This is a genomic window from Candidatus Eisenbacteria bacterium (genome assembly GCA_030017955.1).
Lineage (GTDB): Bacteria > Eisenbacteria > RBG-16-71-46 > JASEGR01 > JASEGR01 > JASEGR01.
In genome coordinates, this window is record JASEGR010000007.1 from 1 (window position 1) to 57,671 (window position 57,671).

The following is a 57,671-nucleotide window of genomic DNA, read 5'->3' on the forward strand; positions in this document are numbered from 1 at the left end:
CAAAAGTCCGGTTTTGAACCTTAAATAGTCCGGTTTTCAACTTTCCCTAACAGAAGTTTCTAATTGAATAGGATTTGCCCAAGCTCTTGCCGCAATATTATGTAGTATCTGAAACTCAGATGCGAACAATTGCGGGCATCCTGGAAGGCAAGAAACCCCAAATACGTAAACCTTAGATGGGGAGTCTTTCAAGCAACCCAACCCTGTTGATCGGACACGACAACTTGAGTTCCGCAAATCCATCTCTCGATTTGGCCCACCATCCACTTGTGTCATCCGCGTTTGATCGACCTTCGTCAAGAGGTCCAATCAGTTGGACAAGAATTCCTTCCCTCACCTGAGATGAGAAGCACAGGGGCAGTCCTTCCTGACTGCGCACTTGCCGCAGAGCGGAGTTCTCGCCTTGCAGATGCTTCTTCCATGAAGCACGAGAACGTCGGCTATTTTTATCCAATCCTTTTTCGGGAAAAGCAGCATTAGATCCTGCTCGATCTTCACGGGGTCCTTCTGTGTCGAGAGCCTGAGTCTGTTTGAGAGCCGGTGGACGTGCGTGTCCACCACGACTCCCTCCGCGATTCCGAAGCCGTTTCCGAGAACGACATTTGCCGTCTTTCTGGCGACACCCGGCAGTGTCAGCAATTCCTCCATTGTTGACGGCACTTTGCCGCCGAATCTCTCAACGATGGCTTTTGACGATCCGATTACGCTCTTTGTTTTGTTCCTGAAGAATCCGGTGGACTTGATGATCTTCTCCATCTCTCCTGGAGCGGCCTTCGCCATTTCGTCGGGCCCCGGGAATTTCCTGAAGAGAACCGGCGTGACCGTATTCACTCTTTCATCAGTGCACTGGGCGGACAGAATCGTGGCCACAAGGAGCTGAAAGGGATTCTCATGCCTGAGCGCAGTTCCGGCCTCAGGATAAAGCCGTGAAAGGGTACGCAGAATCTTTGATGTCCTCGTCCGCCTCGACTTTTTTGACTCACGTGCCATGCGCTCCCCCTCACCCCAATCCCCCTCACCTTTATCCTCTCCCCTTGGGGAGAGGGTAGGGTGAGGGGGCACGATTCCCTCCAAACCTCTCCTCCTGGGGAGAGGTTTCAAAGACAATCCGGCAACCTTGACAGGCAGTTAACCCGTAACCTAACATATCACAGTAGGCGAAAAGCTGGAACTTTTCCTCTGCATTTGCTGTTGTAAGACGCCAGGAGGTGAAAAATAATGTTTCCTTTTTTCTATGACCCTACGATGGTGCTGCTGATACCGGCTCTCATTCTTGGAATCTACGCCCAATACAAAGTCAGAGCAACCTATGAAAAATTCTCCAAGGTTCCGTCCATGAAGGGGAAGACGGGGCGGGAGATCGCAACACTGATTCTTCACAACAACCAGATAACCGATGTCAAGGTCGAAAAGTCGCAGGGATTCCTTTCTGATCACTTTGATCCCAAGAAGGGAGTCATAAGGCTCTCTCCCAACATCTTTGACTCGTCCTCGGTTGCTGCCATAGGAGTTGCTGCCCATGAAGCGGGTCACGCCATTCAGCACAGCGAACGGTATTTCCCGCTTGTTGCAAGGCATGCAATTTTTCCTGTCGTGAGCATCGGAAACTGGCTTGCCGTGCCGCTGGTTATCCTGGGATTCATTTTGGGTCAGATGCAGCTCATTGACCTCGGGATTCTGATCTTCTCGATTGTTGTTCTTTTCCAGGTTATTACCCTGCCTGTCGAGTTTAACGCGAGCCGGAGAGCTCTCTTGCAGCTCGAAAACGGAGGGTATCTTATTGAGGGCGAGTTAGGTTCTGCAAAGAAGGTTCTGAATGCTGCTGCCCTGACCTATGTTGCCGCAGCAGTTGCAGCCATCCTCAATCTCCTGCGGCTTCTTGCTTTGAGGCAGAGTCGCAACTAGGACGTGCAAGGCAGGAAGGCCTGCGGGCCTCTGCCGGGGAATTTCAAGACAAGAAAAGACTCTCCGGGTTCTCGGCCCGGAGAGTCTTGACTTATCCGCAGTCGTGCTAGCTGCCTGCAACCTCGGTTTTGAGCTCTTTCGAAAATCTGAAATTCGGAACTTTTCTCTGAGGCACGGGAACCGACTCGCCCGTTCTAGGATTCCTGGCAAGCCTCTCTTTTCTATCCTTCACCTTGAAAGTCCCGAAGCCCCTTATCTCGATGTGATCCCCATCGACCAATGCTTTCTTCACCACCTCAAGAAATCCGTCAATTGTATCCGCTACATCCTTCTTGGGGAGGCCTGTCTTCTCAGAAATGCGGTCAACAATGTCTCCCTTCGTCATACCAAAACCCCCTCTCTCAATCTTGAAATTTCCCTGGCTCTTGTCTGAATCAAGAGAGCAACTTCCGGTATTCCAGTAGAGCATGGATTTACGAACGGACAAACTACCACCCGCCCCGGAGCAAGTCAATTCTTTTTTCCACGAGAAGTTAGGAGCGCTACGCCCTGCTCGCAGCCCGGCCTACTTTCTCTTCTCGATGGGGACTCTCACCTTCACTCTATCGGGAGTACAGAGGATATGTCTTCCCTCAAGATTGATGGCGATTTCCTTTGAAACTGCCTCATCTCTTCCGGATATGTCAACCGGCTCGGTCATGACCGAGACAATTCGCCTGACGACTTCTGCGGGTCCGGCTACAGTGACAGTGTCGGGCTGGACATCGGGTTTACGCGAAACCCAGAATCCTCCTGCCGCCTCGCCGGTAATGACAGGCTCCACAACGATTCGTCTCTCCACCCGGACATCCAGGTCGAGTGCAATAGTCTTCGGTGAAACAATCTCCGTCACGACAGCTCTTGACCCTGACGGGAGAAGAACATCGTCCGTGGCAAGCGTTCTCTGAAAAGCCCCTTTTCTTGCTTGAGACAAATCCAGCAGAATTAGCGCCCTCTTAATCTTGAGTCTCAGGAGCTGTTTGCCGCTGCTCCTGACCTTTACTCTCACGTTCTCCGGGACATACCCTGAATAGCTCAGCCACTGAGGAAGCTGCTCAATCCTGACGGGTACGCCCAGTTCGTATTCGTGTTCGGCTTCACCGTACACATGGAGGTAGACAAGAAGGGCGATAAGAATGGATGCGATCTTGATCGAGAGATTTTCGGTAAGAGCTTTTCTCAACATGATCCCAGAGTCTATTCACTGGCAACGCCCAAGTCAAGGAATCATGCTGGAACCTGACGCACGTCGGCCTCTTCTCAAAAACTGGACATTAGTCGGGCCTGAATATATTCTAGCGGGCCAGATGAAAAAAGAGACTGTCAGGCAATTTCTCACTTATTCATTCGGGAGCATCTCTCAGTCTGTTCTTTCCTTCATTCTCCTTCCGCTTTATTTGAATCTCCTCACTCCGTCTGAATACGGTATTATTTCACTCTCTCTTACGCTGAATGTCTTTCTCACAGTCGTTGCAAATGTCGGCCTCGTGAGCGGACTCTACAGGCTCTACTATGAAAAAACCGCGGAGGAGAGGAAAGCGCTTCTCGGAACACTCTGGGGATGGCATCTCTTTGCAAGCGCCATTCTCTGTCTGGCTCTCATCATCTTCTCGACCCCGGTCGCGATACACATCTTCAAGACGACCAGATGGGTGGGAACTCCGCGCCTGCTCGGCATTTTCCTTGTCCTGTATGTTCTGAAAGATGTCCCCTTTCACATGCTCAGGCTTGAGAAGAAAGCCGCACTTTACGTCTTCTTCTCTCTCATGACCTTTGTTCTCGATTTCTCGTTCAAGCTTATCTTTGTCGGCGTCCTGAGAAGAGGCGTAAACGGTTACTTCGAGTCGTCAATACTCGCTTACCTCATCACCGTTACCGGTCTTTTCGTGTACTCAAAGAAATACGTATCGTTTTCGTTCGATAAGTCCTGCCTGGGCGAGCTCTTCCGCCTGGGTTTCCCGTACGTTTTCTCCACTCTCTCCTTCATCGTGCTTGATTCGTTTGACAAGTTCACGCTCAATCATTATCTGGGAACTGAGGCCGTCGGCGTCTATTCTCTTGCCTTCAGGTTCGCGAATCTGCTCAACATTGTGCTCCTGACGCCGATCGGGCTCTACTGGACGCCGCTTTCATTCTCATTTGCGGCCGAAAGAAAAAATGACGAAGAACTCAAGAACTTCTACGCAAAGTCCCTGCTCTATTTCTTCCTGGCAGGAGGAATTCTTGCGGCATTTGTCTCCACCGGAAGCTTCGAAGTTATCAGGGCAATGACACACAACGCTACCTTCTGGAAGGCCGGAAAAATCGTCCCGCTTCTCGTTGTGGCCCCGTTCCTCTATCTCGTGTCCCACCCGGCCGGGAATGTGATGCTGCAAGTGAAGAAAACCGGATTCGTTGCGCCCGCATGTCTCGCAACTGCGGCGATCAACATAGTTCTCAATCTCATCCTGATACCGAGATTGCACGCCTACGGTGCTGCGCTGGCACTGATTTCTGCGCATCTTTTTCTCGCGGTCTCTTATCACATAAAGGCAAGAAGTCTCTTCCCGATCAACTATACATGGGGAAAATACCTCCTCGCCTTTGCCGTCTGCCTGATCGCATTCGGGGCATCCTCTCTCGTTCCGCCTCTTTCCCCAATTCCTTCGCTGATCCTGAAGTTCGCCATTGTCACGATCATCTGCGCTCCGCTTGTATCCGTCAGTGGCGTCCTCAAAGGACTCAAGATTCCCGGCATTCGGGGAGACTAGATGGCATCGCTTCTGAGCGTTCACAAGGTCAGCAAAACTGATCGCATCATCTGGATTATGTGCGCAGCGGTAATGATGCCCGTGATCGGTGCCCTGGATTACTACACGGGGCCTGATGTCACATTTTCTCTCCTCTATCTCATCCCCGTCTCCATAACCGCCTGGTTTGTAGGTAGGATGGCAGGCATCGGGATCTCGGCAATCAACGCGGGGATTTGGCTCTACGTTGATTTCGCAGCCGGACGAGTCGGCCCGGGCCTGCTCGTCTATTCGTGGAATTTCTTCTCCCGGCTGGTCTTTCTGATCATCGTCTCAGTCCTGATATCGGCTCTCAGGCGTGCCCTTCAGCATCAATACCAACTGGCCCGGATCGATCCTCTGACCCGCGGGCTCAATTCACTTGCCTTCGGAGAGATTGCCGAGGCCGAGATCAGCCGTTCCGAACGCTACCATCATCCTTTGAGCATTGCCTATCTTGATATTGATAATTTCAAGGAGGTCAACGACACTCACGGCCACAGAGTCGGGGACAAGCTACTTATGGCGCTCGTCGGCACGATTCGCAAGAACATCAGGAAGACCGATTCTGTGGCCCGCCTCGGCGGCGACGAGTTCGCAATGTTGTTTCCTGAAGCCGATCAGGCGGCGGCGCGAGCCATTGTTGCCAAGGTCCAGAACCGCCTGACCAATATCTTCCACCGAAAGCATTGGCCGGTGAGTCTCAGTATAGGCGTAGTGACCTACATCAAGATGCCGCCTTCGGTGGACAAGATGATCGAGGATGCGGACAAGCTTATGTATTCGGTAAAAGGAACATCCAAGAACGCCGTAAGTTTTATGGAATACACCGGCTGATTTTAGGTAAGGAGTCCGGCCAACCTCCTCCTATTGAAGAGAAAGCACTACAGCCCTTAACGTTCCAACCAGGAAACATTACCCCCCAGCCCACCTCAGCCGAACACTTCTTGAAGTGCCGCTACGGCAAATGCCTTATCGCACCACAAGCATCTTCTTAACGCTCACGTATGATGTCCCTGATTCTCCCGGCCCAGGAGCCGTCGTGAGCCGGTACGTGTAGATTCCACTTGGCAGATTGGCCGCATCGAACACCACAGATTTGAAGCCAGGGTCCTCCACTCTATCCCCAAGTGTTGCGACTTGCTGACCAAGCATATTGAAGACTCTGATCGTGACATGCTGCCTTTCGGGAAGGGCATAGCTTATGACAGTCGTCCGCCCAAAAGGATTGGGGTAGTTTCCGTGGAAACCCAGTTCAACGGGTATGCTATTGGCTCCAGCTACACCCACAAGGGGCATGTCATGAAGGACGCGTTGGGCATAGATATCCCAGTTCGTGCCGCTCCGGTAATCCTGCCAGGCGATTATCGCTCCCCCGCATCCGTCCTCGACCATGACGGGGTAGTACTGTAGTGCTCCCCGAAAAGCGAGACACTTTGTTGTGATTCTTGGTTTGGACTTTTTCATCGCTTAGGCCGCGTCTTTCAAACTCTGAAGTCTCAAGTACACCGCCAGGAATTCCGTCGGAATTTTGTATCCAAGCGCCGAGTGGCAGTACTCGTTGTTGTAAAACTTCAGTCCAGCCTCGCTCGTCTCTTTTGCCTCCTCAAGGGTCCTGAACTCATATGGCCAAATCGCTTCCTCCTTGACGGTCCGGATGAGACGCTCAGTATCGGCATTCTCCTTGGGATTGTCATAGGTCGTAAAAATCTGCTCGATCCCCAAGACCTGGCACTCGGCCATGCAATCGGACGCCGACCTCGGCTTCTTCCTCAACGGCCGTTCAGGCTTAAAGCATTTCTCTCTCCCCAGGAGATCGGCTTTCCTCATCGGCCGATAAACACGCTTCCGCTTCAACTCCTCGTCCGCACTCCCAAGCTTCCCCGCCAGCGCCCGCTTCCCGCCCTCCAGGAACTGATCCCTTCACCGATAAAACAACGCATCTGAAATCCCGTGCCTGCGACACAACTCGGCAATGGATGTCCCGCTCTTCAGACCTTCCAGCACTACCGATATCTTCGTCTCTTCCGAATACTTGCTCTTGGGCATGACCCCTCCTGTCTTGAGTCTCCATACTCTACTATCCCCGTGTCTCACTCAAGAGGGGAGCAGTATAATACCTACCAACAAAAGGCAAAAGAAGCACCAACAGCTCGAACATGAAAAGCGGACATTTCTAGATTGGCTGTACAACCTCCTCCTGATTCGTTGACAATGCATTTTGTGTGTGATAATTTCCACTGCCTGTGAAGTCAATCACAGGTCTCTGAGGAGGTTACAGGTGGCAGTTGCACATGACTACTTCCCGATTCTGGTTTTTTCGCTGATACTCCTCGCATTTGCCATTATCTGCATTATTTTCGCGAGATTCCTGGGCCCGAGGCGCGTTACGCAGGCCAAGCTCTCCCCGTACGAATGCGGACTCGATCCGGTCGGAGACACAAGGGGGAGAATCTCGGTAAAGTTCTATATCACTGCCCTCCTTTTCATCATCCTTGATGTCGAAGTCGTCTTTTTCTATCCGTGGGCTCTTGTCTTCCGGAAGGTCGCCCCGTTTGCATTCTGGGAAATGCTCTTTTTTGCTTTTGTCCTTATCGTTGGCTATCTGTATGCTCTGAGGAGAAGAGGGCTTGAGTGGTCTGAGCCCTTTTGAGATCTTGGTGGGATCTCGCATTCTCCTCCGCAGGCATTCCTTTGGACTCTGTTTGAGGGGAAAAAGCTGTGCTGTCTGAGAAACTCATCAACGAGGTCAAAGTCCTCATCGCAAGATATCCCGAGAAGAGGTCTGCCCTCATTCCTGCTCTTCATGCAGTTCATGCCGAACAGGGCCACGTGTCCGACGATTCCGTGAAGGAAGTTGCAGCCGTTTTCGAGCTGACCCCCGCACAGGTTTATGAGGTCCTTTCATTCTACAGCATGTTCGAAAGGAAGCCGGCGGGAAGGCACATCATAACCGTGTGCAGAAATCTCTCGTGTTCCCTTCTGGGCGCCGAATCGATCATCGAGTTTCTCGAATCTCTTCTTGGGGTCAAAGTCGGGGAGACAACCCCGGATTTGAAATTCTCTTTGAGAACGGCGGAGTGCCTGGGTTCATGTGACACGGCGCCGGTGATGCAGATAGATGACGAGTATTACGAAAGCCTGACTCCCGAAAAGGTTAAGAAGATCATTGAGGAATTGAAATAGCCACTCGCCTATGAACGCCACAATACTCTTTTTGGCTGTCCTTCTTCTGAAGTGCCTAATCCTTATTGGAGTCGTCCTGGGCGGCATGGCCTACATGACCTTGGTCGAAAGAAAACTCATCGGGCGTTTTCAATACAGGTATGGCCCGAACCGGGTCGGCCCATACGGACTTCTTCAGCCGATCGCGGACGGTTTGAAGCTCCTTTTCAAGGAAGACATCTTTCCATCGCAGGCGGATAAATTTCTTCACCTGCTTGCACCAGTGATTGCATTTATCACCGCTCTGTTGACGTTCGCTGTTGTGCCTTTCGGCCCGAGCCTCTACCTCACAGATATAAACGTGGCGATACTCTATGTGCTGGCAGTGACTTCTCTCGGGGTGTATGCGATCGTACTTGCAGGCTGGTCGTCGAACAGCAAGTATCCGCTCCTGGGCGGACTGAGGTCGTCTGCACAGATGGTCAGCTACGAGCTGTCCGTTGGCCTGGCGGTAGTAGTCGTCGTGCTCCTGAGCGGGAGCTTCAGTCTTGTCGAAATCGTCAAGTCACAGGAAAACATGTGGTTCGCATTCAAGCAGCCCGTCGCCTTTGCCCTGTTTCTTATTTCAAGCATCGCTGAGATAAACAGGGTGCCGTTCGACCTGCCTGAAGCGGAATCAGAGCTTGTTTCGGGATTCCACACCGAATACAGCGGCCTCAGGTTTGCCATGTTCTACATCGCAGAATACACGAACATGATAGCCGCAGCCTGTATAGCTACGACTCTTTTCCTGGGCGGCTGGCTGGGACCTTTCCTCCCGGCGCCTTTCTGGTTCGGGATAAAGGTCTTGTTCCTTCTCGTTGTTTTTGTCTGGATCCGGGCGACACTTCCGAGACTCAGATACGATCAGCTTATGAAATTCGGCTGGAAGGTGCTTTTCCCTATCGGGGTACTCAACGTCATTGCGACCGCGTTCTTTCTAGCGGGAAGAGGACAATAATTTGGAGCTCCTGATCTTCATCGTCGTTGCCGGTCTTTCGATTCTGTCTGCACTGATGGTCATCGTGCAGAGAAATCCCGTCTACAGCGCACTCTCGCTCATAGCAACTCTCTTTCTTGTTGCCGTCGTCTTCCTGCTTCTTGACGCGCCGTTCGTTGCCGTCCTTCAGTTGATAGTGTACGCAGGCGCGATAATGGTGCTTTTCCTTTTTGTGATCATGCTCCTCAGCGTGAGAGAACAGAAAAAGGGGAGAATCTATCACCAGCTTCTTGTCGCTGTTCCGGTCGTGCTCCTGGTGTGTCTCGAACTTCTTGCGGCCGGAAAGATAGTCACAAGAGGGCAATCGCTGTCTGCCGGCTGCGGATCGGAAAGTATTGAAGTGCTTTCCACGAAGCTCATCACTCAGTACTTCCTTCCGTTTGAGATTGCCTCCGTGCTTCTTCTCGCTGCAATTGTTGGAGCAGTGGTCGTAGTTAAGAAAGAGGGATCATGATTGCCGCGCCAGTTGTGTTCAGGAAGGAAGAGGGATAGACAATGGTGCCGACCGAATATTACCTTATCCTGAGCGCAGCCCTGTTCTCGCTGGGCGTTCTTGGCTTTCTTGTCAGGAGAAACGCAATCGTCGTGTTTATGGCAGTCGAATTGATGCTGAATGCAGTCAACATTGCGCTCGTCGCATTCTCAAGACACTTCGGAGTATCCGACGGCCAGATCATAGTTCTCTTCGTTATGGTCGTGGCTGCGGCCGAGGCTGCCCTTGGACTTGCAATAATAGTCGTTCTCTTCAGGAGAAGACGGACTGTGGACGTTGACTCTGCGAGCGAGATGAAATGGTGACAACCGCGACCTTTCAGCTTGCCTGGGCAGTCCTCCTTCTTCCCCTCCTCGGCGTGCTTCTTAACGGTGTTTTCGTGAGGAGCCCGAAGAAACGCGTAATCGATATCATCGGATGCGGCTCGGTCGGCCTCTCATTCCTGTTCTCTCTGATTTTGCTCAAGCAGCTCCTTACGCTTCCGCCTGACGGACGATCAGTCGAGCTTGTGCTTTACAACTGGATCAGGTCGGGAGAGCTTTCGTCGGCTTTCGGACTTCTGATTGACCCGCTTTCCATTGTGATGATTCTTATCGTGTCCGGCGTCGGTTTTCTGATTCACGTTTATTCCACCGGCTACATGGAAGGAGACCCGGGGTACAGAAGGTTCTTCGTTTGCCTGAACCTTTTCATCTTCTCGATGCTTCTGCTTGTCTTGTCCGACAATTTCGCCCTCATGTTCGCGGGCTGGGAGCTGGTCGGCTTATGTTCCTATCTCCTGGTAGGGTTCTGGTTCGAGAAGAAGAGCGCTGCGGATGCCGGAAAGAAAGCATTCATTGTGAACCGGATCGGCGATTTTGGCTTCACGCTAGGAATGATCGCCATCTTCTATTTCTTCGGCACGCTCAACTTCGGCGAGGTGTTTAAGTTAGCTGGCTCAAGATTCGATGTCGGCTCAGGCATCATGACTGCGATTACGCTTCTCCTTTTCGTGGGGGCGACGGGGAAATCGGCTCAGATACCGCTATATGTTTGGCTCCCGGATGCCATGGAAGGACCGACGCCGGTGAGCGCTCTCATACATGCTGCCACAATGGTGACTGCAGGGGTTTACATGGTGGCAAGATGCCATGTCCTCTATCTCCTCTCGCCGTTTTCCCTTTCAGTGGTGGCGGTGGTTGGCGGTTTCACGGCGCTTTTTGCGGCCACAATAGGGCTTGTTCAGAACGACATTAAGAGAGTCCTTGCCTACTCGACCATAAGCCAGATTGGCTACATGTTCCTAGCGTGCGGAGTGGGTTCCTTCTGTGCAGGCATTTTCCATCTTATGACGCACGCGTTTTTCAAGGCAGTATTGTTTCTTGGAGCCGGCTGTGTGATTCATGCTCTTCACTCAGAGCAGGACGTAAGAAGAATGGGCGGCTTGGGAGCTCTCCTTCCGAGAACCTATGTGAGCTTTCTTTCGGCGTCTCTGGCCATTTCAGGAATCTTCCCTTTTGCAGGCTTCTTCAGCAAAGATGAGATACTCCTCGCCGCCTGGGAAAAAGGAAATTTCGTCCTTTGGGCAATCGGCCTCTTCACGGCATTCCTGACGTCATTCTATATTTTCAGAGTTTTCTACCTCACGTTTGCGGGAAACCTCCGGGGGGGAAGCGGTGCTGAAGAGCACGTGCATGAAGCGCCACGCAGCATGACTTTTCCGGTTCTCACGCTTGGTGTCCTTTCGCTCATCGGCGGGTTTGTCGGGCTCCCGTTGATAGAGCACGCAAACGTACTCAAGAACTTTCTGTCACCACTTTTCCAGGAACCGTTGGAGGCGGCTAAACCGCTCGTCCACATTGAGGTCTTACTGATGGCAGTCTCTCTTGCCGCAGGAATTGCAGGCATACTCATCGCTCACAGGTTCTATGTGAGGTCTCCTCTCGTTCCAGAGAGAATAAAGGAAAGGCTCAAGCCGGCTTATGACCTTGCCTTCAACAAGTACTTCGTTGACCAGATCTACGGAGCCGCGATTGTCAAGCCGCTCCTTGGGATGTCAGACTTTTTCTGGAAATTCATAGACAACCGTGTGATTGACGGAATCGTGAATCTCGTCGGAAGCATTATTGAAGCGTTCAGCAAACTGTTCCGGGTTTTTCAATCCGGCTATGTCCACAGGTATGCACTGTACATGTCCGGCGGAGCGTCGGTCCTCCTTTGGTATCTGCTAACGAGATGAGAAAAGACGTGACATTGCAGCTTGGCCTTATTCTCGGAGCAATGAGCCCTCGTCGGCTCCGCTCCAGGATGACCCATCCAGTGGCTAGCCGGGTGGGGAATCCTTGCCCCTCCCAGCCTCTAAAGGGCTGGGTATCCCCACCTTGCTCGCCAGGATGGGTTCCCCATCCTTCCCGCGAAAGCCGGCTCGTGGCTCACTGCCCCGAGATGAGGGACTAGTGCGATGACTTTCCCTATCCTTTCGGTTCTTACGTTCTTTCCGCTTGCGGCCATCGTGCTTCTTCTTCCGATGGACTCGAAGAAGCCATTCAGGATAAAGACGGCTGCTTTCGCTTTCTCCCTGGCAGAGTTTGTCTTGTCTCTTATTCTCCTCGCCTATTTCAAACCCTCCATCGGGGGTCCGCAGCTTGTCGAGAGGCTCCCCTGGATTCCCGCGTGGGGAGTAACTTATTTCCTCGGCGTTGACGGCATAAGCCTTTTTCTCGTTCTCCTCACCACATTCCTCACCTCACTTTCGATTCTCTCCACCTGGACGGCCATCACGGAAAGAGTGAAGGAATTCATGATTGCAATGCTCCTCCTTGAGGTCGGAATGATTGGCGTTTTTTTCTCGCTTGACCTCTTCCTCTTCTACGTGTTCTGGGAAGTTATGCTCATACCGATGTACCTCATGATCGGAATGTGGGGAGGTCCCAGAAGAATCTATGCCGCCGTCAAGTTCATACTTTACACAATGGCCGGCAGCGTGCTCATGCTTGTCGCGATTCTTGCTCTCCATTTTCTCAACTACTCGCTGACCGGAATCAGGACATTCAGCATTCTTGATCTCTACGGCCTTCCTTTGCCATACGGGGTTGAGTTTTGGCTGTTTCTTGCCTTCTTCATCGCCTTTGCCATAAAAGTCCCGGTTTTCCCATTTCATACCTGGCTTCCTGATGCGCACGTTGAGGCGCCGACCGCAGGAAGTGTGATTCTCGCAGGCGTGCTTCTAAAAATGGGGACTTACGGATTCCTCCGCCTGTCTCTGCCGCTTTTCCCGGTTGTTGCTACCAAACTTGCTCCGTTCATCTCGATTCTTGGGATAATCGGGATCATCTACGGGGCCCTTGTCGCAACCGTGCAGAAAGATGTGAAAAGGCTGGTGGCGTTTTCAAGCGTGAGTCACCTTGGGTTTGCCGTTGTTGGAATCTTTGCCCTCAATATTCAGGGCATCGAAGGCTCCATTCTTCAGATGATCAATCACGGAATAGCAACCGGCGCCCTGTTTTTGATCGTCGGTATGTTCTATGAGAGACGGCACACGAGGATGATTGAAGATTATGGAGGACTGTGGAAGTCAGTTCCCAATCTGGGAGTTCTGTTCCTGATAATCACACTTTCTTCAATCGGCTTGCCGGGCCTTGGGGGATTCGTCAGCGAGTTTCTTATTCTTGTGGGTGTCTTCAAGGCAAGAGTTCTGTTTGCCGTTCTCTCTGCCACCGGTGTTGTCTTGGCGGCAGTTTACATGCTCTGGATGTTTCAGAGAGTGATGTTCGGCCCAATCACGAAAGACGAGAATCGCCACGTAGCGGATTTGAACCTGAGAGAGAAGGTTATTCTTATCGCAACCGCCGTCGCCACTCTCTGGGTAGGGATATTTCCGACAACGCTTCTTTCAAGAATCGAGCCGTCGGTGAGGCTCCTTCTTGAGAGAGTCCAAACGGTCGGCTATGCGGATTCTGCAAGAGAAAATACGGAACTTCTCTCCCGGATAAAGATTGATTCAATGAGGAAAGACTGATGCAGGTACTGGAACCGATCCAAATTCAGCTGCTCCTTCCCGAGCTCATACTTGCCCTTGGTGGGATTTTTGTTCTTCTCTGCGTCTTCGCGAGGAGAGAATCTCCCGATCTCACACTCTATCTGACTCTCTTCACAATCGCCCTGTCCGGGATTTCTCTCTCTCTGGCGAGCGACTTCCGGCTTGTCAGCGGAGACAGGCTGCCGCTTCTTTTCATGGACAGTTTTTCTACGTACTCGAGGGCTGTCTTTCTTCTCAGCTCTTTCCTGGTTGCAATTTTCTCGAGACCATATGTTGAAAGGGAGAGAATTCCTTCTCCCGAATACTTCTCGCTCATTCTGTTTTCGACTTGCGGCATGAATCTCCTTGCCTCCGCCAGGGATCTTCTTGTTGTCTTCATGGGGCTTGAGCTTCTTTCGATTTCGCTGTGGGCACTCACCGCAATTCACAAACGCGACCCGAGATCCAACGAAGCCTCTCTCAAGTTTTTTCTCCTGAGCGCATTTGCGAGCGGCTTCTTTCTCTACGGAATGGCGTTTGCATTCGGAGCAACCGGGACTTTCTCTTTGGCCGGAGTTCGGGAAGAAACCTTCCTGGGCGGATTCGGGCAGACCGCTTCCTTTGTCAGTTTCGGACTCATTCTTGTTGGCCTCGGATTCAAAGTTGGATTGGTTCCTTTTCACATGTGGATTCCCGATGTTTACGAAGGCGCACCGACCCCCGTCACTGCGTTTCTCTCGGCAGGTCCCAAGGTTGCAGGTTTTGCCGCACTTGCAAGAATTCTGGCCTGGATGTTTCCTGAGCTGCCCTACACCTGGGAGAGTGTTCTGGCAATCCTTGCTCTTGTTACGATGACATTCGGAAACCTCCTGGCGATAGCCCAGGAGGACATAAAGAGAATGCTTGCGTACTCAAGCATAGCGCACGCGGGGTATATGCTGGTCGGAGTAATCTCGCTCGAAGGCGCAGGAAACGCTCCGCTTCTTTTCTACTTTCTCGTTTACTCAATTATGAGTATCGGTGCGTTTTCAATTGTGCTCTTGCTTGAAAAAAGGGACATTCCCGCAAATGCTCTCACCGGCTTTTCGGGACTGTCGAAGACCAATCCGCTGGTCGCATTCTCAATGGCAGTCTTCATGATAGCCCTGTCGGGCATACCGCCTACCGCCGGTTTCGCCGGGAAGTTCTATGTTTTTGGCGCTGCAGTAAAATCGGGATACGTCTGGCTCGCGGTGGCGGGCGTCCTGAACAGCGTTATCTCAGTGTTCTACTATCTCAGGGTCGTTGTATTAATGTATATGAGAGAACCCGCAGAAGGAGCTGCACCTTTCAAAGTAGATTCCTCAATAGGAATGGTAGTCTTCATCTCACTCCTCGGCGTCCTTCTTCTGGGCTTGTTCCCTCATCTCGGGTCTGAGGCATTCCTGTTCAGGGCATCAGAGATCGTGAGCTTCTTGCGTTAGCCGCTGTGCCGTCTTCCGCTTCAATGATTGGGAGACAGTCATGAATGCAGAAGAGAACGAAGCCCTTTCTGGATGGCTGAGCTGGCTCTGCGTGGGGGTGCTCTTCCTCAGCGCAGCCGTTTACCTGGCCCTGCACAAAGACATTTTCCGGCTGTTTGAACAGCTAGTTATTTCGTTGAGGCGATAGTCTTGTTTCCCCTTGTCAAAGTAGCTGCCGGGACCATTCTGTCTTTTCTTCCACTTTACCTGGGCTTTCGCAGCCAAATACCGCGCCTGTCTGAGCGGCTTCTGACATCATCTCTAGTGCTGGCGGCCTTGATAACTCTTGTGGAAATAGCTCTTGGTGTGCCCGGATTCCTCAATCCAATTCCGGTTTTTCTGGGAACGTTCATTCTGTCGGCGTTCATTGGCTTCGCCGCTTACCGGCTGCGCGCCAGGATTGGTGACCGGAAAACCGTAAAACCGCCTCGCGAACTTCATGCCCTTATTCTCATCTGCCTTGCCGGCCTCGTTTACGTCCTCATTGGCATATATGGCTATCTCGTTCCGACCGGGGAGGGCGATGCGAACACGTATCACCTCCCGGCGATTTTCTATTGGGCGCAGGAAGGAAGGATTATCGTGCCGCCGCTTCCCGGTGCAGCCTTCTACTATCCGATGGGCGGAGAGCTGTTCGGGCTGTGGATTTTTCTACTCGGCGGCAGCGTGAGGCTCCTCAATCTCGTTCAGATTCCGTTCACTTTCATGGCCGCGCTGTCCCTGTACGCAGCCGCGTCTCAACTCGGAATGCGGGGCAGGCTTGCAATACCTCTTTTTGTGCTCACTCCCATCGTAATCCTGCAGTCCGCAACTCCTATGGTGGACTGCATAGTCTCCGCATTCTATCTGACATGTCTCGCTTTTCTCCTTATGTATTTCTCTGAGCCGCGCAATCTTTACCTCGTTCTTTCAGGGATTGCCGCCGGCCTCCTCATCGGCTCGAAACCCGGCGCATTCATTTTCTTTCCGCCCCTCTTCCTTGTATTTATGTTTGGTTTCTTCTCAAGCCGGGAGAGGATACCCGGTCTCATCAAATCGCTGGGTCTAGCCGCACTTCTCGCAATTATCTTCGGAGGATATTGGTATGTGAGAAATGCCGTACAGACTGGAAACCCCATCTTTCCGTACTCAATCTCGCTAGGAAAGTCTGTGCTTGTTCAGGGAATCGAGCAGGTCTCAACGCCTGAAAACCTGGTCGGGATGTTCGTTGCGACAAAACTTGGATGGTTTGCGTTTCCTTTCAGGGAGAGTATCCGCGGCCTCGGCACATACTCAGCTCACAATGGATTCGGAATCCAGTTCCTTCTTGCTTACGTGAGCATTCCGTTTGCACTTGCTCTTTCATTGAAGAAAAGAAACTGGCTTCTTCTGTCCGTCATCCTTTCATTCTTTCTTGCTTTTCTCCTCTTTGTGGCAATCCATCCGATAGTTCATCCAAGGTTTGTCATTTTCCTCGTCGGAATAGCATACCTTTCGTTTCTGTATGTAGTTTCAAACCTCAAGAAAGGCGCAAGATGTACGGCCATCGGACTAGCCTCGATCGCCATACTCATCTCCTGCCTATTCTCCATGCCGGATATCTTCATGAGATTCAAGACTGCCCTGGATGCGAGAAATGAAAACGGAGGTTCCTGGAATTACTCCGGTTACAAGGAGTTTGGAGCAGTCGGACAGGCGGTCGAGTGGATAAGCAGGAATGCGCCGTCCGGAGCCGGAATCACCTTCTGCCAGCCGGAATTTATTGCTCCGCTCTTCGGAGAGAGAGCAGAGAACAGGGTTTTCTACGTTTCCCCCCGCCGGACCTGGTATCCCAACGTTCCGCACGCGGAGACTTTCTTCGGTTGGATGGGCGAACTCAGGGAGAGAAAAGCAGACTATATTCTGCTCTGGCCATACTATGCGGCTTACGACTACCGTGAGATTGCATGGATGAACGAGCATCCGGAGTTTTTCAATCTTGAGAAGAGTTGGGGTGAACTCAATGCAGGTGGTGTTGCGGTTTACCGCATCGTTGACCAAGCTCTTCCCGTCCCCGACCTAGACCACGAAGACTACTTTTCATCTCCCTCTGAGTGGTTTTTATTCGAAAGAGTCGGGGCAGGAGCGGCTATCCACAGGAATTATGCAGAAAAGAGCTTCACTGTGGATTTTTCCTTTGAGGAAGGGAAGGAACAATACTTCGAGATCGGGAGATACCTCAAATGGGATTCTCTCAGTCCGTACCGGAAACTCACGTTCACAATTTCGGGGGACCTGAGCGACCTCAAGCTCGACGTGTATTTGAAGGCGGAGAACCCAAAGCAGTACCAGAAGCAAACGGTGGAGATGGTCTCAATCGGCGCGCAGCAGACGGAAATGCCGTCAGGTGTCCGATCACCGGGGCAGGCCGTCCAATCTCAGACCACTGGCTCTGCCCAGCGTGTATGCTCAGTTGACATCACTAACCCCGACTTCAGAACTAAGCGCTTCTCCCTCAAGGATGCTGATTCGATTGTCCTGGTGGCGGCGCCGCGCCCGGGCGGAAAGAGCAATGGCTCACTCACCTTCAAGAGTTTCAAGCTGGAGAACTAGCTGCCGGGACTAACGTTGACCTTGCCACTCATAGGCTCCCATGTCTATTTTGCCACCGACAACTCTTGGCTTGCCATCAAGATCAAGGAGGAGCTTTCCGAGTCTCTTTTTCAATTCAGGGGATAAGCTGCCAACGTTGATGCAAGGCGAATCGGCGAGCAGGTGCAAATCACCGCTCTCCGCGTTAACGAATTTCGGATCACCCATGATGTTGTTGTGGCCATAATCCGCTGCTCCCGCGAGGTAGTTGAGGAGACAAAAATCTATGTCTATGTTGGATGTCGCCGCAATATCATTGTCTTCTGCAGCAGCAACATTCTTGTAGAAAACACTGTTGATGACACTACCTCCACCTTCAATTCCACCTCCCTTGTCTTCCGCCTTGTTGTCACAAAAAGTACAGTTGATGAAGGTTGCGCTACCGCTCGCCGCTCCTCCGTGATCAGCTGAATTACGCGCGAAGGCACAGGAAACAAAAAACCCATCACCCTTCGCTGCGCCACCCATGCCAACGTACTTCTCGCCCAGTCCAAGACCTGTTCCGGCCTCAACTTGCTTTGCGCCAGAAGCCGAGTTGTTCTTGAAGACGCAACGCGTAAAAGTTCCACTCCCAGACACCGCACCACCGAAACCTGCCGAATTCCCAACGAATGTGCAGTTCGCATAAGTCCCATCGCCGTCCACAGCACCACCGTAGTGCTCCGCCGAATTCTTCCAAAACATGCAGTCAGTGAAACTCGCGCTCCCTTCAACCGCACCACCACTCCCAAGTTGCATGTAGGCTAGCGCTCGAGTTGAGAGATCAAGCTTAGAGCCTGTAACGGAGTTGTAGTCAAAAGAACAGTTAATGAAAACAGTCGGTGTCACGCTCACTGTCTTCACTGCCCCTCCACTGCCATCTCTGAAGGTCAGGTTCTCTAGAATCACTTTCCCTCTGTGAATCGACTCAGATATGGTAAGAATTCTATTTTCTCCACCTTTCCCCTGAAGAACTGTAGTTCCCGCATCCTTGGTTGCCTCTCTGAAGGTTTCATCCCACCCGCCCGAGATTCTGATCCCATGCTGCCAAACCTTGTTTTCTGGAACAAGAAGCCCTGTCCCCCCGTAGACTCCGCGCTCAACTCTTATCTCATCCCCGTCTTGTGCCGCATTCAACGCCATCTGGATTCCCTCGAAGCCATTGAAGGTTCCGTGCTCCCCAACAGTGAGGATTCTCCCAACTTTGACATTAACTTTTCCCGAAGTTGTTCTTCCTGCGCCACGAGTATCCGCCAGATGGAGGGTCAATCTCAATATGCCGGATTCGGTGGGCTTTCCTTCAATACTGCCCGTGCTATGGTTCCGGGCAAATCCGGGAGGAAAGGTACCCGACGCACAAGTGATTCTGCATGGAGCTTTGGCACCCATAGGGGTTACCAGAGCCCCCCAGCCGAGAGAGAAGCACAGAAGGAAAGTTACAGTCGTGACGAGTAGTGTTCGGATCATACCCCATAACTCCTGCCGATATTTTCAATCTGCTCCTTTAGCCTGGGCAGTTTGTTTTTGATTACATCCCAGACAATGTCCAATTTCACACCGAAATATTGATGTATCAGCTTGTCTCTCAGACCAGCTAGCGCTCGCCATTCGATCTCCGAATGAGTTTTCGCAAAATCAGGAGAGACATTCTTGGCCGCCTCTCCAATCACTTCCAGACTTCTCAAAAACGCTCTCTTCAGAGTTTCGTCTCTCAGGAGAACTTCGTATTCCAAGTTCTTACTCTTTTCCAAAATGAAGTCCACTTCTTCAAGTATGTGCTTTACGAAGACCTCGTCATGTTTCAATTCGTTCTGCCTCCTTTTTCACGTAAGGCTCGATGTAGGGACTCAACCCGCCCTCAAGAATCAAATTCACGTCTTTCCCGAACAGTTCTTCCAAAGAGAAAACAAGATTAATGAAATTGTCATAGGTTGGTTCTTTGAGCTCTACAAGGAGGTCTATGTCACTGTCCTCTCTCTGCTCGTTTCTGACATAGGAACCAAAGAGCGCAATAGATTCCACCTTGTATCTTTTCAGGACCTCTTTATTTGCTGACAAAATCCGCTTGATCTCTTCCTTTGTCATTCTCACACGCATATCAACACTCTGAATCGAGCCTCCATGGCTTCACTGCATTCTGGACACAAGGTGCCAACGTTGCAGAAACTCCCACTGGATTGTAACCAGCGATTTGCCTACTAGCAACTTTCTTGTTTTCTCCAGCGGGGTGTTGTCTCGCTTACTGTGGTTGCTCCCGGGATTGTGGCTAATCAGCCACGTTTCTTCAGCGCAAGCAGGGGTTTGAGCCAGAACTTCTTTCTGTCAAAGACAAAGTAGGAGTAGGGTTTCCCGCCGAAGCTCTCCTTGAAGCTTCTCAATCCGCGAGCCTCGGGTGGAGATGCCCCGAAATTGAAAAGTCTCACCTTCCTCGAAATCAGGTCTTGAAGGACAGCATCGTACATAAGGTTGAGTGGTCTGTTCCACAAGAATTTGTTGTCTCCGCCGGCAATCCAGGCGACCGCCATTTCCTTTCCCGCAATCACAACAACGCAGCTTGCCGGTTCACCGCCGACTCTCACCAGATAGAAGCATGCAGTTCCGCTGGGGCCCAATTCCCTGAGAAGCCGTTTGAAGAAATCCAGCGAGAATGCCTCCGCCTTTTTCCTTGTCATAAGACTCGCATGAAGTGTGTGAAACTCTTTCAACTCATCTTCGCTTGACACTCTGTGGACCGCGCAATCTCTTCTCCTTGCCTGTCTCTGTGTCTCCCTCTGTGTCTTGTCGTAAACTTTCTCCCAGAGGTTTTCATAATTTTCGGGAAGTTCGATAAGGTGCGTGATTAGCTCCTGTCTCACGAAATTCGGGACTTGCGGCAGGCGATTCCAGAAATCTACTAGGTACACGCGGTGCGTATTGGCTGTTCCGAGGAGGGAAAGCATCGCCCACAGGTCATCCGCGCCGGCCGGCTCAAGGAACAACGGACTCCCATAGGTTCCCCAGGGGAGTGAATAGCTGAACCTGAATGGCCCGACTTTTCTTCTGAGAGAGGGGATCACGCTCATCGGCTTGCCGTCCTTCAGGAATGTAAACACCTCCAACGACGAACCGGGGAAACTTTCTGAGGCAAACTTCAGCCATTCTACCGAGTGGAAGACAGTGGCTTTGGGGTCGGCGAGAAATTGACTGTATGTCTCGAAGTCTTTCTCAACCTTGAGTTCAATCATCATTTCCTCTCCCCCTTGGGGAGAGGACCAAGGCGAGGGGCAGGCTTGTGGATTGCATCACCGGACACGTCGAGGCACGCCTCCATCAAGACCTCCGAGAAAGTCGGATGAGCGTGGACGGTCTCGCCAAGTTCTTTCGCAGTCATACCACATTTCATCGCGACTGCTGCTTCGTGAATGAATTCCGACGCTCTGGACGAAGCCACGTGAACTCCAAGGATTTTCCCGGTCTTCCTGTCGGATAAGACCTTGACAAAACCCGAGAGTTCACCGTCTGCATGGGCTCTTCCCAGTCCCCTGGTCAGAAAGCGGCCCGGGATCGTCTGAAAACCCTTTGCAGCGGCTTCATCTTCTGTCATTCCGACGGCTGCAATCTCCGGCTCCATGAAAATGCAGTTTGGCACAAGCGAGTAGTCGAGCTCTCTTTTCTTGCCGGCAATATTCTCAACGGCGCAGATGGCTTCCATTGAAGCAGCATGTGCAAGCATCGCTCGTCCAATGCAGTCGCCCGCCGCGAAAACACCTTCGCCTGCCGTCTCGAATCTTTCATCTACCCTGATCTCTCCTTTTCCTCCAAAGGATATTCCTTTTTCCTCAAGCCCGATCCCACGGCCAAGTATTTGCCTTCCGAGAGCAAGAAGCACTTTCTTCGCCTTGATTTTTTTCCCGCTTGTAAACTTGGAGACGATGTTATCTCCCTCTCTTGAAGTCTTTTCCAATTTTTCGCCCAGCAGGAGCTCCACATTTCTCTTCTTCATCTCCCTCTCGGTGAGCTCAGAAAGCTCTTTATCCATTCCCGGAAGAAGGTTCTTCATCATCTCTGCCAGATAAACCTTCGAGCCGAATGCCGAGAACATCTGTGCAAACTCGCAGCCGATTGCTCCCCCACCCACTATAAGAATCTCACCGGGGATTTCAAACTTATCCAAAAGCATCTCGGCGGAGACAATTTCTTTCCCGTCAAAAGGCGCCGCGGGGAGCCCCATGGAGGTTGAACCTACTGCAAGAAGAATCTTCCCACCCTGGATTTCAGCTTCAGAGCTTCCTTCCTTGCCGGAACCTCCTGATATGTGAAGTCTCCTGCCTGGAAGAAGCGTTCCCCTTCCTCTTATTACCTCCACGCCCGAGTTCCTGAGAAGATTTTCGACTCCGGTTACGACTCCCTTCACGACGGTTTCTTTTCGTGACCTGAGCTTCATGAGATCTATTTGTGCTTCAATCCGGCCAGAAATCCCGAAGCGTTCGGCTTCCTTCAGATGCGACAGGACTCTTGCCGTGGCAAGAAGTGTCTTCGTGGGTATGCATCCCTGATTGAGACACACGCCGCCGATTTGCCTTTCTTCGACCAGCACAGTCTTCATGCCGAGTCTCGAAGCTCTGAGGGCACCAACGTAGCCGGCCGGCCCGCCACCCACAACGACCAGATCAAATTCTTTCAGGAAAACCTCCTTTGCTTCCCCTCACCTTAATCCTCTCCTTTGAATTCCTCTCCCCCAAGGGGAGAGGGCAGGGTGAGGGGGTCTTCACATCATCCGAGTCTGAAAAGTACTCCAAACCCACCTCGTGGATATTTCCAATCTATGTTGTCGAATTTGCACGTCACGCGGCAGGAACCGCATTCAACACACCCCTCCCATGAAAGATTCACCTTTTCATCCTGGAGGGTGTAGTTCTGCACGGGACACACGTAGAGGCATCCCTGCTCTTTGCAAACCGTTGTGCACACGTTGGAATCGATTATCTTGAGGTGAGGCTCTTTGTCCACCTTGAACTTCACAAGAAAGAGCTTATCCTCAAGCGTTGATTTCTTTGGCGGCTTCAGGAACTCACCGAAATCCATTCATCCTCCGCTCACTGTGCCCCTCACCTCAATCCTCTCCCCCAGGGGGAGAGCGATTCTGCATTGCCCATTACCTGGCTGCCCTCATAAGCTGCCAGAGCTTTCTTCCAAACCTGAGAAGACCAATATTCTTGCGGAAACGTCCGACCACATCCTTCTGGACTTCTGACTTAGGCGTTTCGGAAACGGCGAAGAGCTCAGTCAAGAGATCGCCGAAAATGTTCGGATATTTCTGAAACAATTCCGGATTCTTGTGACCAAATTCAGGGATTCTGCTGAACTTCTTCAAGTCTTTCATAACAAAACTGCTGTCAAGTTTCTCCTTGTAGAGCTGCATCACCGCGTCCGAAAAATCTCCCTTCTTCTTCGCCTCGATGACTGTCTCGGCTGCCATGACACCGGAAGCCATCGCGAGATTTGAGCCTTCATGGTAGAAGGAAGGATTCACAAATCCGGCGGCATCTCCGACCACCAGGAACCCGGGTGCATGAAGCTTCGTCACATGCTTCACCCCGCCTTCCGGAATCATGTGGGCTGAGTATTCAAGCAGCTCTCCGCCTCTCAGAAGATTCCTGACACACGGGTGGTTTTTGAAATGCTCGATGAGCTCAAACGGCCTTATGTGCTGTTTCTCAACGGAGCGGATAGAGCAAGCGATTCCGACTGAAAGACTGTCCTTGTTCGTGTAGATGAATCCTCCTCCAAGACTTCCCTGAACTGCATCTCCGAAGTACGCGTAGTCACAACCTTCGTCCCCGTCCAGAGCAAACCTGTCTTCGATCACTTCTCTTGGAAGTCCCAGCACCTCTTTCACGCCCACGACCATCTTGTCGCTTTCAAACTTTGGCCTCAGACCAAGTTTCCGCACGAGAAGTGAGTTCGCCCCCTCGGCACAGATGACGCAATCAGCTCTGAGCTCCCCTCCTTCTCCCCTGCATCGTACGCCGGCGATTTTTCCATTCTCTGAAATCAGGTCATCCACAACAACGCCAGGAAAAACCATCGCGCCGGCTTCTTCCGCCTTTTTGGCAAACCACTCATCAAACTTGCCTCTCAGGACCGTGAATGAGTTGTTGTAGGGAGGGACGTTATATGCCTCGGAACTAAACAGAAATGCCGTCTCGGTCTGGGACCCGAGAAGAGAAAACTTCTTTCTTACTACATGCCGTTCGACCGGCGCCTCTTTCCAGAATTCAGGCACGAGCTTGTTGAGGATGGTGGAATAGAGAACGCCACCCATGACATTTTTCGAGCCGGGGCGTTCTCCCCGTTCGAGGACGACAACCTGAAGCCCCGCCTTTGCAAGGGTGAATGCTGCGGCGATGCCGGCAGGACCTGCTCCGACGACTATGCAATCGAACTTCTCGTCCACCCTCACCTCAGTCCTCTCCCACGAGTGGGAGAGGAAGATTAAGGTAGTTCCCTATTAGTAGCCTCAACTCTGATCCGCGACAGGAAACTCCTGCCGACTAGATGCCTCAGGCCCCGCCCCAGCCAACCTTCACATTTCCTTTTTCGACGATTACCGGGACAAGCCTTTTCCCGCCCGAGAGCTTGAGAAGTTTGTCGATTTCACGAGGGTTCTCTGTCACGTTTATTTCACTGTATTGAATTCCTCTCTTCTCGAAATCCTCCTTTGCCGCCTTGCAATAAGGGCAACCGGTTTTTGTGTAGATTACAACTTCGGCGTTCATGATCTCCTCTCCCTTCTTAACGCCAGAGGGTTCGTGCGCAGTTCCTCCTCTGTCAGGTAACACGCGGGATCCTCAGCCCATACGTCGCCGAAGACCGCCTCGGCCCTCACTCTAAAGTTCCCGTTGCAGATATCAAGGAAAGCACAGCTTCCGCACTTTCCTTTCAGCAGATGCTTCCTATCTTTTAGCCCGCGAAGAAGAGGGTCGCTCGTGTCAGTCCAGATATCTCCAAACGTCCTCTTCCTCACGTTGCCGAGACTGTAGTGTGTCCAGAATTGGTCAGGATGAACATTGCCGAGATAATCGACGTCGGCAACCGCGATGCCGCTGCTGTTCCCTCCATTCCAGAGGAGAAGCTCATAGACCTCCTCGGCCCTTTCGGGGCTCTCCGAGCAAACTCTCTTAAGGAGGTAAACTCCGTCCGTGTGATTGTCCACTGTCAGGAGCTCAATCTCCAGCTTTTTGTCACAGAACTCGATGGCCTTGTCAAAGATAAGATTCACTGCTTTCCTCGTCTCATCGTGCGTCAAGTCATCTTCAACAAGCTTTGAGCCCCTTCCTGCGTAAACAAGATGATAGAAACATGCTCTTGGGATCGACTCCTTTTCCAGGAGTTCGAGAATTCCTCCCAGATCTTTCAAATTGTGCTTGTTCAATGTGAATCTCAGGCCGACCTTCACCCCTTCGTTCTTCAAGTTCCTTATGCCCTCAAGTGCCTCGTCGAATCCGCCTTTCTTGCCTCTGAACTTGTCGTTCGTTGATCTCATCCCGTCAAGACTTACCCCGACATACGAAAACCCTGTCTTTCTTATCGCGGCTGCGACATTACCTGTGATCAACGTTCCGTTTGTCGAGATAACGACTCTTATCCCTTTCTCGACTGCATGACTGCCAAGTCTGAATATGTCCTTCCTCAGAAGCGGTTCGCCGCCGGAGAACAAGAGGACCGGGACTCGGAATTCAGCAAGGTCATTAATGAATTTCTCACCTTCATCTGTCGTGAGCTCGCCCGCATACACCCTATCCTTTGATTCAGAGTAACAGTGGATGCAATGAAGATTGCACCTATTGGTCATGTTCCAGATGACGATTGGTCTTCTGTCTGCGGAGAACTGCGTAGGACTTAATGGAGAGTCTGCGCTTTTTCGCCCGTACCTCAGGGTATCCGAAGGTGCGTCTATGCCGCAAAGGAGTCTTGTCACTCCGATCATCGTTCGTTACTCGGCTTGACCCTCACTTGGACGAAAGATAGGTAAGGAAAGTCCTCACGCCCACGCCCGAAGGTCCCTTTGAACAAGTGGGTTCGTCTTTCTCCACCCATGAAGGCCCGGCGATATCAAGATGCACCCATGGCTTTTCATCCACAAACTCCTTGAGGAAAAGCCCCGCGATCACTGCTCCGCCTTCTCTCCCGCCTGAATTCTTCATGTCAGCAATATCGCTTCGAAGCGTATCTCTGTATTCCTGCTCAAGCGGAAGCTCCCAGAACTTTTCACCCGCCCGGTCGGCCGCCGAGATGACTCTCTTGAGGAGCGCCTTGTTGTTTGACATCACACCGGTTATTTGAGGGCCGAGCGCTATTGAGCAGGCCTTCGTCAGAGTTGCGATATCAATCAGCTCATCCGCACCTTCTTTGACTGCATAGAAAAGGGCGTCGGCCAGTATGAGTCTGCCTTCAGCGTCAGTGTTTACCACTTCGACGGTCTTCCCGTTCATTATGCGTAAGACATCTCCCGGCTTCAACGCCGAACCAGAAGGCATGTTCTCAGTTGCCGCTATGATCCCAAGAACTTCGTACTTCGGCCTTATCTCTTTGATGGCGCTGAAAACACCGAGCACGGTCGCAGCACCAGACATATCGTTTTTCATCTTCTCCATGGCATCGGCCGGCTTCAGGGAAAGTCCTCCAGAATCGAAAGTTATGCCTTTCCCGATAAGCGCGACTTTCTTTGCTGACTTCCCCTTCGGCTTGTAGGAGAGCGCGATGAATCTCGGTTCCTCAACACTTCCCTTCGAGACTCCGATCAGTCCACCCATACCCAGCTTCTCAATCTCTTTCTTCGTGAGAATGCTGCAAGTCACCCCGGCATCCTGAGCGATCTTCCGGGCAATTGTAGCAAGGTCTGTCGGCGTGAGAGAGGAAGCCGGCTCATTGGCAAGGTTTCTCGCAAGGCACGTTGCCTTTGAGAATATTTCGCCGAACTTGAGACCATCTTTTGCGCGAACCGCTTTTCTTTTGTCTCTGTCAACAAGCACCAATTCCTCGGGAAACGAATTCTCATCATTCTCAGTCTTGTACTTTTTGAATGAATAGGTCCCGAGAAGAGCGCCTTCAACAATAGCGTGAGCACTGTCTCCCGGCCCGAATTTCTCCTGGCCTATGAGAGGAAGCGCAATCTTCTTGAGCTTCAGCGCCTGGGCTTTTCTGGCAAATGTTCCCGCAGCTCTTCTAACCGTGTCCTTCGTGAACTTCTCGTTGCTGCCCAGACCAAGAACAAGCACTCTCTTTGCTCCAACCTCTCCTCTCATGTGGATAACAAGGACTTCTCCCTCTTTGCCTTTGAATCCTTCCTCTTTGAGGATCTGTTGGACGAATCCGTTGGATTTCTTATCGACTTCGAGAAAATTCGAATCCGGTTTCTTCCATCCCTGAAACAAAGGAAGTCCGATTGCATCGCAAGAAACTTCTGAGACGGATGCCAACTTGAAACTTGTCTTCATCTGATCTCTCCTTCGCGCGAGTTCTGCTGGTTGAGCCAACTCTTCAAAGACACGTCAATTCTCGAAAACCAACTCTTGGGGGGGAAAATTCCAGATCGAACTTCGATGCTCAAGCAAGCCTCATCACGTTTATCCTGCACTTGCCAACGGAATTTCGAGGCAGGCTTTTCGAAAAGCTAGCGGTTTATTATCCACTCTCCGCTAAGACCTAGTCAAGGACTAAAAGGAGTGTTAGGCGGTATCTCCTCAACCAAACTTCCCATCAGATTTACTTTTGTGAAATCCCTCGGTACGAGAGACAAGGATCCTTGAGACAGGCTGGGCATGCAAGAGTTTCGGACAACCAAACACCGCACAGGGATTGGAAAGACGTATTGAAAACAAATATTGACGAAAGGACCCTAATATGCTATAATAAGTTATTGAAGAATGCTTGATGGGCAGGTAGTCCTGCTGCAGTGTTCCGGAGAGGATATCTCCGATGCGCGCGAGAAAGGTCCTTTGGGGCGGGAGGACAAGAAGAGCCGGATCTGAGTCGAGCTTTTCTCTCTCCGCAAATCTCTGTCAGAAAGTAAGCCGTGGGCAAATGAGCTCACGGTTTTTTGTTTCCTGAGGAAATCCAGATCATGAAAGTGCGCTTCGCGCCGGGTTCCGAAAAAGAAGGGCGCTGACAGATTCCAGGAGTATCAGAACAACTGGATGGGAGTACATCCAGATGATGCGGTTCGGCCGCTCCGGTTGGCGGTGACGAGGTACAAGGATGATGAGCATAGACGCTAAGAGCAAGGCACAACTCAAACGGAAGATAGATTCACACAAACACAAGGAGGTGTAATCATGTCTAGATCAGCAGGAGAATCGGGCATTAGGGCGGCTGTGATGCTGTTGTTTTCTGTTTTTGTCCTGGCTGGTCTGAATATGACGCAGGCATACGGTCAGCCGCTTGACTCGCCGCTTTACAATCATACAAAGACCGAGGTTGTTGAGTCCATGAATGGTCCCTCTGAAGATGGTCCGGTTAGCCCTAGCCCTATGGGTACGTATTTACCAAGTTCTTGTTATACTGGTGCTTGTGGCCATCTTACCGATCGAACATGCATTTGCCCGGTGGACGCACCAGTAATGTCTCCTCCTGGGGAGACTGTGTTTATCCTTATACTCACTGGCGGGGCATGCTGGGCCATCATCAGAAAAAAACACTCCTGAATTCAGCTAACACGGGGTCGACTCAACCAAGGTTGAGATGGGACACGTCAGTGTCCCAGTCTGATGTTATTGTGCTCATTGGCACTCGGCTGTTAGGGCACATCTATGTGTGATGTTGATAGGGGTGCCGCAGATCTTGTTGAGATGCCTTTGAGTCTATGACAGACAAGAGTAGGTCTTTTCCCCCCCATGATGATTTAGCGGTATGCGTAGGAGCAACGCTGCTTTGCTACGTTACCCAGTCCCTAGCCAACAGCTGGGGGATTCGCACGAGCGGGCTAAATAACCTGCATATTTTTGTTCTCTCCATAGTTTTCCTGGCTCTTTACTTTGACCGAAGGATACCTTTGTGGAGTACGCGAAGATTGGCAGGTCTTGCGCTCGCTGCGCTCACTCTAGGCATTGAACTTCGCTGGAACGCCCCTGAAAGATTGGTGCTGCTGCCTGTTTTTGTAGTTGCAGCCGGTCTGGTCAGCACAGCAAAACAGGATAAGAATCGGGAGACTGTGTTTATCGTTCTTTCACTCACCTGTCTCTGCTATTTCCTAATATTTCTGCTGCTCCGGCATCCTTTGGTGAACCAGATTGTCACCAAATCCTGTCTGGATTTCTCCTTTGAGCTTAGCCGGCTCTTCGCAAAAGAGGTCAGACTTGGGCCCACTTGTCTCGGGCTTTCGACGACACTTTTTTTCCTGTCGTTTTCCTTGATTGCCTTGTTGTTTACTAGCGGTATGCGCCGCCGTGGCCTGCTTGCTATCTTCGGAGTGGTTGCCACGATACAGATGTTGGCCCTGTGCTTGCGCACCCCTGCGATCTATCCGATCTTGTACGGCGTCACATTCGCGATAGTACTGAGCAAAGTCACTGTTGGCCGCCCTCCGCCATCTACGGCCTCGGTTCCCCTTTTGCGAATTGTACCCGTCTTCGTGATAACTGTCTTCTTAGTGATTTTGGGATCCGGCGGCGCGCTGCGCACTCATTCGGGCCAGCCGCGCCCCGGCCGCGTTGTAGTTTATGCCGATGGAGTGCTCCAATGGAAAGACCGCGGCGGGACAACAGAAGGAGAGAAAGAGAAAGCGGCAAGAGACTTTCCTGCTTTTGGAGGGCTAAGCCACTATCTGAAACACCTCGGCTATTCGTTTGAGCTTTGCAGTTCTCCGATTCTGCCCTCACAGCTTGATTCAACTCGTATATTCATGGTGATCAACCCGACGCGTATGCTGACGCAGGCTGAGCGTGAGGCAATTTGGAAATTTGTCCGTTCAGGCGGTTCCCTGCTTGTGCTTGGAGACCACACAGACATATTCGGCATTCAAAAGCCACTCAACTTTCTGTTGGAACCTATTGGAATAGCATTTAACTTTGATACGGCGTATCCCCTTGGTCCAAGGATGTCCTGGCAAGGGGCACTTAACTCATGGCCGGTCGGATTTGCGCGAGTTGCGGAGGACAAAGATACGAGAATCGACGTTGGAGCTTCCCTGTCCGTCCCAAGGCGCGCCATACCGGTTTTCATAGGACGTCATTCGTTCTCAGATAGAGGTGACCGACTTAACCAAACCCATGCCTACCTAGGCAACAAACAGCTTGATCCGGGTGAGCAAACGTGTGACCTGGTGCTGGTTGCACTTGCATTTTCAGGTCATGGGAAGGTTCTCGTTTTTGGAGACACCACACCTTTTCAAACTGCTGTGCTGACGCAAAGTTACGGCTTTGTTGCCAACGTATTTAACTATCTCAGTGCCCCAGATGGCGTGCCTGACATGGCCCGGTATCCAATCATCCCGGCAATTATCCTCGTCCTGGTCTTTCTATTACCAGTCATCGTGAAACTTAAACCCAGCATGCTGGCTGTCCTACTGTTTTCTCTGGCTGCGGGAGCGGCAGCCTTTGTAGCTACTCCGGGCACGCAAGCACCTGATTCTGTATCTCTTCCATCGCCTCTCGCCTCTTTTGATATGACCCACGGGGCCAACTATGGCCCTTTTGGAGAGGACGATGGACTGGATGAGTTTTTCGGCTGGCTTTACGAAAAAGGACTGCCTCCGATTCTATCCAACCGGCAACTTGCTGAACAAATGAAGAGCTCTCATGTTGTATTTATGATAGCGCCCGAATTGCCAGTTTTAAAAGCTGAGGTCAGGTCGATGCGAACTTTTATTAGGGAAGGCGGATTAGTTGTTATGAGTGCGGGGGCTGACCATGGATATAGTGCCCAAAGAGCCCTTCTTGAGTTTCAGTATCGAATCGAGGAACGGCCATTAGGCAATGCCCCGGATGCCAAGGCTGTATGGACGTCAGGACCGGTGACCTTTTCTTCTGCCTGGCCGGTTTACTCCATTGGAGGAGAAGATAAGGTGCTCTGCACAGCCTGGGGATATCCCGTGATAAGGTATCGGCCAATTGGCCAAGGCGGACTGCTTGTAATTGGAGACGCGGGGTTTTTTTTCAATAAGAACCTAGAGACCTCGGCCGTCCCGGATTTGCATAGAAACAAAGGCGAGATGTTAGAGTTTATTCAGGAACTCTTGGACCGCCGCCCTAAACTTGAGGACAAATAAATGACACGTCTGCTATGGCTTCAGGCTGCTCTGATTGCAACCGCAGGAATGTACACCGCTTGGGGAACATGGGCTGGCGACTCCGGATTCTCCCTTGCCCTGGCAGCGGCAGTTGTCCTGCCGCTGCTGGTATTTCGTTCCGTTGTAACCGTAAGGATAGCTCCATGGGTTTACTGCGCGACCGGCGTAATAGCACTCGTCGGTCTCTTTGTTCCACCGTGCCGCCTCCCATCCGTACTGCTGCTGGCGGGGATGATTGCTTTTCTGGTTGCGCGCCATGTGCCTCGGGCTGGGGCTGCGGCCCTCGCTTTTTCGCTCACCGGCCTGATGTTACAGGCGCAGAACATTGCGCTATTTGCCTACGCGAAGTTCGAGGCTCGCTATCATGCATGGCCAACAACCCGTGCTGCCGTCACATACATCCTTCGACTATGTGGTATACATGCAAGTGTTGATACGGAGGGGATTTCAATTCAGGGAGCCGAGCGGACATTGCAGGTGGATGTAAACCCTGAGATGTTGGGGCTCAGGTTCTTTCTGGCCTTTATGGTATGTGGCCTTGTTCTTGTCTTTTTGTTCAGGCGAGAAAGAAGGGGGCAGACCTTTCTATATCTTCTAATAAGCGGGGCAGCATATATGCTGCTGCGTTTTGCATATCTGACATATCTCTATCCCGAAACCTCGTCACTCAAGATCTTCTCTCACCCCGGATGGACCTTTGCTACTTTTCTCCCTTTTGTCGTTGCTGTTGCCCGACTTGTCGCGCTTGACAATCCCGGCGACAAGTTGGAACTGGGCATGTCGATGGGTAGCATGCGACCCTCTGTCATACCGTGGGCACTAATTGTCCTGGCAAGCTACTCGTTGGTGACTGCTCTTTTGTTCGTTGACCCGGGTGAAAAGAAAAACGGGCGCATCCTCATTGATGAGGGACACAGCGATTGGGAGTGGACGACCACACCAATGGATACGGTTTCATTCGGGCAAGGATCTACTTACAACTACTTCTGTCTGAAACGGCTACTTGAGCACTATTACCAGGTGAACACAACCAGGCAGGACCTCAACATAGACCTTCTCTCACGCTACGATATCCTCATTGTGAAGACCCCGACTCGCCACTATTCGCGTGACGAAGCCGATGCGATTGAGGCATTCGTCCGAAACAGTGGGGGGCTCTTTCTTATTTCGGATCACACGGACGTGTTTGGAATGACGACGTTCATCAATCCGATTGCATCACGTTTCGGCCTAGAATTCCAGAGGGATGCCACTTTTGACCTTGACTCAGGAAAGTTTTCCATCTTTCAGCCGTGGATGGCATTGCCACACCCAATCATCCGCGACGTAGCTCCTCTGGTATTCCTGACAACCTGCACAATTGACTCACCACTAAGGAGTCAGGACGTTATTACTGGACGAGGGCTCGGCACAGAGCGGCCGGACTATTCAACAAGAAATTTCTTAGGGGACAGCGAGAAAAGGCGGCCAATAAAACCTCAATTTGGTGCGTTTCTCCAGTTGGTGGCCGTTCTATTCGGGCGGGGTCGGGTCGTTGGCTTTACAGATAGTACTGTCTTCTCCAGCTTCTGTCTCTTCATGCCCGGTAAGAGCGAGCTGTTGCTGAACACTATTGGTTGGCTCAACCGTCGCAATGTCTATTATTGGGTCCAACCCGTTTTGGGAGGCGTTGGCTTGGTGATGATCTTGCTATTGTTTCCTATAATCTGGAGGCGCATAGCCACAATCACGGTTCCCGGACTTATTCTGGCAGTATCCTTCGGTCTTGCAGGCGGGTGGCTAACCGCCGACGTGGTAGGGGAAATTTCATATTCTCGTGTGCCAGCAAGAATCCCATACGCCAAGGTATGCTTCGAAGTGGCACACTCACCATCTGTAAAGTCAGCGTTCTTCGCTCCGCGGCGGCCCGAACCAGACGGCTACACGACCTTTTATGCATGGGTGCAGCGGCTGGACTTGACTCCGGCGGTTGCCGATGGTCTTACCGCTTGCGCTGGAGCAGACATGGTTGTCATCTTGGAACCAACACGGCCATTTGGAGAAGCTGATGTTGAATGGCTCATACGTTATCTTCAAGAAGGAGGAAAGGTGCTGCTGCTCGATGACCCGCGGAACCTCTCTTCCACCGCCGAGACCCTTCTAAAGAGATTCGGACTTCTGACCACACGTCACCCTGCACGCCGGACCAAGCTACAAATGGTTGGCAGTTCAGAGCAGATTTGTGACGTCAATAGTAGTCGAACAATCACCGGCGGCGATCCGTGGATCGTCACCACGTCAGGAGATACAGTTGCTGCTGCAATATCTGTGGGACGAGGAAAATTGGCGGCCATGATTCAGTCTTCCATTTTTACACAAGCACATATGGGGGAGTACACGGCAAACCCGAATGAAAACCAGCTACGAATCAGCCGTCTTGAGTTCTGGTTATTGAACAAGATGTTGGAGGCCGGTCCGAGGGACAATTGAGCACAGTTCGGCTTGGGGGTGAACTCCCGGAAGTTGTCTCTAGGGAGGTCTGATAAGAGCCTGGACCAATGCGAGCCCGATTTTCCAGCAAAGCGAAGCCGAAGAAGAGAAGCACCTTCTTTCCCCAAGTAGTCCGATTCCTCGTAATTTTCGGCCTCACCTGGGGTGTGCTTCACTCGCTTACTATCATTTTTCCTGGTGCCCTCCAAAGGCTCTGCGTTTTCCATGCTAGGATTACGTCTGTTGTCATATCCATTTTGGGAGGCTCGTCGGGAAGCCAAGGCACCCTCATCTTTTTCCCGAAATCTGTACCGGTCGTCAATGTCATTCCCGAGTGCACTGGAGTCTTTGCCATGAATGTGCTGGCAGCCGCTATTGTGGCTTTTCCTGCAACCTTCCTTGCAAAGGGCGTAGGCATCGGTGTGGGCGCTCTACTGATTTTTGTTCTCAATATCATAAGGCTCCTCGTGATGTTAGTTGTCATCAGATACTTGCCCAGGTACGAAGAGTTACTCCACGATTATCTCTGGCAATTTATCTTCATCGGTTTTATCGTGCTGACTATGAAAACCTGGACAGATTGGGCGGGAAAGGTTGAAAAAAAGTCTGAGCTTTCTGGGTAGATTCTTTGTCGCGGCGATCCCACTGTTCACCCTGTGGCATTTCGTTTCGTACTATTATCTAGTTCTCATGGCCAAAACCGCAGGCGTTTTCTTTCATATTCTGGGCTACGACAGTTCAATTCTCGAGGTGTCAAGCAAGACTGTCTTGATATCCCTGGCTCATGGGGGATTGCGGGCGTCTCTTAACCCGTCTATGACTCTCGACAAACTTCCGCTAAATCTCGTCTTCTTCATTGCCCTGGCATTTGCCACCGGGCACAGAAAACTGAAGCGGACTGTAAAAGGAATTTCTTACTCTGTTCCCATTTTCTTTGCGCTGCACGTCCTGACCTACGTGTTATTTAGTCTCCATTCATTCCACAGCGGAGTCCTGGAGGGAAGTCTCCACCGGGAGACGATTCCACCCTATGTCCTCTTCCCCACCTTGTTTCTGCAAGGTCTGGCTCCCGTCCTGCCATTCCTGCTCTGGTTTCTTCTGGTGCCGGGAGGTCCCTTGTACGATATGAGGGAGCGGAGACTCAAGATTGCGGCAAGAGATATCGCAAAGGGGGATAGAAAGAGGTTCAAGAAGACATCATCTCAGAAGAATTAGTCTCCCGGCAGAGCTTCTTCGCTCTCCGTCGAGCACGAAAAAGTAAACACCCGATTTGACCAGCTTCCCCCGTTCATCCTTCCCGTCCCAGCCAAGATGCCTTCTTCCTCTGGGAAGCCATGAGCTGAGGAGCTTTCTCTTGAGCCGTCCGTTCGAGTCAAAGAGTGTGAGCGAATAGTATCCGTCTGCGGGAATGTCGAGGATTACATCCAGCGGAAAAGCAGTCAGCGGATTGGACGGAAGGAAAAGACGGAGTGAGGAGAACGTCTCGCTGATCCGGCTCGGGACGGCATCAACCACGACCGGGCCAAGATAGGAAACCATCGCGTCGTTACGCACAGCGGCGATTCTGTAGCAGAGTTCGTGTCCCGAGAGAATGCCGGTATCAAGAAACGTGAAAGCTCTCCCATCGCCGGAAGCTTCCCCTACACTGGGGAAGACTGTTCCGATTCTTGTGAAAGAATCTTCGCCACCTCTCTTCCTTTCGACAGAGAATGAGAGAAAACCGTGCGGCCTTGCCTTCCACGAAAGGAAGACGCCCTCTTCTCTGGACGAGACTTCAAAATCCCAGAGGTCAACCGGCGTTATATCTTCCCACCTTCCGACCTTTCCCCAAATCCTCAGTCTGGCATAGGGCGCTTGAGTGCTGCTGGACCAGACTACCAGAAATCTCCTGTCGTTCCCTGGAAGTTCGACTCCCGAGATAACGGGCCAGAGATCATCGCCGGCTCTGTCAGCGACCAAAACGCCATCTGGATCAAGCACGCTCCCAGACTGAGTTACTCTCGCGGCAAGTATGTACGAGTTCTCACCGATGACATTCCGCCACACGATGACGAAGACTGTGCCGTCAAAAAATATTGATGGCCTCTCGCCACAACCTGCCACGCTCGAGATAACTATTCCATCCCTGTCAAGCACTTCACCCTGCGTAGAAACCCTGGCGCAGCGAATTAGCTGGTGTCTCGGATTAGTATCATCCTCCCACACGACGAGAAAGTTTCCGCCTCCGAAAGCAACCTTGGGAGCCCAGTGAGCGCCGGTCCCGGATGAGATCAGTATTTCGCCAGGGGAAAGAACCTGCCCGGCCGGGCTTACGATCTCTCCTCGAATGTCAGAATCCGCCATCGACCTTTGCTCCTGCCACACAACAAGGAAATCCTGTCCGTCAAATGCAAGCCCCGGGTATTGGTGACTCACTGCTCCTGAGCTTATCTGGATTTCGTTGGGATCAAGCACCTGACCCGATTGTGTCACCCTCTGAAAGAATAGTTGGCTGTGCAAATCTTCTCCCTCGTCTTGCCACACAATTACAAAGTTAGTTCCATCAAAGGCAGCGGCAGGGGGACCGTGATAGAAACCCGTTGATAAAGGAATGCCATGCGGCGCCAGGACTTCGCCGCCCCGGCTGACCGGCGAGAAATAGAGCTCTCTGGTTCCGGTTCGCTGGTCTGCCCAAACCGCAAGGAAGCACGAATCGCCTGCGCAGAGACAAGGAACTCCCTGAAAGTCAACTTCTCTTATGATGGGAAGAGCTGTCGAGTCGAGCAGTTCTCCTGAAACCCCGACTCGGGAAAAATAGACATCCGAATGCGCTCCGTTTCTGTAATCCTGCCACGCTACCAGATAAATGCTTTCACTGAGTGCAATTGCTGGGAATCTCTCATCGAAACCGGTGCTGTCGGCGCGCGTCGTGTCGACCAGAAATTCTCCCGCAGAAAGAATGGACGCAAATGAAGTTTCAGGAATGAGGCCGGAACGCATGAGCGGTTGGCTGTAGAGATTAGGGACAACAACTGCGAGGCCGGCGATGATGGTAAGGCAGAGGGCAACTATCGAACGTCTCTCGGCGCCACGCATTGACGTACCCGCTAGTGTCGTGTCCCGGAAATTCCTTGTATATGTCTTTGCCCCGGGACACGACACTTTCATAGGCGCTCCTCGCCCCTCTGACGCTTCTGGATGCTCCTACTCGTCGCATCCTTACACTGTCACCCCTGAGGGGGTCGGCCACGACCCCCTCATACCCCCTGGCAGTGTGCCTTATGAAACACCCTGCATTTCGTAAAGCTATTTCTGGGACGGCACACTAACTCCCTTTGTCAGCCTGGAAAAAGTTGACTTTCGCAGGTCTAACGTGGTAGAATATCTAGTAGAGAAGCGGAGCCTAGGTTCCCTGCCTTTTTCGCCTCGCTTCCTACTTTGCAGCTCAGCCTATCCAACGCGGGAGCGTTGCCCGACGGGGCAGAAGGACGGACGGACGATTTGCAGGCGGGGAACTAGGCAATTTTTTGTCCCCTCATTTCCTTCTTGTCCCGGGAGACACTCTTTCACCCGATGCTTATCAGCCCGGATATCCTCTGCAATTGATTTGTGAAGATTAGGATTCCCACGACTACAAGAAGCAAACCGCTCACGAGCTCAATGGCTCTGTAGTGCTTCTTCACTGCTCCAAATATCCGGAAGAACACATTCACAGCAAGTCCCGTTATGAAAAATGGAATTGCAAGGCCGAGAGAATATAGACTCAAGAGATAGATTCCCTGCCAGACAGTTTCCTGCGTGCTCGCAATAGCGAGTATGGCGCCCAGGATAGGGCCTATGCACGGCGTCCACGCGAAAGCGAACGAGAAACCGATTATCAGGGAGCCAAGGAGGCCGAACCGCTTCTCCTTCACCTGGAATTTCTTTTCGTAGTTGAGAAAGGGTATTCGCAGAATCCCCGCCACATGAAGCCCGAAGATCACGACCAAGACCCCTGCTATCTTTGAGAAAATCGCCTGTTTGGCAAGGAGAAACATTCCGACGAACGTTGCCGAAGCTCCCATGGCAATAAAGACTATTGAAAAGCCGAGGATGAACAAAATCGAGTTCGCAGTCGTTCGTGTGAAAATCTTTCTCTCGAGAGAGCTCCGCTGCATCTCTTCGAGAGACACCCCCGAGATGAACGAAATGTATGCCGGTATCAGCGGAAGCACACACGGCGAGAAAAATGATCCAACACCTGCAAGAAATGATGCGATCAGGTTTACTTTCTCCATGCAGGAACTCCTTCAGGGCTGGTTGAAGCGGCCATTAGAGCCGCGCAAGGCCAATTGCTCGAAAGAAGCTTGACTTGAACCTCAGTTCCTCCCGGAAGAGAAACTTTGTCTTCCGGAATGATTATGAGTCCATCCGCAACCACGAGAGACTTGAGGATCCCGGAGCCCTGCGGGCCGGTCGCGGTCACAAAAAGAGTATCGTTTTCCCTGGTCAGCTTCCCGCGCACAAACGCCGTCATTTCGGGTTTCTTCTTGATTTCTTTTTTCAACCGGGCCGTGACGATCGGTCTTTCGATATCCGCCCTTCCACACATTTTGATAATGGCAGGCCTTACAAGTTGCTCGAAAACAACGACGCACGAGACAGGATTCCCGGGAAGCCCGAAAAAGGGCTTATTGTCTCTCATGCCAAACACAGTGGGTTTGCCCGGCTGCATGCGGACAGTCTGGAAAACAATCTCTCCAAGCCCTGAGAGAATTTCTTTCACCCAATCATATTTTCCCACTGAGACGCCTCCGGATGTAACTACCATGTCGGATAGCTGAAATGCCGTTTCGAGTCTTTCCCTCAGCTCCTCCTTGTTGTCCCTGGCGATCCCGAGATAGACCGGAATTGAGCCTGTCTCTGCGACCCCTGCAAGAAGCGAGTATCCGTTGGCATTCCTTATCCCGTGAGTAGGAAGGTCATCACCGGGCTCGAAAACCTCATCTCCGGTGACGATTATTGAGACCTTGGGGCGCCGCGTCACCAGGCAGGAGGTCCTGCCAAGCTCGGCAAGCATCCCTGCGCACGAAGGCGTAAGGAACATTCCTTCGGGAAGGACTGTCTCTCCCGCCTTCACGTCCTGCCCTCTTTCCCTCACATTATCATTTTTCTCTATGGGTTTCTCGATGAACACGGAGTCCCCGTCGCGTCTCGTATCTTCAACCATCACGACGGAGTCTGCGCCTTCCGGCACGCACGCCCCTGTCATTATTGCCGCCGCTTCATCCCTCCCAAGGCGAAATCTGGGGCTCGCCCCTGCCGGGATTTCTTCCACTATCTTAAGTCTTGAGGGCTTATCCCGCGTTGAGTGAAGCGTATCCTCAGATCTGACGGCGTATCCGTCCATCGCCGAATTGTCAAAAGACGGGACGTCATGAGACGACTTGATGCTCTCTCTCAAAACCCGGCCCGCGGCTTCGAGGATACTCACTTCTTCCGCATTAAGACAGTTCACTCTCCTGAGAATTTCCTCGAGCGCGGTGCCTACTGAGAGCATCTCGTGAGATTGCTTCACGGTGTTCAATGTGTCTGTCTCCGTTATGAAGGTGTCCAAAATAGACACCTGCCCGAAATGTGCCTGTCCCTATTTTACGAACCGCTTCTTCTTTTCATGCTTTCAGAAATCATCTCCTTCAACTTCCCGATATTCTCTCCTGTGAGCGCAGAAATCGCAACACTCCCCGGAGTGAGAGTCCTCAAGTGAAGAAGCGTGCTCTCCTCCTCCAGAACGTCAATCTTGTTCAGTACAGTAATCACTTCCTTGCCTCTCGCACCAAGGTCCACCAGAATACCATCTACGACTTCAACCTGGTGAGGAGCATCATGGGACGCAGCATCCACCACATTGACAAGCAAGTCTGCTTCAGTCACTTCCTCCAGCGTGGCCCGGAACGAGGCAACCAGGTGATGTGGAAGTTTCCTTATGAATCCAACAGTATCAGTGACAAGAAAGAAATCATTCTCATTCAAGAAAACTCTTCGTGTCGTTGCATCAAGCGTTGCAAACAGCTTGTCCTCGGTGTACACGGCGGCCTTTGTAAGAGCATTGAAAAGCGTTGATTTTCCGGAGTTCGTGTAGCCGACAAGCGCAACTTTGAAGAGGTCCTTTCTTCCTTTTCTCTGAACAGCTCTTTCCTTCTCGACCGACGAAAGCTTCTTCTTGAGCGTCTCAATCTTTTCTCTCACTCTTCTTCTATCAACTTCGAGCTGGGTTTCGCCGGGTCCCCTCGTCCCAATCCCGCCGCCGAGTCTCGAAAGGTGCTCCCACATTCTCGTGAGCCGGGGAAGAGTATACTGAAGCTGTGCAAGCTCAACCTGAAGCCGCGCTTCTCTGGTCTTTGCTCTCCTTGCGAAGATGTCGAGGATGAGTTCGCTCCTGTCAATGACCCTCACCCCGAGTAGTTTTTCCAGATTTCGAACCTGTGCTGGACTCAAGTCTTCATCGAAGATAACGAGGTCGGCCGACTGCTCGACGGAAATGGCTTTGACTTCCTCGACTTTGCCCTTGCCAATCAGGGTGGCCGCATTTGGAGTCCGGTGCCGCTGTCCGACTGTCCCCAGTACCTCTGCACCCGCAGTCTCGGCAAGAAGGGTAAGTTCGCCAAGCGAATCTGCTTCGGGCGCGAATCTGGAATCTCTGTCGAATCCAACAAGGATTGCTCTTTCTCTCTTCAGGGATTCTTTTCTGACTTCGTAGATAAATACCTCCTGAGTTGGCCTTCTGCGCTGTCTTAGGGATCGTTGTCCGGGACTGACCTCGGGCCGTTAGTTCTAGCTCTCAGCAACAGGGATCTCAAACTCGTAGGGAAATTCCGACAGATTCCTGAGCTTTCCATCACTTTCGACATAGAAGACGTCTTCTATTCTAACACCTATCTCCTTTGATGGAAAGTAGAGCCCCGGCTCAACGGTGAACACCATTCCCGGAGAGACTCTGTCTTTGTTCGCAGCAGTGGCGCCGAACGCCGGTGATTCGTGTACCTCAAGTCCTATGCCGTGACCTATGGAATGGACGTAGCCCTCGACTGCCGATTCGTTCTGCCTAATAGTCGGATACCCCTTCTTTTCAAAGAATGCGCAGACTTCCTCCTGGCAGACCCTTGTTTCCTTTCCGACATCCATGATCTTCGCCGCATAAAAGAACGTATCAAGAACGTCACCGTAGATGCGCTTCACTTCGTCGGACGACTTGCCGAAGACAAGAGTCCTCGTCATGTCAAAGCAATATCCCGAGGCCGTGTCCCTGGGAAAAATGTCGACAATGATTGTCTTTCCGGGAATCACTTCGTCTTCATCTCTGCCGACATTGTGGGGGACCGCCGAATCCTTTCCCTGGCTGACGATTGAGCCCCCTCCCTCAAGCAGTCCCCTTTTTGTGAATTCAATCCTCAAGATCGTTCGCATATCGCCTATTCTGAGCGGCGTACCATCAGCTTTGAGAATCTTTCCTCCTCTTTGTTTGAGAGAGCGGAGATGTTGAACAAGCGCTTTGAGTGAATCGGCAGTCTTCTCTCCGGCCCTTCTGATTTTCTCAACTTCATCTTCCGATTTTGTTCTTCTGGCAACGTCAAAAAGGCTTTCTTCCTTATCGAAGTCTATCTCTATTCCCTTCACTCGCTTCTTTATTTCTTCCAGAATAGGGAGGAATCTGCTCAACTCTGCCTGCCCAAAGAAGATGATTTTCCCTTTTATTGAAAGTCTGTCAAAAAGCTTTTCGTACAGTCTGCCGTAAGCCCGCACCGTGCTCTTCTCTTCATCAAGCAGGCCTTTCAAGCCAAGGTCGGAGTAGCTCAGACAGGGCAGTCCAGATTTTGCTGCCTCTTCTCTCTCAATCAAACTGTGGACGAGCAGTTTTTCCCCGTTCTTTTTCTCGATGTAGATCGCGCTAAGAAGCCTCACCCCACCCGTAATATAAAGCATTAGCGGCCCGCACTCCTTGCCACCCTCGACAACAATCGCGTCAACGCCCCGCTCGGCCACCAGTTTTTGAATGTCGGCCTTCAAGGTTGTCCTCCTTCTAGTGTCGTGTCCCGGAAGTTCCTTGTCTATGTCTTTGCCCCTGGACACGACACTTTCATAGGGGCTTCTCGCCCCTCTGACACTTCAGGATGCTCCTACTCGTCGCATCCCTACGCTGTCACCCCTGAGGGGGTCGGCCACGACCCCCTCATACCCCCTGGCAGTGTGCCTTATGAAACACCCTGCATTTCGTAAAGTTATTTCTGGGACGGCACACTAGTAGTCCGCTTAGTAGTCGGCTGGCGCCCATCCCTTCCCTACCCTGCCTTTCCTGCCCGGCCTCACTGCCTGAACATTACTTCTTCATTTGAGAAAAGCCTCACCGCAACAAGGAGCGAGAAGAAAGCAAGCACAATCGTACTACCAAGCGTGATGACAATGTGGGCCGGGTTGAAATTGCCGAGAAGGAGCTCTTTCTCAACGAGGCTGGTATTGAAGATAGGGAGAAGGAAGTATGGATTTCCCACTTCAAACTCCTGGCTCATGGCAGAGATCCCGAGAAGGATGACCGCCATCTGGAGGTAAGCCGCGTACGTTCCTCCTTCCTTCGCACTCTTGGCAAGACAGCCCATCGCTATCAGCACGCCGCTCAAAAGCGCGGCCACGGGGATAGTCATGAGAAAGACTGCCGCAGCATTCATTGGCGTCACACCCATCTTGAGATCGCCACTGACTGAGAAAATAGAATATCCCGAGAGAAAGGTTAGAAGGAGACTCACTATGCCTGAAAATGCCGATGCAAGCGAAGCGCTAAGAACAGCGAGAAATTTTCCGAGAACAAGCTCTGTTCTTTTCGCAGAGCTGACAAGAATCGTCTCAAGTGTTGCTCTTTCCTTCTCGCCTGCAGTTGCATCGATCGCCGGGTGGGACGCGCCGGCGGCTATGAGAACTATGATCAGATAAGGTATAAGCATTCCAAGAAGGGATGCGCCCGCTTCATTTGATGCCCCGATGTTCTTTTTTTCGAATGAGGCGGCTGAAAGGAAATCAGCTCCGACGCCTATCTCTTTGAGCTTCTCCTGTGTAACCATTTCCTTGAATTTCGCAAACACGCTTTCCGCTCTCTCGGCTGCGCTCCTCGACCTCGCGTCGGTTTCATCGCAGACAAACGAGATAGTTGATTTTTCGCCTGCCTTCATCTTCTCTTCAAGGTTCTCTTGAAGAACGAGAATCCCCTGTATGAGCCCGTCCTGGATCTGCTTGCTCGTAGCATTGGTAAGCAGGACTTCGACTTTTTCCTTTTCCCTTAGAAGGGAGACCAGCCTGGGAGCGCCCGCGGGGTTGGTTACGGCGATAGTCACAACCAGCGTCTTCTCTTTTTCCACCTGCCTCTGCATCATGAATCCCATGCCTGCGAATATCATGGGATAGAAAATAAATGGCAATACGAACACCAGGAAAAGTGAACGCCTGTCCCTGACAGTCTCAATGACCTCTTTTTTCCACACGACTCCGATATTCTGAAGTTTCATATTTGCAGTTCCTTGCTGACTTCTCCCACAAGCTTGACGAAAATCTCTTCCAGGTCTCTCTCACCTGTCATTTTTCTCAAATCCTCAAGACTACCCGAGCTCAGGATCTTCCCTTTTTCTATGATGGCGATCTCGTCGCACAGTTTCTCGGCTTCGCTCATTATGTGAGTGGACATAAGGATCGTTTTTCCTTCCGCCTTCATGTTTCTCATGAACTTCTGGACTTCCCGTGCGCCAAGGACATCGAGCCCCTGAGCTGGTTCATCGAGTACCAGCACGTTCGGGTTGTGGACCATGACCCTTCCAATGGAAACCCGCTGCTTCATGCCGGTAGACATTTTCCCTATTCTTCTGTCGGCGTATTCCTTCATTCCAAGGGATTCGATCATGTGCTGGGTTCTCTCTCTGGCGCTTTCCTTGGAGAGCCCGTGCAGCCGGCCAAAATACTCAAGGGCCTCTCTTCCCGAGAGTCTGTCATAGAGCTTTGTGTCGCCCGAAAGATATCCTATGGCTTCTCTGACTTCGTTGGGAGAGTTAACAACGTCATAGCCCTGAACTGTCGCCGTCCCCGATGTCGGAGTCAGGATGGTTGCAAGCATCCTCAAGGTCGTGGTCTTGCCTGCGCCATTCCGTCCGAGGAGTCCAAATATCTTGCCGGGCGCGCAAACAAAAGAGACATTGTTGACTGCTACAACGTTTCCTCTTTTTCCGTCATGGAAAACCTTGGTCAAGCCCTTGACTTCAATCATCAACCTGTCCCTCTGACCTGCAAGCTTTCTTTGAGCTGTCATCGGCAAAGCGTGGACGAGCCGGACGTGGTGTTGTCATCATCCCGGCATCCCCATGAATCCGTACAACTTTTGCATTCTATGAGGAAGGAAGCTTTGCTGTCAACGCGCCGCTGTCACCAGGAGCTCAAGCCGGCATCGGTTGCTCGGCACGCCCTCTCCCCTTGGGGGAGAGGGTAGGGTGAGGGGATCAGACACCGCGCGCTCTGCGCCCGATAATCAGAAAGTCATCTGCTGTAAGCGGATGTTCGAATCTCTTCCGGCCCAGAGCATCTGGCGGTGCCTTCGGAAACCACGGGGCAAGCTTTGAGACCTTGCCGCTTAATATCCTGAGAAGCGTAGGCGGAGACCAGCCAATGAAGTGCGCGTCGAGTATCTCCACCCCGAGATTCCGGAAGTGCCTTTTCATCTCGCGGTCGGTGATGCGGTAGTGGTGATAACTGAGGCCACGCCCAAAGTAATACTTGATCAAGAGCCAACGGAGCGAAAAGTTCATGTTCGGATGCTCCACCCAGACGAGACCTGTTCCGGGTTTTGCCAGCCGGACGTGCTCGGAGATTAACTTCTGTCTTGTCACGGGATCAGGAAAATGTTCGACAAGTCCCATGGAGAAGACAACGTCGAAGGTCCCGTCGCTTATCGGCATGCTGAGTCCATCAGCCAAAACAAAGTTCTCAACTACGCCGGCAGCAGCAGGGTTCAGGTCCGCGCCGAAAGTCACTGCTCCATACTCCTGTTTGAACCACCTGAGCCAGCGGCCGTTGGAGCACCCGATCTCAAGGACCTTGAGTCCGTCCCGCTTGGGAATCCATCGCTTGATGATGGAGACCAACTCCTGCTCCCACAATTCCGTCAACGCGGGCAGCTCGCCGAGTCCGAGTATGTAGTCAGTCCAACCAGTATCGCGCTTCATCTTCGCTCCATGTGATCTGAGTCATCTTGCCCTGCCGGAATTTACATCCTGGGAGGTCTTACATCAAGGATGAAGCTGGCACAGATTCGCCCTCCAGAAAGGCACGCTCTAAATATGCCCCCTCACCAACCTCTCCCCCTTGGGGAAAGGATCAAGGTGAGGGGAACCTCCTCCGGGACGTTCTCTATCCGGGAGACAGAACCCACAAGAATCTTAGTGTATTCGCCCCAACGGCGTCTCTTGGTCAGCTTGACAGAGGCTCGTCTGTCTTGCTATTCTTGGGCTCTGAGTTTTCTATGCTTTCGGTCTGGCAGAGGAGGTAACATGCCGTCTCATATCAAGATCGTTCAAGGTGTGAAGCTCTGGATTGCTGAAGCAAGAGTCCCATTTCTGACTGCTTCGATTGTCCCGGTTATCCTTGGCTCGGCCATTGCGTGGACCACTGCGGCCAGCTTCAATTGGGGAGTCTTCTGGCTCACGATGCTTGGCGGAGTGCTTCTTCACGCCGGGACAAACATTGCAAATGATTACTTTGACCACAAGAGTGGGAACGATGAGATAAACACCGAATATGTGAGGCCATTCACCGGCGGTTCAAGGATGATTCAACAGAACCTTCTTACTCCGAGACAGGTCATCACCGGCGCGTTTGTCTGTTTCATCGTCGGCTCGATCATCGGCCTCTATCTTGCGTGGCTCAGAGGGTGGCCGGTTCTCCTTCTCGGCGCAATCGGGGTCTTTTCCGGGTATTTCTACACTGCTCCTCCATTCAAGCTCGCTCACAGGGGAGTGGGTGAGATATTCGTTGGGATGAATTTTGGCATCCTTATGACTCTCGGCGCTTACTTCGTCCAGACCGGGAGTTTCTCGCTCTCTGTTGCGTTTGCCGGAATCCCGGTAAGTCTTCTTATTGCAGCAGTCCTCTACATAAACCAGTTCCCTGATTACAATGCGGACAAGGCTGTCGGAAAGAACCATCTGGTCGTGAGGCTCGGAAGAGAAAGGGCCGTCAAGGGATATGAAATCCTCATGATGGCAGTCTATGCTTCAATCGTGATAGGCGTTGTTGGAAGAATTCTTCCGGTGCTCACAGTTCTTGCACTTCTCACGTTCCCGATGGCGATGAAAGCTGTGGGGACTGCGAGGAAGCACTACGCGGATTCAGCTCACCTGGCTCCTGCAAATGCGGCGACCGTCCTTGTCCATCTTCTCACGGGTCTCTTGCTTTCGCTGGGATACTTGGTGAAAGGTTTGCTCTGACCGGCGCGGGCGCTACGGTCTGGATTTCACTTCCGCTATCCAATCGTTGATGCGTTTTTCCAGAATGTCCAGAGGCAGGCATCCTTCTTCCAGGAGTTCATCGTGAAAAGCTCTTATGTCAAACTTGTTTCCCAGCTCCTTCTGAGCTTTTTCCCTCAACTCCTTTATCTTGAGCTGGCCGATCTTGTATGAGATTGCCTGCCCCGGCCACGCAATGTATCTATCCACTTCCGCGATGATGTTGTGTTCCGACAGGCCGGTGTTCGCCTTGAAGAAATCAATAGCTTGCTCCCTCGTCCACTTGAAATGATGAATTCCAGGATCCACGACCAGCCGGGTCGCCCTCCAGGCCTGAAGAGTCAGTCTTCCGAAATCAGAGTAAGGATCTGAATAGAACCCGAGCTCTTTGGGAAGAAACTCGGAATACAGCGCCCATCCTTCACCGAAAACAGTGAACCATTCGAACCTCCTGAACTTCGGCAGATTCTCCATCTCCTGCTGAATGCATCCCTGGAGATGGTGGCCGGGAATTCCCTCGTGATACGCCAACGCTTCGACAGTGTACTTTGGCCGCATGTTCAAATTCGATGGATTCACATAGACGTATGCGGGGCGGGAGAAATCTACCGGAGCTGCATAGTAGTAAGCGTCGGGAGCAGCATCGGCCCGGTAGTCCTCAATCTCTTTTACATCCAATTTTGACTTGGGGAGCCTTCCAAAAAGCTCGGGCATACGCGCGTCCATCTTTCTAAGAATCTGCCTGAATCCGTCAAGGAGAGAATCCTTCGTGCTGTAGTAGAACTTCGGGCTTGTGCGCAGGTACTGGATGAATTCCGGCAGAGTTCCCTGGAAGCCGACCCGGCTCTTGATTTCATTCATGTCTCTGTGTATCCATTCCAGTTCCTTCTTCCCGATGTCGAAGATTTGCTGGGGAGTCAGATCAGTTGTCGTGTTTGCACGCAGCAAGAACTTGTACCATTCGTCTCCACGCGGCAAGGACCAGATCCCTGCTTCCTTTCTACCTTCGGGAAGATATTCCTTCTCTACGAAGTCGAGAAGTTTCTGATAGGCCGGAACAATGGAATTCCGAATTGCATCAGAAGTCCGTTTCGTCGTCTCGTCCCTGGCATTCTGCGGGAAATCAGCCGGTATGCGTGCCGCCGGCTTGTAGAATTCGGACTTTGTTGGGTCAGTGACTATGTGAATTTTAATTTGAGGTATCGTCTCTTCGATATTGATTCTGGCAGGAACCAGTCCTTCGGAAACCCCCTTCTTCATGCCGGCAATGACGTCGTCTATCTGTTTGGGAAAAGAGTTGAGGCGGGCGATGTAATTCTCGTAGTCCTTTGGCGTATTGAATGGGTGATAGCTGACTATTTCCGGGAACGTTATGTGAGGTCCTTCCTGCTGCGAAATCGGGAACAAATAGGGTTTGAAGCTTGCTCCTTCAATCCGGTCGCGTAGCACTCTTTGAAAAACCAGGAGACTTGTCCGGTCACTCTCGGAGAGGGTTTTCGCGTCGATCTTCTCCGATTGGGCAAGATAGTCTTTTACCTTCTCGATGTCCTCGTTAAACGCCCGCTCGGAGGAATCTTTCAGCTTATCATCATATCTGTGATCTCCGATGTAGGTCGCAAACGTCGGGTCGGATTTCAGTTTGAACTCTGCATATGATTCCATGATTTGATGGAGTTCCATGGTCTGGTCCTTTTCTTGAGAAATGGGTGCAGCGAGGAGACAGATTCCAAGCAACGCACTCAAGTTTCTTGGATTCATCTGCCGCATGTCCCGGTCACTCCTGTGGCACCGGTCTCAGACAATCCACCTTCGTCCCCGCCTGTTTTCCACGAACCGCACGGCCTTCTGCTTCACCGCTGTCTGAGCTTCAACGAATCCGCTCTCTCTGTCAACCGTGCACCTGAGTACGAATTCTGGGACATAACGCTTATTTCAATTGGGTGATGTGTCCCCGAGTTGGAAATGTCAGCCTCTCCAAGATCGTGGGGGGTAAGAGCGGCGAGTGATTTCGGCCCGGTATGGAAAATTTGACAGATGGATCGCTGTGTCGTATAATTATTGAGTTGTTAGCTGTGGAATAGATGCACTAGATCTGTTACAGCTTCTAGTCCATCCGGAAGCCCGTCCCCCTTTCGGGGCGGGTTATTGTTTTTTCGTAACTCCTGAAAGATTTTCATGTTAGGGGCTTCTCTGTATTTAGACAGTCATCTGGCTGCCATTTGGCGCAAAAGGAGGGCATTGTGAAAAGATTCTACTGGCTCATGGTGTTAGTCATCGCTCCGACCCTTGTTTTCGCCCAGGGAGAAATGCATAAGCTTGACGTGGTAGCCAGGAATGTCGCCAGTGATATGCCGATCTCTAAGAGGGTGCTTGTTGAGAGACCCGGTGTTGGCACGGTCTTGACCTCGTACGTGACGACCACTCTCTCGAGGAGCGAGCTCGAATCGATGGGGATAATTGTTCACTCGCAGTTTGGCGGCTTGTTTACAGCCGAGATACCTATTGGCCTTCTTCCAAGACTGGCTTCCACTCCAGGAGTGCAGTACATACGTGGAGCAAGACCCGTGAAGAGGTGCCTTGATGTAAGCCTTCCTGAAACGGGAGGCGATGACGTCCACTACGGGACTCCCCCGAATTATGCGGGTTTTACCGGAAGAGGAGTTGTTGTAGGCAGTGTTGATACTGGAATCGACAGACTTCACCAGGACTTCAAGAAGGCCGATGGAACTACACGGATCAGATACATCTGGGATCAGAATGTCAGTGGAACCCCGCCTGCGGGATATGACTACGGAACTGAGTGGGATTCAGCCCAGATAAACGCGGGGGCTTGCACTCAGACTGATGTTATTGGCCACGGGAGTCACACGATTGGAATAGCCGCAGGAAACGGGCGTGCGACAGGAAATGGCCAACCTCAATATACGTATGTCGGAGAGGCGCCCGAAGCGAACATTATTTCTGTTAAAACTACATTCTACGATACAGCAATTACAGATGGAGTGGCTTATATCTTTGAGAAAGCGCAGGCACTCGGGATGCCCGCAGTTGTCAACCTGAGTCTTGGAAGTCAGTATGGGCCTCACGACGGGACCGATCCATTTGATGTTTCAATGAATGCTCTGACCGGCCCCGGTAGAATCATTTGTGCATCTGCGGGAAACGAAGGAACCGAGAAGAGTCATGCCGAAGTCACTATCGCCGCCAGTTCGAGGGACAGCATGACAATAATCATACCTAGCTACAGCCCGTACGCGGGCAACAACAACGACTGGTTTGATATTGATGGATGGTATGGCGGGAACGACGGCTTCAGTGTTCTCGTCAGGACTCCACGCGGATATACGGCGGGTCCTTTTGCGGTTGGGACTTCCGGAGAAGTGGCTACGAACGACGGAAGAATCTATGTTGAGAATGCCATCTCAACACCGACGAACGGCGACAGGGAGTTTTTCATCGAAGTATGGGACGCGAGCGCCTCGTTCTACCCCAGGGCGGGAACCTGGACGGTCAGGTTCATAAGGACTCAGAATGGCGAAACCGGGGAAATAGATGCGTGGATTGCCTACTATCAGCTTGGAGCATCGGGTTATGCATATTGGTCCAGAGGTTATGAGGCGGCAGAAGAAATCGGAAGCCCGGCAACCGCTGATTCCCTGATAGCAGTGGGCGCCTATACAACAAAGAAATGCTGGACTTCAGTGAATGGCTCGACCTATTGCTACACCGAAAATCCAACTCTCGGAGCCATCGCATCCTTCTCAAGCCGAGGCCCAAGAAGAGATGGCGTCTTGAAACCCAACATTACGGCTCCAGGCTTTGGAGTTGCATCGGCTCGTTCTGCCCAGAGCACCGTTTCTGACCCTTACGTGGTCCAGGACGGCGTGCACAGAATCTGGGAGGGAACGAGCATGTCCGCTCCCCATGTTGCAGGAATGTGCGCCGCGGTTCTTCAGAAATTCCCGACATTCACGCCGTCCCAGATGAAAAGCTGGCTCTACGCAAGGGCAAGAAGCGACGGCTACACGGGTACGGTGCCGAACAATACGTGGGGATACGGGAAGCTGGATGGAAGCGATAGAATCGCGCCCCAGGTCACAGTCTTGAGACCGAACGTTCATGAGTTTTTCACACCCGGTACAACCGAAACAATAAAATGGGTTGCCTCCGATGATTTCTTTGGAATTGGCTCGGTGGATATTTACTATTCGACAAATGGCGGGGCAACATATCCGAATGTCATAGCTACCGGGCTGCCGAATAATTCGAAGTATCCCTGGGTTGTTCCTGCAACTTATTCAGAAACCTGCAGAGTGAAGATTGTTGCGACTGATTCATCTCCTGCAGGAAACCAGGGTTTCGATATGAGTGATAGTCTCTTCACGATAGTTGCACCGGATACGATATCGCCGAGTGTCGTGGTCATTTCTCCAAACGGCGGTGAAGAGTGGACTGTCGGGGACCAGGATACAATCAAATGGACTGCCACGGATGCATCGGGAGTGGATTCGGTATCGATATACTACTCGATCGATAACGGCACTTCTTATCCGTCCCTGATCGCTCATGGACTTCCGAATTTCTCGTTCTATGTATGGACAGTTCCTAACACTCCTTCGGACAGCTGCAAGGTCAAGGTTGTCGCGTATGATGGTTCGACTGGTGCAAACTCCGGGTTCGATGTGAGTGACAGCATATTCAAGATAAAGTCTCTTGTTGCCGTCCTTGGAAATCCGCGCAACGTGATTCCGGCCAGGTTCTACCTTGCACAGAACCATCCGAATCCTTTCAATCCGGTGACCGGAATCTCCTTTGGCCTTCCCGCTCCGGCACGCGTTTCTCTGAAGATCTACTCGGTCACTGGGAAACTCGTCTCATCGCTGGTCGAGGCGAACCTGGGAGCAGGCGTGCATGATCTGACGTGGGATGGCAGGGATGATGCGGGGCGCGTTCTTGCCTCCGGAATCTATTTCTTGAGGCTCGAGGCCGGGAGTTTTGTCCAGACAAGAAAGATGGTAATGTTGAGATAGCATCACATCAAACTGGGGGACACATCACCTAATTCGGAAGTCGAGAAGACATATTTCTTGCTCTATAGACGATTAGTCTTGCGGGTCCCCCGCTCTCCTGCCACGGCAGAAGGCGAGTGAGAGTAAAAGTCTCAGGCCTGTGGGGTGGCACAAGTGTCGTGTCCCGGAAATTCCTTGTCTATGTCTTTGCCCCGGGACACGACACTTTCATAAGGGCTTGTCGCCCCTCTGACGCTTCAGGATGCTCCTACTCGTCGCATTCCTACGCTGTCACCCCTGAGGGGGTCGGCCGCGACCCCCTCATACCCCCCGGCAGTGTGCCTGATGAAACGCGCTACATTTCGTAAAGTTATTTCTGGGACGGCACACTGCAATCAGGCAGATTGCCCGGTGGTTTTTCGAAGTAACGAAAAACTTGTCCGGGCTTCTGTCTTTTGTTCGGGAAGAGTCTTGGCGGCCTCTCTTATCCGCTCCTTTCCGATTTCTGGCCGCACGGAGAGGTTGCGCAGAAATACGGTGTGTTTGACAAGAAAGGTTTTTCTGAGAGAGCCACCTTCATTATCGATGAGAAGGGAATTGTCAGATACAAGAAAGTGAATCCGCTCGATGTTCAGCGAAACAACTTCGACCTTATGAAAGCGCTGGACAAGCTCGACTGAATTCATCGGCCTCGGTCGGCGTAAAACTCATTCGCACTGGTCACGGTCCGACGCCAACCTGGTAGAGACTTGCGGCACCAGCGCCCGTTGAGCAATCTTGATTGGTCTAGGTCGAATCTTTTGGACTGTGGTCCGTCCTTGTCACTCTGAAAACGACGTGGGTGCGAGGGGCAGGAAATCCCCCCTGGCTTGTGATCCAATTGACCGGGACCAGTCTTTCTCTATCTATTCCACGAAAGACAGGGGCCGAAGACAGCTCTTTCTGCCAATCAAGGCTCGTGATGTAGTCCGCGACATAATCCGGGCGAATTGTATCGATGTATTCAGTCATGCTTCTGGGACCAAAGAGATAAGGCATCAAGTCCTTGCTGTTGGTCATACCATCAAGATTTATAGTCCGCCGATTTGAGAAGTAGCCAATCACACCTGCGTTGTAGGATGCAATCACTGCCGTCGAGGGAGTATTCTGCTCTAACCATTTTGCCTGGGCATACATTCCGTCGAGCCCGTACATCGGTGGCAACGGTTCTCTCGTAACAAAATCAACCGACCGATAGCCACGAGCCAAAAATCCTATTGAGAACCATATGGCCAGCGAATAACGGAAAGCTTTGCGAACCATGGACCGTGACAGGATTGTGTCAATATGCCTGATCGCCGCTCCGATGGATAACGAGATGACCACAAACCAGTTGGCAAAGTACCAAGTTGTGTAATCCAGGACATAGTCCAGTGCGTAAACAACCGACATCGCGTGAAGAAAGATGGCTACCCAGAAGAAAGCCAATATCTTTACTGCTGGCTTGTCATCTGCATCATGTGACTTTCGACTTGAACACATCCAGGCCACTGCCGCAGTCAGCAAAGCACCCATCGTCAGCAGCACCCTTGCCGCCAATTTGGAAGATCCCGCTTCACTGGACAGGTCAATTGCACCCCATATTGCCCAGAATGGCAGCAAGACCAAAAAGGATCTCTTTAGAAAGATGACCGCTGGTTCTCCGCCAGACATTACGGAAGCAGTAGATATCCGGCGCTTGGCGAAACATACAGCCGTGAGCACGGTCAGGATGCCGGCCAAGACTGTTGCCACAAGAGCCGGACTCACGAGCCAGGACCCTCTACCCAATCCCAGAACGCTGTCCAATGTGCCCAGGCTGTTCGAGGTTACCCACAGGAGTTTCTCAAATGCTCGCCCCAATGAATGAAGGAGCGCATGGATGCTCAAATACCCTCCCATCTGAGAAGTCACGATATTGAAATTATGTCTCTCCTTCACCAGACCGCTGACCGGCAGGACTGTGCCGAACTCGATCACGTTCCACAGAACGTAAGGCAAAACCAGCAATCCAGCACCAAAAGCCATGCCAATGCCTGGTCTTATCATCGCCCGAAGTCTCTGGGTCCGACTCATTTTTTGGTTGTGCGGTGTGAGAAACTAGCCCATCAGGACAAAGATGCTCGCGACGTAAATGAGATTGTCGACCCGGCACAAAAAGAGCACACCGCACCCGAGTCCAGTGGCAATGCTTCCCAAACTTGAATACGTTTGCGCGGCAGATTCCTGCATAAGTTTTCGCTTGGCGGCTACTATGACACGCCACAGCAGGAAGCTGAAAACCAGCCAATTAAGACTGGTCTCCATTCCTGTCAAGGACAGGCTTGGAACAAGCTGCACTGAGGACCAAATGAGCAGGCAGATCACCGAGAGAGACTGCCCGAGTGCTGCTTCCGAGATCGCACAAATGATGAGCCCGGTTGCAAAGTTGAGCACCGTGCAGAGAATCAGAGTAAGTCTCAGCAAATCTTCCTTTGAAGGCGTTATCGTTGCAAGGGCAGTAAGCAGCAGTTGCCACGCAGGTGGAAAGCCGTTGGTCCGGTTGATTCCGTCAAAGGTGAACCCCTGCCCATGTGCCGCGCGATGGGCTATTTCGAGGTAGTAGAATGTATCGTCGTTGACAACATGAGCAAGCAGATAGTTGAGGGGAAGCTGTGTTACGAAGAGCTGAAAAAGCACCGTGGCCAACAATATTGCGGCAGCCCAAATCCTTGGTGATTTGTGACTCAGATTTCTCCTGCCTAGCGAGATTCCCGGTTGTTGTGCGGGCATCTCAAGGAAGCTACGCTACGCGCCGCGTGCATGTCCACAGTTTCCTGCAGCTTCCCAACATTTATGGTAAGTGCTCCGTGCTGCTCTTCGAGCTTGCCTTCCACAAGGAGTAAACCAGTATGCCTAAAAACAGTGGACAATTTCTCGTAGGCCTCCGGGAAAAGGATGCATTCGACAGTCCCCGTTGAGTCCTCGAGTGTCATGAATGCCATGAGCCTCTTGTCCCTTAATCTCACTCTACGCCGTGCAATGGGAAGTCCCACGATTCGGACAAACGGGCGCGGGTGGGTCCAGCCCCTCCCTGAAACTTCGGCAGTTCCGGCGGACTGACGGATCGCATTTCCCGCTTGAATTCGATGCTCTGCCTTGCTCGCTGAGGACCCACTGTCCCCAGTTTCCCGCACACAGAGCCCCACAATACCCCCCCTCACCGATTCCAATTCGTATAGTTCTGCTGCTCTCACGGCACCTTCAGGCAAAGGTCCAAGCTCACTCGGGTGGCAGACGACGTGCAAGTCTAGGAGTCGCTCTTCCATCGCAACCTGTTCACTCAAAGGCAAATCCTTTCCCTTGAAACCAGATGCAGTAGCGTCTTCGACCAGCGCGAGTGAGGTCCCTTGAGCCGTCTTCTTTCTCATCCTCTTGGACAGAACGGCGAGCTCATAGAAAAGCCCGGGCCTCGTCCGGCCGGTGAAATCAAACGCTCCGCAGAGGATTAGACTTTCGGTTTCATTGAATCCAACGTTCGTTCTCAGGAGAAAATCGGAGACCGAGTTGAATGGACGTTCTTTTCTGGCAAGAAGGATTGATGAGATAGTTCTTCCAGTCAGGCCGCTCACCTGAGAAAGTCCGACTCTTATGGCGCCGCCATCAATTTCAAATCCGCGTCCCGAGCAGTTCACACAGGGCAGAAGAACGCGCAAGCCCATCCTCTTTGCCTCATTGACGTGGACCGACCTTTCATACATTCCCTGGTGATGGTTCAGAACAGCGGTCATGTACTCAAGCGGAAAATGCGCCTTGAGGTAGAGAGACTGCCACGCGAGCACGCCGTAGCCTGCCGCGTGTGCCCGGGAAAACGTATAGGAGGAAAACCTTGTTACATCCTTCCACACGGAATTCTGTATTTCTGCCGGCACTCCCTTCTCCCTGCACTTCGCGGAGAAGAACTTCCTTGCGTTCTTCATATCAGGCTCACTTCGCGCATGTGAGATCGCCCTTCTCAGTGAATCCGCATCTTCGAGAGAGATTCCGGATATTTCACTCAGAACGCCCATGACATCTTCTTCGTAGAGCATGATTCCGTGAGTTCTCTCAAGGAGCGACTTGAGACTTTCGTGAACGAATTCTATCTGTTCTTCTCCTCGCGCTCTTTTCACAAAGCGTTCTTTCATCCCTGCTGAGGAAGGACCCGGCCTGATAAGCGCGAGCGCATCTATGGTGTCATCCTGAGACGAAGCTTGCAGCATGACGACGAGATTTCTCATGGCAGGCGACTCTGTTTGAAAGCATCCGAGCGTCTTTCCTCTGCGCAAAAGTTCCCCTGTGAGCTCATCATTCTCGGGAATCTCATCGGGAGAGAGCCTGAGACCCTTTTCTTTTTCTATGAGGTTCAGCGTCTCCTCGAGCGTCGAAAGCGCTCGATTTCCAAGAAGGTCAATCTTAACGAGGCCGGCTTTCTCGATGCCCTCCATCTCAAACTGGGTAACAACAATGCCCTTCGCGGCAAGCTCAAGCGGAACGTATTTCGAGAGCTCGCCCGGAGAAACAACGATTCCTCCACAATGAATTCCAAGATGCCTTGGGAAATTCTCAATCCTCTTTGCCAGACGGCGGGCCTCGGCAAGAAGCTCGAGGTGCTCTCCGATTCTTCCTTTCTTTGAAAGCGCACTCGCAGGAACGCCGAGCGCCTTTGCTGTCTCAAGAAAGGCCAGCCTTGACCCCATCGTGACATGCGTTGAGATCATGGCCACGCGATTGCTTCCGTACTTCTTGTACACATACTCGATTACCTCATCCCTCCTGTGCCAGGAAAGGTCGATATCCAGGTCCGGCCAGTCTTTTCTTGTCTCATTGAGGAACCTCTCGAAATAGAGGTTGTAGCAAAGCGGATCGACATTCGTGACACCAAGAAGGTAGGCGACAATGGAACTCGCCCCGGACCCACGTCCCGCGACGGGAATCCGCTTTTCCCTTGCGAAGCGCACGATGTCGCCGACAACCAGAAAATACTCAGTGAATCCCAGCTTTGAGATGATTTCTATTTCGTGGAGAAGTCGCTGGCGCGCCCGCCCGTTCGCTTGACCGTATCTTGAAATCAATCTCTCTTGGCAGAGAGAAAGAAGGAACTCCTTTGCTTCCACGCCTGTGGGAAGCGGAAATCTCGGGAAGACCGCCTCGCCCTGGAAAAGGTCAAAGTCGCATGCCTCCGCGATTTTCCTCGTGTTCGCAAGTGCATCCGGGATATCTTTGAAAAGTTCGCTCATCTCAAGCGGACTCCCCAGCCGGGCATTCCTGTTCCCTGTCATTCTTTGCCTGGCTTCGAAGATGGAGACATTTTTTCTTATGGCTGAGAGGAGTTCATGAGTCTCGCAGTCAGATTCATGAAGAAAGCGTACGTCGGTCGTTGCGACAGGTCTCAGGTTGAGTCTCCGCGCAAGCTTCATCAGCTCCATTTCTCTCGTTGCCGAGGAGCAGGGTCTTTCCATTCCGACGAGAAGGGAATCCTTTGGAACATCTGGCTCAAGCCTTCGGATGAACTCACAATCATTTGCAATGATGAATAGGCCTTCGTGATGTTCGAGAAGTGAGTCAAGAAGTGAGAATTTCTCTTTCAGATTCCGCTCAGTCAGAAGTGTGCAGAGGTTAGAGTATCCCGCTCTGTCTCGCACAATGAGAACGACCTTCTCACCTTCGTACCCAAGCTCACAGCCGAGAATCGGCTTTATTCCTGCTTTCTTTGCAGCTTCAAAGAACCTGGGCGCGGCATAGAGGTTATTCGAATCGGTGAGAGCTATCGCATCGAAGCCAAGCTCCAGAGCCCTGGCAATAAGACTCTCCACAGTTGATGTGCCGGAAAGAAGCGAGTAATTGCTGTGGACATAAAGGGGAACCGGCGTGGACTCTGTTTCGCTACTCATCTGGGTCCCCTCACCCTTCCCTCTCCCCCAGGGGAGAGGATAAACGGATCACAGGTCCCCGCAGGCGGCTGTCCTTGAGACTTCTCCCCTCTGGGGTGGAGGGAGACGCCGTCCCTCTTCCCATCCTCTCCCCCTTGGGGAGAGGACTGAGGTGAGGGGCAACCGCCGCTACCTGGTGAGGCATGGTGTTCTCAGAATAAATCCAAATCTATCCTGCTTTAGCTTTCCGAGAAGCTCGATGGAATTCCCGGCGACGATCGAGGAGTGCCCAAACTTCTGCCTCACCGAGTCAATTCCTTTGTACAGATTCCTCGATTTCTCTTCCTCCTCGTCTTCATAGAATCCCATCTGAGACTCGTTCCACCGGGAGAAGCGCGAAAGGGCTATTCCGACCCGAATAACGCTCACTCTTCTCGTCAGCATGCGCACGAGCAAATCCCTTGCGCGCGAGAAGAGCTCGTTGTCAAGAGCTGTCGGACTGGGAAGGGCTTCCTGCCTTTCCTCGTGCCGCGAATCCGCGTACGAGACCTTAACCGATATCGTGCGAGGGCAGATCGCCAGATCTCTCGCCGCTTTCCCTGCCCTTTCCGTGAGATAGTAGAGCATCGCTTCAATCTCGCTTTGATCCCCGGCCGGTGTGTGGAAGGCGGTCTCCCGCGAGATTGATTGTGGAAGTTCTCGTTCTTGAACGCGAATTTCCCTCCCCGCCGCCCTTTCGTAGAGGTCGTGTCCGGCCTTTCCAAACAGCGCCCTAAGCGAATCCCGCGAGAAAGCTCTCAGATCCTGAATGGTGTGCACGCCCAGCTTTTCGAGGACACGCTTCGTTTTCGTCCCCACGCCCGGCAATTCACCAACCGGAAAGCCTGCAATGAAGTTCTCCTCCTCACCCATTCTGATCAGTCTCAGTCCATCGGGTTTCACGGTCCGGCCCGCAAACTTCGCAATCATCCTGTTTGTGGCAATCCCGACGGTGACGGTGAGTCCAATTTCTCTTCTCACTCTCTCTTT

The 57,671-nt window shown here is 51.9% G+C and carries 49 protein-coding genes (1 of these 49 running past the window's edge); 20 read left to right on the top strand and 29 right to left on the bottom strand.

The window, feature by feature from the left end; translation table 11 throughout:
- Positions 1–333 precede the first annotated feature (333 nt).
- Positions 334–990: an endonuclease III gene (gene nth, locus QME66_01825; GenBank protein MDI6807705.1), complete on the bottom strand. Its 657-nt coding sequence runs from the start codon at positions 988–990 to the stop codon at positions 334–336.
- Between the two features lie 228 nt (positions 991–1,218).
- On the opposite strand from nth, the gene QME66_01830 reads away from it, so the two are divergent.
- Positions 1,219–1,905, top strand: a complete 687-nt coding sequence (locus QME66_01830) for a zinc metallopeptidase (protein MDI6807706.1) — start codon at positions 1,219–1,221, stop codon at positions 1,903–1,905.
- A gap of 106 nt (positions 1,906–2,011) precedes the next feature.
- Here QME66_01830 and QME66_01835 read toward each other — a convergent pair whose 3' ends face one another.
- Together QME66_01835 and QME66_01840 are read right to left on the bottom strand one after the other, a co-directional pair.
- Positions 2,012–2,290, bottom strand: coding sequence for an HU family DNA-binding protein (locus QME66_01835; GenBank protein ID MDI6807707.1), 279 nt, complete (start codon positions 2,288–2,290; stop codon positions 2,012–2,014).
- 180 nt (positions 2,291–2,470) lie between these two features.
- Positions 2,471–3,130, bottom strand: coding sequence for a YbbR-like domain-containing protein (locus QME66_01840; GenBank protein MDI6807708.1), 660 nt, complete (start codon positions 3,128–3,130; stop codon positions 2,471–2,473).
- A gap of 121 nt (positions 3,131–3,251) precedes the next feature.
- Here QME66_01840 and QME66_01845 point away from each other — a divergent pair, with 121 nt between their 5' ends.
- Together QME66_01845 and QME66_01850 are read left to right on the top strand one after the other, a co-directional pair.
- On the top strand, positions 3,252–4,694 hold the full coding sequence (locus tag QME66_01845) for an oligosaccharide flippase family protein (GenBank protein MDI6807709.1): 1,443 nt from the start codon (positions 3,252–3,254) through the stop codon (positions 4,692–4,694).
- A complete protein-coding gene (locus QME66_01850) occupies positions 4,695–5,549 on the top strand; it encodes a diguanylate cyclase (GenBank protein MDI6807710.1) in 855 nt (284 codons plus the stop codon).
- A gap of 135 nt (positions 5,550–5,684) precedes the next feature.
- On the opposite strand, the gene QME66_01855 is transcribed toward QME66_01850, so the two are convergent.
- From QME66_01855 to QME66_01865, 3 genes are all read right to left on the bottom strand, one after another.
- Positions 5,685–6,179, bottom strand: coding sequence for a T9SS type A sorting domain-containing protein (locus QME66_01855; protein ID MDI6807711.1), 495 nt, complete (start codon positions 6,177–6,179; stop codon positions 5,685–5,687).
- A 3-nt stretch (positions 6,180–6,182) separates the two neighbouring features.
- A complete protein-coding gene (locus tag QME66_01860) occupies positions 6,183–6,569 on the bottom strand; it encodes an integrase core domain-containing protein (GenBank protein MDI6807712.1) in 387 nt (128 codons plus the stop codon).
- 66 nt (positions 6,570–6,635) lie between these two features.
- Positions 6,636–6,761 (bottom strand): transposase, encoded by a 126-nt coding sequence (locus QME66_01865; protein ID MDI6807713.1) that lies wholly within the window; start codon positions 6,759–6,761, stop codon positions 6,636–6,638.
- A 232-nt stretch (positions 6,762–6,993) separates the two neighbouring features.
- Between QME66_01865 and QME66_01870 the strand changes: the two genes are divergently transcribed.
- From QME66_01870 to QME66_01915, 10 genes are all read left to right on the top strand, one after another.
- Positions 6,994–7,365, top strand: a complete 372-nt coding sequence (locus QME66_01870) for an NADH-quinone oxidoreductase subunit A (GenBank protein MDI6807714.1) — start codon at positions 6,994–6,996, stop codon at positions 7,363–7,365.
- Positions 7,366–7,433: 68 nt separating this feature from the next.
- Entirely contained in the window at positions 7,434–7,898 is a 465-nt protein-coding gene (gene nuoE / locus QME66_01875; GenBank protein MDI6807715.1) for an NADH-quinone oxidoreductase subunit NuoE, read from the top strand.
- A 10-nt stretch (positions 7,899–7,908) separates the two neighbouring features.
- Positions 7,909–8,877, top strand: a complete 969-nt coding sequence (gene nuoH, locus QME66_01880; protein MDI6807716.1) for an NADH-quinone oxidoreductase subunit NuoH — start codon at positions 7,909–7,911, stop codon at positions 8,875–8,877.
- A 1-nt stretch (position 8,878) separates the two neighbouring features.
- The gene (locus tag QME66_01885; GenBank protein ID MDI6807717.1) at positions 8,879–9,370 is read left to right on the top strand and encodes an NADH-quinone oxidoreductase subunit J; all 492 of its coding nucleotides are present in this window, start codon (positions 8,879–8,881) and stop codon (positions 9,368–9,370) included.
- Between the two features lie 41 nt (positions 9,371–9,411).
- Positions 9,412–9,714 (top strand): NADH-quinone oxidoreductase subunit NuoK, encoded by a 303-nt coding sequence (gene nuoK, locus QME66_01890; GenBank protein MDI6807718.1) that lies wholly within the window; start codon positions 9,412–9,414, stop codon positions 9,712–9,714.
- Positions 9,708–11,627: an NADH-quinone oxidoreductase subunit L gene (gene nuoL / locus QME66_01895; protein MDI6807719.1), complete on the top strand. Its 1,920-nt coding sequence runs from the start codon at positions 9,708–9,710 to the stop codon at positions 11,625–11,627. Before nuoK ends, nuoL begins: the two co-directional genes overlap by 7 nt.
- A gap of 222 nt (positions 11,628–11,849) precedes the next feature.
- Positions 11,850–13,406, top strand: coding sequence for an NADH-quinone oxidoreductase subunit M (locus QME66_01900; GenBank protein MDI6807720.1), 1,557 nt, complete (start codon positions 11,850–11,852; stop codon positions 13,404–13,406).
- A complete protein-coding gene (locus QME66_01905; protein ID MDI6807721.1) occupies positions 13,406–14,869 on the top strand; it encodes an NADH-quinone oxidoreductase subunit N in 1,464 nt (487 codons plus the stop codon). The genes QME66_01900 and QME66_01905 overlap by 1 nt, the downstream gene beginning before the upstream one ends.
- 40 nt (positions 14,870–14,909) lie before the next feature.
- Positions 14,910–15,056 carry a hypothetical protein gene (locus QME66_01910; GenBank protein ID MDI6807722.1) on the top strand — a complete coding sequence of 49 codons (147 nt, stop codon included), beginning with the start codon at positions 14,910–14,912 and terminating at the stop codon, positions 15,054–15,056.
- A gap of 2 nt (positions 15,057–15,058) precedes the next feature.
- Entirely contained in the window at positions 15,059–17,479 is a 2,421-nt protein-coding gene (locus QME66_01915) for a hypothetical protein (GenBank protein MDI6807723.1), read from the top strand.
- Between the two features lie 9 nt (positions 17,480–17,488).
- Here the strand turns inward: QME66_01915 and QME66_01920 are convergent, their stop codons facing one another.
- From QME66_01920 to QME66_01965, 10 genes are all read right to left on the bottom strand, one after another.
- On the bottom strand, positions 17,489–18,964 hold the full coding sequence (locus QME66_01920) for a choice-of-anchor Q domain-containing protein (protein MDI6807724.1): 1,476 nt from the start codon (positions 18,962–18,964) through the stop codon (positions 17,489–17,491).
- A complete protein-coding gene (locus QME66_01925) occupies positions 18,961–19,302 on the bottom strand; it encodes a DUF86 domain-containing protein (GenBank protein MDI6807725.1) in 342 nt (113 codons plus the stop codon). The genes QME66_01920 and QME66_01925 overlap by 4 nt, the downstream gene beginning before the upstream one ends.
- On the bottom strand, positions 19,292–19,594 hold the full coding sequence (locus QME66_01930; protein ID MDI6807726.1) for a nucleotidyltransferase family protein: 303 nt from the start codon (positions 19,592–19,594) through the stop codon (positions 19,292–19,294). Before QME66_01930 ends, QME66_01925 begins: the two co-directional genes overlap by 11 nt.
- 173 nt (positions 19,595–19,767) lie before the next feature.
- Positions 19,768–20,721 carry a GNAT family N-acetyltransferase gene (locus QME66_01935; protein MDI6807727.1) on the bottom strand — a complete coding sequence of 318 codons (954 nt, stop codon included), beginning with the start codon at positions 20,719–20,721 and terminating at the stop codon, positions 19,768–19,770.
- Entirely contained in the window at positions 20,721–22,145 is a 1,425-nt protein-coding gene (gene lpdA / locus QME66_01940; GenBank protein ID MDI6807728.1) for a dihydrolipoyl dehydrogenase, read from the bottom strand. Before lpdA ends, QME66_01935 begins: the two co-directional genes overlap by 1 nt.
- 104 nt (positions 22,146–22,249) lie before the next feature.
- Positions 22,250–22,561, bottom strand: a complete 312-nt coding sequence (locus tag QME66_01945) for a 4Fe-4S dicluster domain-containing protein (protein ID MDI6807729.1) — start codon at positions 22,559–22,561, stop codon at positions 22,250–22,252.
- 70 nt (positions 22,562–22,631) lie between these two features.
- Positions 22,632–23,939, bottom strand: a complete 1,308-nt coding sequence (locus tag QME66_01950) for an FAD-dependent oxidoreductase (protein MDI6807730.1) — start codon at positions 23,937–23,939, stop codon at positions 22,632–22,634.
- A gap of 100 nt (positions 23,940–24,039) precedes the next feature.
- Complete coding sequence (locus QME66_01955; protein ID MDI6807731.1) at positions 24,040–24,255, bottom strand: glutaredoxin family protein; 216 nt, start codon at positions 24,253–24,255, stop codon at positions 24,040–24,042.
- The gene (locus tag QME66_01960) at positions 24,252–25,466 is read right to left on the bottom strand and encodes a radical SAM protein (protein ID MDI6807732.1); all 1,215 of its coding nucleotides are present in this window, start codon (positions 25,464–25,466) and stop codon (positions 24,252–24,254) included. The genes QME66_01955 and QME66_01960 overlap by 4 nt, the downstream gene beginning before the upstream one ends.
- A gap of 22 nt (positions 25,467–25,488) precedes the next feature.
- The gene (locus QME66_01965; protein MDI6807733.1) at positions 25,489–26,976 is read right to left on the bottom strand and encodes a leucyl aminopeptidase; all 1,488 of its coding nucleotides are present in this window, start codon (positions 26,974–26,976) and stop codon (positions 25,489–25,491) included.
- A gap of 1,571 nt (positions 26,977–28,547) precedes the next feature.
- Between QME66_01965 and QME66_01970 the strand changes: the two genes are divergently transcribed.
- The 4 genes from QME66_01970 to QME66_01985 all read left to right on the top strand — a co-directional run bounded on the left by QME66_01970 (position 28,548) and on the right by QME66_01985 (position 34,448).
- Positions 28,548–30,743: a DUF4350 domain-containing protein gene (locus QME66_01970; GenBank protein MDI6807734.1), complete on the top strand. Its 2,196-nt coding sequence runs from the start codon at positions 28,548–28,550 to the stop codon at positions 30,741–30,743.
- Entirely contained in the window at positions 30,744–33,233 is a 2,490-nt protein-coding gene (locus QME66_01975) for a hypothetical protein (GenBank protein MDI6807735.1), read from the top strand.
- Positions 33,234–33,301: 68 nt separating this feature from the next.
- Entirely contained in the window at positions 33,302–33,856 is a 555-nt protein-coding gene (locus tag QME66_01980) for a hypothetical protein (GenBank protein ID MDI6807736.1), read from the top strand.
- A complete protein-coding gene (locus QME66_01985; GenBank protein ID MDI6807737.1) occupies positions 33,828–34,448 on the top strand; it encodes a hypothetical protein in 621 nt (206 codons plus the stop codon). The genes QME66_01980 and QME66_01985 overlap by 29 nt, the downstream gene beginning before the upstream one ends.
- Here QME66_01985 and QME66_01990 read toward each other — a convergent pair.
- From QME66_01990 to QME66_02025, 8 genes are all read right to left on the bottom strand, one after another.
- Positions 34,431–36,380: a hypothetical protein gene (locus QME66_01990; protein MDI6807738.1), complete on the bottom strand. Its 1,950-nt coding sequence runs from the start codon at positions 36,378–36,380 to the stop codon at positions 34,431–34,433. The genes QME66_01985 and QME66_01990 overlap by 18 nt on opposite strands.
- A 398-nt stretch (positions 36,381–36,778) precedes the next feature.
- Entirely contained in the window at positions 36,779–37,489 is a 711-nt protein-coding gene (locus QME66_01995) for a cytochrome c biogenesis protein CcdA (GenBank protein MDI6807739.1), read from the bottom strand.
- A complete protein-coding gene (locus QME66_02000; protein MDI6807740.1) occupies positions 37,477–38,769 on the bottom strand; it encodes a molybdopterin molybdotransferase MoeA in 1,293 nt (430 codons plus the stop codon). The genes QME66_01995 and QME66_02000 overlap by 13 nt, the downstream gene beginning before the upstream one ends.
- 74 nt (positions 38,770–38,843) lie before the next feature.
- Entirely contained in the window at positions 38,844–39,911 is a 1,068-nt protein-coding gene (gene hflX, locus QME66_02005) for a GTPase HflX (protein MDI6807741.1), read from the bottom strand.
- Positions 39,912–40,025: 114 nt separating this feature from the next.
- A complete protein-coding gene (locus QME66_02010) occupies positions 40,026–41,258 on the bottom strand; it encodes a M24 family metallopeptidase (protein MDI6807742.1) in 1,233 nt (410 codons plus the stop codon).
- Positions 41,259–41,554: 296 nt separating this feature from the next.
- A complete protein-coding gene (locus tag QME66_02015) occupies positions 41,555–42,745 on the bottom strand; it encodes an ABC transporter permease (protein MDI6807743.1) in 1,191 nt (396 codons plus the stop codon).
- Positions 42,742–43,494, bottom strand: a complete 753-nt coding sequence (locus QME66_02020) for an ATP-binding cassette domain-containing protein (GenBank protein MDI6807744.1) — start codon at positions 43,492–43,494, stop codon at positions 42,742–42,744. Before QME66_02020 ends, QME66_02015 begins: the two co-directional genes overlap by 4 nt.
- 229 nt (positions 43,495–43,723) lie before the next feature.
- The gene (locus tag QME66_02025) at positions 43,724–44,446 is read right to left on the bottom strand and encodes a methyltransferase domain-containing protein (protein ID MDI6807745.1); all 723 of its coding nucleotides are present in this window, start codon (positions 44,444–44,446) and stop codon (positions 43,724–43,726) included.
- Positions 44,447–44,770: 324 nt separating this feature from the next.
- Here QME66_02025 and menA point away from each other — a divergent pair, with 324 nt between their 5' ends.
- Positions 44,771–45,706: a 1,4-dihydroxy-2-naphthoate octaprenyltransferase gene (gene menA, locus QME66_02030; GenBank protein MDI6807746.1), complete on the top strand. Its 936-nt coding sequence runs from the start codon at positions 44,771–44,773 to the stop codon at positions 45,704–45,706.
- A gap of 12 nt (positions 45,707–45,718) precedes the next feature.
- On the opposite strand, the gene QME66_02035 is transcribed toward menA, so the two are convergent.
- The gene (locus tag QME66_02035) at positions 45,719–47,482 is read right to left on the bottom strand and encodes a DUF885 domain-containing protein (protein MDI6807747.1); all 1,764 of its coding nucleotides are present in this window, start codon (positions 47,480–47,482) and stop codon (positions 45,719–45,721) included.
- Between the two features lie 482 nt (positions 47,483–47,964).
- On the opposite strand from QME66_02035, the gene QME66_02040 reads away from it, so the two are divergent.
- Entirely contained in the window at positions 47,965–50,754 is a 2,790-nt protein-coding gene (locus QME66_02040; protein MDI6807748.1) for a S8 family serine peptidase, read from the top strand.
- A 434-nt stretch (positions 50,755–51,188) separates the two neighbouring features.
- On the top strand, positions 51,189–51,413 hold the full coding sequence (locus tag QME66_02045) for a redoxin domain-containing protein (GenBank protein ID MDI6807749.1): 225 nt from the start codon (positions 51,189–51,191) through the stop codon (positions 51,411–51,413).
- Positions 51,414–51,519: 106 nt separating this feature from the next.
- Here QME66_02045 and QME66_02050 read toward each other — a convergent pair whose 3' ends face one another.
- From QME66_02050 to QME66_02065, 4 genes are all read right to left on the bottom strand, one after another.
- Positions 51,520–52,800, bottom strand: coding sequence for a hypothetical protein (locus QME66_02050; GenBank protein ID MDI6807750.1), 1,281 nt, complete (start codon positions 52,798–52,800; stop codon positions 51,520–51,522).
- Positions 52,801–52,851: 51 nt separating this feature from the next.
- Entirely contained in the window at positions 52,852–53,439 is a 588-nt protein-coding gene (locus QME66_02055) for a hypothetical protein (GenBank protein ID MDI6807751.1), read from the bottom strand.
- Between the two features lie 53 nt (positions 53,440–53,492).
- Positions 53,493–56,663 (bottom strand): DNA polymerase III subunit alpha, encoded by a 3,171-nt coding sequence (locus tag QME66_02060; protein MDI6807752.1) that lies wholly within the window; start codon positions 56,661–56,663, stop codon positions 53,493–53,495.
- A gap of 168 nt (positions 56,664–56,831) precedes the next feature.
- Positions 56,832–57,671 carry the 3' portion of a DNA polymerase IV gene (locus QME66_02065; GenBank protein ID MDI6807753.1) on the bottom strand. The gene runs 363 nt beyond the window's last position, so 840 of the gene's 1,203 nt are visible here — the last part of the coding sequence; its start codon lies beyond the right edge, outside the window — the gene reads right to left on this strand; the stop codon is at positions 56,832–56,834.

Bases quoted from the DNA above. Each gene is read 5' to 3' on its own strand.
- nth (MDI6807705.1), bottom strand. From the start codon at position 990: ATGGCACGTGAGTCAAAAAAGTCGAGGCGGACGAGGACATCAAAGATT.
- QME66_01830 (MDI6807706.1), top strand. From the start codon at position 1,219: ATGTTTCCTTTTTTCTATGACCCTACGATGGTGCTGCTGATACCGGCT.
- QME66_01835 (MDI6807707.1), bottom strand. From the start codon at position 2,290: ATGACGAAGGGAGACATTGTTGACCGCATTTCTGAGAAGACAGGCCTC.
- QME66_01840 (MDI6807708.1), bottom strand. From the start codon at position 3,130: ATGTTGAGAAAAGCTCTTACCGAAAATCTCTCGATCAAGATCGCATCC.
- QME66_01845 (MDI6807709.1), top strand. From the start codon at position 3,252: ATGAAAAAAGAGACTGTCAGGCAATTTCTCACTTATTCATTCGGGAGC.
- QME66_01850 (MDI6807710.1), top strand. From the start codon at position 4,695: ATGGCATCGCTTCTGAGCGTTCACAAGGTCAGCAAAACTGATCGCATC.
- QME66_01855 (MDI6807711.1), bottom strand. From the start codon at position 6,179: ATGAAAAAGTCCAAACCAAGAATCACAACAAAGTGTCTCGCTTTTCGG.
- QME66_01865 (MDI6807713.1), bottom strand. From the start codon at position 6,761: ATGCCCAAGAGCAAGTATTCGGAAGAGACGAAGATATCGGTAGTGCTG.
- nuoH (MDI6807716.1), top strand. From the start codon at position 7,909: ATGAACGCCACAATACTCTTTTTGGCTGTCCTTCTTCTGAAGTGCCTA.
- nuoK (MDI6807718.1), top strand. From the start codon at position 9,412: ATGGTGCCGACCGAATATTACCTTATCCTGAGCGCAGCCCTGTTCTCG.
- nuoL (MDI6807719.1), top strand. From the start codon at position 9,708: ATGGTGACAACCGCGACCTTTCAGCTTGCCTGGGCAGTCCTCCTTCTT.
- QME66_01900 (MDI6807720.1), top strand. From the start codon at position 11,850: ATGACTTTCCCTATCCTTTCGGTTCTTACGTTCTTTCCGCTTGCGGCC.
- QME66_01905 (MDI6807721.1), top strand. From the start codon at position 13,406: ATGCAGGTACTGGAACCGATCCAAATTCAGCTGCTCCTTCCCGAGCTC.
- QME66_01910 (MDI6807722.1), top strand. From the start codon at position 14,910: ATGAATGCAGAAGAGAACGAAGCCCTTTCTGGATGGCTGAGCTGGCTC.
- QME66_01920 (MDI6807724.1), bottom strand. From the start codon at position 18,964: ATGATCCGAACACTACTCGTCACGACTGTAACTTTCCTTCTGTGCTTC.
- QME66_01930 (MDI6807726.1), bottom strand. From the start codon at position 19,594: ATGCGTGTGAGAATGACAAAGGAAGAGATCAAGCGGATTTTGTCAGCA.
- QME66_01935 (MDI6807727.1), bottom strand. From the start codon at position 20,721: ATGATTGAACTCAAGGTTGAGAAAGACTTCGAGACATACAGTCAATTT.
- QME66_01945 (MDI6807729.1), bottom strand. From the start codon at position 22,561: ATGGATTTCGGTGAGTTCCTGAAGCCGCCAAAGAAATCAACGCTTGAG.
- QME66_01955 (MDI6807731.1), bottom strand. From the start codon at position 24,255: ATGAACGCCGAAGTTGTAATCTACACAAAAACCGGTTGCCCTTATTGC.
- QME66_01960 (MDI6807732.1), bottom strand. From the start codon at position 25,466: ATGATCGGAGTGACAAGACTCCTTTGCGGCATAGACGCACCTTCGGAT.
- QME66_01965 (MDI6807733.1), bottom strand. From the start codon at position 26,976: ATGAAGACAAGTTTCAAGTTGGCATCCGTCTCAGAAGTTTCTTGCGAT.
- QME66_01975 (MDI6807735.1), top strand. From the start codon at position 30,744: ATGACACGTCTGCTATGGCTTCAGGCTGCTCTGATTGCAACCGCAGGA.
- QME66_01980 (MDI6807736.1), top strand. From the start codon at position 33,302: ATGCGAGCCCGATTTTCCAGCAAAGCGAAGCCGAAGAAGAGAAGCACC.
- QME66_01990 (MDI6807738.1), bottom strand. From the start codon at position 36,380: ATGAAAGTGTCGTGTCCCGGGGCAAAGACATATACAAGGAATTTCCGG.
- QME66_01995 (MDI6807739.1), bottom strand. From the start codon at position 37,489: ATGGAGAAAGTAAACCTGATCGCATCATTTCTTGCAGGTGTTGGATCA.
- QME66_02015 (MDI6807743.1), bottom strand. From the start codon at position 42,745: ATGAAACTTCAGAATATCGGAGTCGTGTGGAAAAAAGAGGTCATTGAG.
- QME66_02020 (MDI6807744.1), bottom strand. From the start codon at position 43,494: ATGATTGAAGTCAAGGGCTTGACCAAGGTTTTCCATGACGGAAAAAGA.
- QME66_02025 (MDI6807745.1), bottom strand. From the start codon at position 44,446: ATGAAGCGCGATACTGGTTGGACTGACTACATACTCGGACTCGGCGAG.
- menA (MDI6807746.1), top strand. From the start codon at position 44,771: ATGCCGTCTCATATCAAGATCGTTCAAGGTGTGAAGCTCTGGATTGCT.
- QME66_02035 (MDI6807747.1), bottom strand. From the start codon at position 47,482: ATGAATCCAAGAAACTTGAGTGCGTTGCTTGGAATCTGTCTCCTCGCT.
- QME66_02050 (MDI6807750.1), bottom strand. From the start codon at position 52,800: ATGATAAGACCAGGCATTGGCATGGCTTTTGGTGCTGGATTGCTGGTT.
- QME66_02060 (MDI6807752.1), bottom strand. From the start codon at position 56,663: ATGAGTAGCGAAACAGAGTCCACGCCGGTTCCCCTTTATGTCCACAGC.